Below are 57,671 nucleotides of genomic sequence, written 5' to 3'. Positions count from 1 at the left end.
CCAATTGGTTCATCAGTTTGTAGGCGGAGAGTGAGAAGCGTTTGTGCAGCTTGTCGCCGTGGTGTAAGAGCCACGTTTCTACATTGTACAACTGCAACGGAATGTTGGTGGTGCGCTCAAACTTCAATTTTAACGATTGAGGAGTGCGGTAACACAACATCGCGTGGAGACGTGCATCGTGCAAGGGGTGTGTAGAGTTTTTGAGTATCTGCTCTTGCAAGAGGCAGTTGCCTATAATCCAGTCGGTTGCTTTCCAATCGGCAGCTACGATTACCAATTCTTTGAAAAGGGTAGGAGCGAGGGCAGCCATTTCCCAAGCAATACCGCCACCTAACGAGCACCCTACAAGGGCAAATACTTCTTTAAGTCCTAAATGCTCGGTGAGCCCTTTGTTGAAAATACGCGCTATATCTATACCCGCCCAATGCTCATAGTTAGGAATCATATCTTCTTCGCGTGCTCCAAAACCATTGCCAGGGATATTAAAAGCTACTACCGTGTATTTAAGGGTATCTATCAACTTCCCTTCACCGATGGCTTCTTTCCACCAGCCGTTTTCACCCGTTACTTGTGAATTGCCTGTAAAAGCGTGATTCACCACTACCACCGGAGCTGTGCCTAAGGCTTTTCCAAACACTTGATAATATACCCTAAGAGCGGGAATACGCACCCCACAAGAGGTAACGAAATCAGTAAGAGGGTAATGTAGAATATCGGACATAAAGGCGTTGCGAAATAGTTTATATGAAAAGCATTTAGATATATTTAGAATTATTTTCTTTTTCAGATACTCTAATCGGAAAATAATTCTGTGTTAAAACGCTATTATTTTTATATTGATTTTGAAAGGCGCAAAAGTAAAAATAATTTTCTAAATAGACAAATAGTTTTTATTACATTTATTACAATCATTCAGAAAGGCAAGAGAATTAGGAAATGAGGAAATGAGAGAATTAGGTAAATGCCAATAATGCCAGAAATACTAGAAATACCAGAAATGTCAATAATACTAACAAGGGGAATGGACGGGTCGGTCTTTTCAGACGGATCGGACAGGTCAGAGGAGGGGGTGGAAGATTCGGAAGATATCGGAGAAGTTCAGAAGAAGGCTGAGAGAAATTTTGGTGAAAAAGGGGTGTAAGATGGGTGGGGTTAGCTTATAGAGAGCTTATAGGAAGCTTATACGAATCTTGGACGATTGGTATAGGAAGGGTATATAAGTAATTGACTCATAGTATAATACAACGATGCAAAAAATGGTAAAGACGGGGTTTCGAGGCGAAAGAAAGGGAAAAGGCACTAGGCCTTAGGCCATAGGCACTAGGGGGAAGTGTGACGGAAAGAGAATGGGCGGGTTGGGAAATTAGAGAATTAGAAAATTTGGAAATTAGCAAATTTGTTAATTTGCTAATTATTCTTACCTTTGCCCAAAATATGCAACAAAAAAGATGAACAAACTAAATAGGATACTGTTGCTTTTCGCTCTTCACTTTTCGCTCTTTACTTTTGCTCAAGAGAATAACGATGATGGAATGATAAGCACCCCACAAACGGCTACTGCTACCGATACGGAGGCAGACCTGCACTACCTCGAAGACCAATTTTACTTCGGTCTTACTTATGACTATTTGGCTGGTAAAGCAAATAGCGTGGTGCAACACAACCTTTCAAGGGGGATTCACGTAGGTTTCATTCGCGACCTACCTATGAACAAAGCGCATAATATAGGCTTTGGGGTGGGCATAGGCTATGCTTACGATTTGGTGTACAACAATATGGTGGCTAACAAAATGGTTTCGGGCGTGAGCTATGAGATAGTAGAACGTTTCAGCGACCGGAACATCACTCGTAATTTCTTCGAGACGCATTCGGTAGAAATACCCGTAGAGTTTCGCTTTCGCACCTCTACTCCTTACAGTCATAAGTTTTGGCGTGTGTATACAGGAGCGCGTTTTGCCTATATCTTCAGCGGTAGAAGTTTATATACTGCTGATGGTGTTTCGATAGCTTTTCAGAACTCCGATATAGCTCATACGTTTCAAGTAAAGCCTTTTATTGCCTTTGGGTATAACGCCTTGAACTTCTATGTGCAGTACAATCTTACCCCTTTGCTGAAAGATGCTAAAACTACTGATGGTACGAGTCTCAAATCGAATGTGTTACAATTAGGATTACTTTTTTATATTTTATAATGGACGACCTAATTACACGTTGGCGACTTATCTTGGGTCAGGATTTGAATGCTTTGGGTGAGGTATCGCTCAATGAACAACAATCGCTGATGGACGCTACGCTGGCTGCCCTCTACGACGATACCGAAGGCAACGGTAATAATGGAGGCAAACGCTCGGCAGGTTTAGGCAGTTCGTCACCTAACTTAGCCAAGTGGCTCACCGATGTGCGCTCGTTCTTTCCTCCCGATGTGGTAAGCGTGATTCAAAGCGATGCCATTGAGCGCAAAGGACTCACCAAACTACTATTTGAACCCGAAACCCTTAAAAACGTGAAGCCCGATATCTCTATGGTGGGCACTTTGATGGCACTCAAAGGGCAAATACCTGCCAAATCTAAAAATACTGCACGCGAACTGGTGAAAGAGGTAGTCGATGAGATTATGAAGCGTATGGAGCAAGACCTACGCCGTGCTGTTACCTGTGCGCTCAACAAAAAAGCGCATACGCCTATTGCCAACTTCTCGTCGACCGACTGGAAGCGCACAATTCAGCGCAACCTCAAGAACTACGATACCGCTACCAAGCGACTTATTCCTGAAAAGTTCTATTTTTTTGAACGCACCCAGCGCCAAAAGAACTGGACAGTGATTTTGGACATCGACCAGAGTGGTTCGATGTGTGATTCGATTATATATTCGTCAGTAATGGGGTCTATCTTTGCAAGTATGCCAGCCCTTGATACACACGTGGTAGTGTTTGATACAGAAGTAACCGACCTTACGGAAGTCTGTCGTGAAGACCCTGTGGATATGCTTTTTGGGGTACAGTTAGGAGGAGGGACTGACATTAATAAATCGGTGGCGTATTGCCAAACACTTATTGAGAATCCGCGCAAAACGATGTTTATTCTCATTTCTGACCTTTATGAAGGAGGTGTACGCGCTGGACTCTTGCGTCGCCTAAACGAGATGCACCAAGAAGGCGTAAAGGTATTGGTGCTCTTAGCCCTTTCTGACAGCGGTCGCCCTGATTACGATGAGAAACTCGGTAAAGAAATCAGCAAACTCGGCATCGCCTGCTTTGCCTGTACACCTGACCGCCTGCCCGAACTCGTAGAGAACGCCCTCAAAGGGAATGACCTGAAGAAATTTGAGAGAGCAAGTCGCACAGATAAGGAAGTGTAATAACGCTTTTGTGCTACCTATGAACTGAAAGAAGACCCTAAACAGAGTGCTACGGGTGTTTTAAAGGAAAACTATTCGTTAAATGGTATGTAGATAACAAAAACCGATTTTTGTATGACTATATAGATGACGATTTAGACGGTGGAGTTGCCGAATTTATGCCTACTGAAAAATATTGCGAATATGGTTGGAAAAACTATACTCCTCAAACTTAACACAAATCAAGATTGAGATTGACTTATTAAGGGCGAATTGCAATTCGCCCCTACAGATTGGAGATAAAAGATTGATTATAAAAATAGGAGAAGATAAAGAAATACAGAGGGATAAAACTGAAATAAATACAACTTTTTACTATTCACTTTTAACATTTAACTCAATGAAAAAACATTCAAAAGTTTGGAACGAAACTAAAACACACGACGCTTGGTCGATATTTAAAATAATGGGAGAATTTGTACACGGCTATGAGCAGATGAGCTCCATAGGACCTTGTGTATGTATTTTTGGTTCGGCACGTATTAAGCCTGAAACACCTTATTACGAACTCACTGTGCGTATTGCCCAAAAGATAGTAGATGAAGGCTTCGGTATTATAACCGGCGGTGGACCTGGTATTATGGAGGCGGGCAACAAAGGTGCGCACCTAAACAAAGGTGTATCGGCAGGACTGAATATTGATTTGCCTTTCGAGCAGACGAATAACTCTTATATCGACCACGACAAGAATATTAAATTCAACTACTTCTTTGCGCGTAAGGTGATGTTTGTAAAGTATTCTAAGGCATTTGTAGCAATGCCTGGGGGCTTTGGTACCCTCGACGAACTCTTCGAGACCCTCACTCTCGTGCAAACTTATAAAATAGACAAAATTCCTATTATTTTAGTCGGTACAGATTATTGGAGCGGACTTGTAGACTGGATAAAAAAGATATTATTAGAGAAATTTAATAATATTAGTGCTGAGGATTTGGATTTGTTTCACTTAGTAGACACCGAAGACGAAGTGATTAAAGTCATTGAAGATTTCTACAACAACAAACAACAGTTAAAACCAAATTTTTAGAAAATATTCCCTATATTTGCACTTTAATTTAAACAGTGACTATGAAGAAGTTTATCTCTTTATTACTTTTTAGCTTTTACTTGTTACCTGTTACCTTAACGGCACAGCAAGGCGGTATGTGGATTCCTTCGCTTTTGGAGGGTATGAATGCCAGAGAAATGAAGTCCTTAGGTATGAAAATGTCGGTGAGTGATATTTATAGCGTCAATAAGTCGAGCTTGAAAGACGCCGTGCCTCATTTCAATGGAGGCTGTACTGCCGAAATGATTTCGGATAAAGGGCTACTGCTCACTAATCACCATTGTGGCTACGGACAGATACAAGCGCATTCCTCAGTGCAAAACGATTACCTTACCGATGGTTTTTGGGCTAAAAATCTATCGGAAGAGTTGCCTAACAAGAATTTAGAAGTTACTTTTATTGTACGTATTGAAGATGTTACCCAAAAAGTACTCGCCGATACTCAAAACCTAAGTAGTGAGAGCGTTCGCGCCTCTCAGATAGAACGCAATATTGCCTCTTTGGTGAAAAACTCGCCTAAAGAAGCGTGGCAAGAGAATCGGGTTCGTGCTTTCTACGAGGGCAATCACTATATCCTTTTTGTAGTAGAAACTTTTAAAGATGTGCGTTTAGTAGGTGCACCGCCTTCGGCTATAGGCAAATTTGGTTCGGATACCGATAATTGGGTATGGCCTCGCCATACGGGTGACTTCTCGCTTTTCCGTGTATACGCCGATAAAAACAACCGCCCCGCAGCCTACTCCAAAGACAACGTGCCCTATCGCCCCAAACACTTCTTTCCTATCTCGCTAAAAGGAGTGAAAGCAGGCGATTTTACAATGGTCTTCGGTTATCCAGGTCGTACTGAAGAATATTTACCTGCCGTAGCAGTGGAACAAATTGTGAATGTACTGAATCCTGCTAAGATAGGCATTCGCGATGTGGTGCTCAAAGTGCAAGACGGCTTTATGCGCAACAGCAACGAAATAAAAATAAAATACGCCTCTAAATACGCCAGTGTTGCCAACTATTGGAAAAAGTGGATAGGTGAAACACAAGGGTTGAAAAAATCGGATGCGGTAGCTATCAAACGCGCTCAAGAACAGAAATTTCAAAAAGAGATAGAAAAAGCAGGTAAAACTGCTGAATATGGTTATATTTTACCTCAGTTTACTGAAAAATACGCTCAAATACAAAACTATGCTTTGGCAGTAGACCTCTTTTCGGAGTTGGTACAGCGCAATATCGACTTGCTGGCAAATGGCTATAAAATCCTTCAACTGCAAAATGCGCTGCACGAGAAAGGAACACAATCGTTCAACGACCGCAAGAAGACCCTTTTAAACAACTTTGAAACGGTATTTAAAAACTACGATGTGAATGTAGATAAAGCCGTATTTGAAAAAGCAGTAGTGTATTATGCTCAGGCGATGCCTAAAACGCTACTCTCGCCTAACTTACAACAGTTTGAGATACACACATTGGCTGACAAACTCTATAAAGAGTCGTTTTTGGCTTCTAAAACCGAAATGGGAAAAGTACTCAACCTACCTGATGAAGCTTTTGAAAGGCGCCTCAAAAATGACATAGGCGTACAATTTGTACAGCAAATTGTCGCTCATTTCTACGGAACTGTAGTGCCTACTTACCGACAGTTGGACAGCGAGATTACCACCTTACAACGTACTTATATGAAGGCTATCTTGGAGTTCTCGAAACCTCAAGACCGCATTTTCCCTGATGCCAATAGCACTTTGCGCGTTACTTATGGCAAGGTAGCGGGTTACTCACCTTCGGATGCTATAACCTATGATTATATGACTTATTTAGACGGTGTAATGGAGAAATACGTGCCTAACGACTACGAATTTAATGTGCCCGCCAAACTGCGCGAGCTCTATGAGAAAAAAGACTATGGTATTTACGGCAAAAACGGCAAGATGCCTGTGTGTTTTATAGCAACCAATCACACCACGGGAGGCAACTCAGGCAGTCCTGCGATAGACGCACAAGGTAACCTTATCGGTCTCAATTTCGATCGTGTGTGGGAAGGCACAATGAGCGATATCCACTACGACCCTAAAATATGTCGCAATATTATGGTAGATATTCGCTATGTGCTGTTTATCATTGATAAATACGCCGGAGCAGGATATTTGCTAAATGAGATGAAGATAGTGAAATAATGGTTAATGATGAGTTGAAAACTTTGCCAACGTCTTTCGGAGTTTACTGAAAAAGGAGATTGAAAAATTACCCTAAAAATACAGGAGAATACCAATCTAAAGAAAATGCACTCATCAATAAAGATAAGGGCTTCTATTATTACAAAGTAGGAAATAAAGAAATTGCAGCTATGTATATTTCACATCCTTTAGCACCCAACTTCGATTATCAAACAGGTGTATAATGAATTAAAAGAAGTTTTTAATTTGTAGAACAATCCCGGTGCTACAACAAAAAACTCCGGTACAGCCCCTCGCTATACCGGAGTTTTATATATTTTGCCTATGCGACTCACACTTACAGCTCTTTTCTGAGGCGCGCTACAGGTATATCCATTTGTTCGCGGTATTTGGCGATAGTGCGACGCGCAATGGGGTAACCTCTCTCTTTGAGAAGCTGTGCCAATTCATCATCGGGGAGGGGTTTACTCTTGTCTTCCTTAGCGATGATATGTTGTAATATCTGCTTGATTTCACGGGTAGAAACGTCTTCTCCTTGGTCGTTCTTCATAGATTCCGAAAAGAAATCTTTAATGAGCTTGGTACCGTAAGGGGTAGTTACATATTTACTGCTCGCTACTCGCGAAACGGTAGAAATATCCATACCTACCTTGTCGGCAATATCTTTGAGAATAAGCGGTTTTATTTTCAGTTCGTCACCTGTGAGGAAGTATTCGCGTTGGTGTTCCATTATAGCATCCATTGTGATGAGGAGCGTTTGTTGTCGCTGACGAATAGCATCTATAAACCACTTAGCCGAATCCAACTTCTGTTTGATAAAGAACACTGCTTCTTTTTGTGAATTGCTCTTTTCTTTACTCTTCTTATAAGTGTCGAGCATAGTGCTATATTCCTTAGAAACGTGTAGTTCAGGAGCATTACGTCCGTTGAGGGAGAGTTCTAACTCGTTGTCTACCACTTTTACAGTAAAATCAGGGATAATTTGCTCTATATGCACATTGTTGCCCACGTAGGAACTTCCAGGTTTAGGATTCAGACGTTCCACCTCTTGCACTGCTTCTTTTAGTTGTTCTTCAGTTACCAAAAAGCGCTGTTGCAGTTTGGCATAATGCTTTTTAGTAAACGCCTCAAAGGCTTCGGTAAGCATTTCGATTGCCAATCCTATCGCAAGTGTTTGTTTTTTGCGACGCAGTTGTACGAGCAAGCACTCTTGCAAGTCGGCAGCGCCTACTCCTGCAGGGTCTAATTGGAAGATAATCTGTTGGCGTATTTGCTCTACGTGCTCCTCTTCAGTATAGATATTTTGGGTGAAAGCCAAGTCGTCGGTAAGGTCTTGAATAGAACGGCGTATATAGCCTGTATCGTCTATGCTACCCACGAGGAACTCAGCGATGAGGTAATCTTCATCCGAGAGGGTAAAGGTGTTCAATTGGTTGATAAGAGATTGGTGGAACGATACCTCTGCGCTGAAAGGAATATCGCGATCCTCATCGTCGTCGCTATAGTTATTAGCGTGCAAGCGATAGTCAGGTATTTCGTCATCACTGAGGTATTCATCGATGTTGATATCGTCCATATCAATTACATCGTTATCATTATATTCATCGGCAGAGTTATCGAACTCATCGTGAAACTCATCAAGAGCATCTTCTTCGCGCCCTGATTCTAAGGCGGGGTTTTCTTCCATCTCTTGTTTTACGCGTTGTTCAAAGGCAAGAGTGGGGAGTTGCACGAGTTTCATCAGCTGTATTTGCTGAGGTGAGAGTTTCTGTGAGAGTTTAAGTTGTAAATTCTGTTTGAGCATTTCTTATGAGATAGGGTGCAAAGGTACGAAAAAAATTAGTTACTATTTAAAGTAAGTACAATTTTTGCAGTTTCAAGCACTATTTTAATATCAAGAGATAGTGAATACCGCTTGATGTAATACAAATCATATTCTAATTTCTTAATGCTATCTTCAGGGGTTGCTTTTGGAATGTGAATTTGAGCCCATCCTGTAACTCCTGGTTTCACCATATGGCGCAGTTTGAAAAAAGGTATCTGTTCTGCATATTTTTCTACATATTCAGGAATTTCAGGACGAGGACCTATGATGCTCATATCTCCTCTCAATACGTTGTATAATTGTGGTAGCTCGTCTATTTTGGTAAAACGCAATATTTTTCCAATAGGAGTAATACGAGAGTCATTTACCTGAGTAAAGCCTCCACTATTTAGTACCATAGTTCTGATTTTGTAAATTTTAAAAGTCTTCCCTTCTCTCCCCACTCGTGTTTGAGCAAAGAAAGCACCCCCCTTTGAACTTAAAAGAGTGAGAATGACACCTACAATAGTTAGTGGCAATGCTATAGGAAGGGCTAAGAGAACAAGTGTTAAATCAAAAACACGTTTGATCAAACGGTGTCTAATTCTCTGTTTTATAGAAAAAATATCATCACCAATGTACTTTTTAGCTTCCAATTTTACGATAGGAATACGTTTGTTGATATTTTCGTAAAATTCTTCTGCTTCATAAACAATAATGCCTTTGGTTCTTAAATCGATAATTTCTCTAATGATATTATCAGGATATTCCTTGATTTTTGAAGTTTCAATAACAATAATTACTATTTTTAGCTTATTGACAATACTCGAAATGGTTCTTTTTTTCTTGGAAATATCATATTTGATAATTCTATAAAACTTAGACACATTAGATTCCTCAAGCAATTTTTCTAAAATTCCTCCTACATTGATAAATAAGCAAGTTGGTCTATGATTAAATATTTTCATAATTAACTCTTTTTTCAAAATGATACAATGTAGCTTAGTTTTTTTTATGAATTTCGTTGATAATATGTCTGATTTTTTGTTTGTTTTTAAGGTTGTGATAATCTCGGTTTACAATAAATAAGAAAGTTGCCAAACCTATAGAAAAAGCTACAAACAAAACTCCTAGCATCAAAGGAGATAATCTTGTGTTCAACAATAAAATTACTAAAAAAACAATAAGGTTAATAGTAGCTAATAGCAAACTTGCTTGTGAGTGTGACAGTTTCATATAGTCAATCATCACGTGGTGGATATGACTGCGGTCGGCTTTAAAAGGTCGTCTGTGGCGCAATAGGCGGGTAGTGAACACGCGGGTAGTATCAAAAAAGGGAATGAAAATAATTGCAAGAAGTACCCATATTTTATTTGTGGGGTGTATAATAGCACTTTCTAGGGCTTCAGTTTTTAGAGTAAAGAATTTAATAGCGAGAACTGCGATGAGAAAACCTGTAATCATAGAGCCTGTATCTCCCATAAAAACGCGTTTCTTTACCGATAGATTATAGCGTAAAAAGGCTAATAAAAAACCTATACATAAGATTGATAACAGGAAGTAGTAATACAGTTGAGTATCGTAAAAAATATAGGCAAAAGCGCCAAAAATCACAATGCCTACCATTGCAGCTGATCCGTTTATGCCATCAATAAGATTGTAAGAGTTTACAATAGCCATCACTATGGCACAGCTAATAAGTATAGAAAACCAATAAGGAATATCTGTAATACCTAAAAAATTATTAAAAGTAGTGATTTTAAGTCCTGAACCAAAGAAAAGAATAAGAGTAGCGATGATTTGTCCTATGATTTTTGTACTGGGGGTTACTCCTGTAAGATCATCCTTTAAACCTACAAAAAATAAAACCCCTACCCCTGATAGAATATTAATCCCTACACTATCATTGTCAAACGGACGAAGTAAAAAGAGAGTAAATACTAAACTTACGAAAAAAGAAATACCTCCTAAGGTAGGTGTTTTTTCTTTATGTGAGCTACGTACATTAGGTTTATCCATTAGGTTTTTGTACTTTGACACGTATATAATACTAGGCAAAGAAAAGTATGCTACTCCCAAAGAGACTAGGAAAACGCATACGGCAGTAAACCCTAAATTTTCTGAAAAAAAAGTAATTATCATATTATCTTAAAGGCAAGATTTTGGTGCAAAAATAATAAATATACTTTGAACGAGCAAGAATATCGTCAGTTATTTATAGTCAAGTACATCAAAATTAAACCTCAAAGAACCAATGTTTATAGTATCTAATTTGCATTATTGTTTTAGTGGTTCATATCTATGCTTCGCTACACCAGCGATGTTCTTCACGTCCCACTGTATAGTCCGTACAAAAGGCTTTTGCCTAAATTGGCAATCAATAGCGCAAATTTCACACGAAAAAGGTTTGCAATAGTCTAAGTGAAAGTTGAATTCTATAGTTCTATCTACTTTTTCTGCTAACAGATGAATCACCTTTTCCATTTCTTGATGGGCTTCTTTTAAAGAATAATAGTAAGGCAGAGTGATATGGGCATCAATATGTAAGTGAGCCCCAAACTGCTGAATGCGCATATTGTGAATGTCTATCCATTCGGTTTTGCGGTTAGCTTGCAGTATATTTACGAGTTCGGCAAAGAGGGCTTCGTCGCGTTCATCCATAATACCGCTGAGGGCTTTGCGCACTATCTTCCAGCCTATCACAATGATATAACTACCAAAACCAATAGCGATTAAAGGGTCGAGCCATAACCAACCGGTGAAATGCACCAATAGTAAGCTCAATACAATTGCCGAAGTCGCAAAAGTATCCGATTGCAGATGTTTACCCGCACTCATCAGTACTAACGAGTTTTCTTTCTTTCCCTTTTTATAAGAAATATACCCCATAGCGTAATTCACTATGGCGGTAGACCCGAAAAGGGCAATCCCCCAGCCTAATTTATCAAGATGTATTCCCTTTATGAGTGATGAAAAGGCTTCGATGAGAATAAGTACCCCAGCGATGGCGATGAGCATTCCCTCAATGCCAGCGGTAACAAACTCTACCTTGCCGTGCCCATAAGGGTGGTCGGTATCGCGAGGTTTGTTGCAGAGGTATAGCGAATAGAGCCCCATAAAGGCGGCAATAATATTCACAATGCTCTCCATCGTGTCCGAAAAGATAGCGTTAGAATTGGTAATGTACCACGCTATCAACTTCACGATGAAGAGCAATATTCCTATAAAAGTAACGAGCTTCTGAAACTGAAAACTTTTCACCCTCTAATTTCTGATTTCTACTTCCTAACTTCTAAACTCTAACCTCCGCTGCCTCCAACAAGAAATTGTGCATATCGGTATTGCGCATAAAAGGTTTAAGTCGCTCGCTACCTGGCCCATACATTGCCAATTCGGTGTAATCCGATGAGTGATCCATACTTATCCAGCCTACCGAAGTATGTGCTTTTTGTATTTCGGCAAACAATCGGTAAGGCAGGTGTTTGTAGTTGTACAAGCCGTCTTCTTTTCTTTCGGTTTTAGCATAATAGCTTAAGAGTTCTTTAGCTTGTTCCTCACTGATGTTCATTCCACCGCAGTATTGAGCAACGTGCTCACGCACTTTGGCTACCGAGTCGTTAGAGTTGATTTGTTGCAATATCCAGTCGTTAGAATGGGTGAAGTTTTGTAATCTGTCAAAATTGTTGTTACACTCTTTGCCATAGATGAGTCCAGGGTTGGCATTGCCGTGGTCAGAAGTAAGCACTACAAGAGTGTTGCCATCAGCTTTTGCAAAATCGAGGGCTACTTTTATAGCCTCGTCAAAAGCTACTTGGTCGTACAACAAAGCCCCTATATCATTGCCGTGTGCCGCCCAGTCTACTTTGCCGCCTTCTACTTGTATTACAAAGCCATTAGGGTGACTTTTAAGTTGGTCGATAGCCTTAGCGGTCATCTCCGCAAGAGTAGGCGATTTAGCTTGTTCTTCACTGCTTTGAGCACGGTCGATAGAGTAGGGGAGTGCATCTTCAGCAAAGAGCCCATAGAGAGGTTTATTAGTAGGTGCTTTCAGCATTTCACCGCGAGTGCGAGCTACCGTATAACCTTTCTTTTTGAGAACAGCAAAGAGGTCTTTCTTGTCCTTGCGATGGGCAGGGTCGAAGTATTTGCTACCGCCACCCAACATCACATCGAAGCCTAATTCGGTGTAGTTGAGGGCTATCTCGTCCATAGCATTACGACTTTTACTCCACGTACAGAAGCCTGCCGGAGTGGCGTGGTTTACCATTACGGTAGTGATACAACCCACTTTCTTGCCTGCTTTTTTGAACTTTTGCAAGATAGGCATATTCTCTTTGCCATCTGGACTGATATTTAGGCTACCGTTCTTTACACGTACGCCACCGCCCCAAGACGAACTCGCTGCTGAGGAGTCGGTGACTACTGAACTTGCTGATGCCATATCCATTACGGCGCGCTGTGCGAGGTTACTTTCGTACAATCCTATCCAGCTGGAAGGGCGACCGAATTTGCGTTTTAGATACAGGTCAGCCATTACCAAAGTGCCGAAACTCATACCATCACTCACCATAAAGATGATGTTTTTAGTGCGTTTGTTTTTATGGGCTTCCCCAAGGGTTTGCGCTTGTAAATCAAAGGAAGGCAATACTAAGCCTCCTAAAGCTGCTAAAGCCCCACGTTTAAAAAATGCTCTTCTTTTCATATCTTGTTAATTGTTAATTATCAATTGTTAATTGTTAAAGCGTTCCACCCTTTTGCTATAATCGGTATAAACTGTCCTGCACGGGTGACGAGGTTTACCCCTTCGCTTTTATCGGTAATGTAACCTATGACCGTGAAATTAGGATTGCCTTTTATCTTATCGTAATCTGCTTGGGCAATAGTAAACAGCAGTTCGTAGTCTTCACCGCCACTTAGGGCTATGGTAGTGCTATCTAAATTGAACTCCTCACAAGTGCTAATCACTTGTGGGTCAAGCGGTATTTTGTCTTCATATAACCTACAACCTACCCCCGATTGTTTGCAAATGTGCAATATCTCTGACGACAATCCGTCGCTTACATCCATCATAGCAGTAGGTTTTACACCTAATTGTTTGAGCAGTGGCGGAATGTCCTTGCGGGCTTCGGGTTTGAGCTGGCGTTCCAAAATGTAAGAATACATCTCTATATCGGGTTGAGAGTTTGGGTTTACCTGAAAGACCGCCTTTTCGCGTTCCAATATCTGTAAACCCATATAGGCACCCCCTATATCGCCCGTGAGTACCACAAGGTCGTTAGGTTGCGCTCCGTTACGATATACTAAGTCCGATGCTTCCGCTTCACCTATCGCCGTTACCGAGATGATGAGTCCGCGTGTAGATGAGGTCGTGTCGCCTCCTACTAAGTCTACCTTATAATGCTTGCAGGCTAGGCGAATACCCGCATAGAGTTCTTCTAAGGCTTCCAACGGAAAGCGATTGGATACCGCTATCGATACGGTTATCTGGGTAGCCGTAGCGTTCATCGCATAGATATCCGATACGTTCACTACTACCGACTTGTATCCTAAATGCTTCAGCGGTACATAGCTAAGGTCGAAATGTACACCTTCAATAAGCAGGTCGGTAGAGACGACAGTTTTTTTATTTTTAAAATCCATTACCGCCGCATCGTCGCCTACGCCTTTAAGAGTGGAAGGATTGTGAATTTCAAATCCCTTCGTTAGGCGGTCGATGAGTCCAAATTCACCCAAATCGGCTAATGAGGTACGGTGAGGCGTTTTATCTTCTATCATTTAGCAAAATAGTTTAAAGCAATTACCACCCCAAGGTGCATTCCCTCGTGAGTATTGTTGAAATGTATCGCATCTTCAATGCAGGTAAGCGCATAGCCATAGCTAGTAGTGTAAGGAGTAAAATTAGTGAATACCCCACGCTCGTAGTCGGCTTGCAGTTGTTTTTGGGTACTGATGAGCAGACTGCGCAATTCTTGAATTTCCTCAGCGGTAGGAATGTGTCCATCGGGATAAGTACCTTTTTTATAAGTATCTACAAAAGTTTCAGGTACAACAAAATTGAGTCCTGATAGCTTGTAGCAGAGTATTTGTTGTTGTGCCACGCAGTGAGCGATGTTCCACCAGATGTTATTATGAAATCCTGTGGGGATTTGCGCTAACTGTTCAGGACTTACATTCTCCAAATAAGTTAAAAGATTGTTGCGGGTTGCCACGTGTAAGGCAAATACTTGTTCTGTCATATAGTTGTTAGTTTTTTGTCGTTAGTTATTATCATTAGTGTCAATTGAGAGTAGGAGAATTAATGTATTGTTTCACTGTAAATTATATAACTCATCTATAATGATTATCGCCAATTCCTCCTTTCGAGGGTTATCAGCAATTGCCAACTAAGTGAATTAGAGAAGAGGTTTCTTTTGATTTTCCGTCACCACATTCCCCCTCATTGAGGAAGTCCGCGAGAGCGGAGTATGTGAGAAGGGGGAGGTTATCCCCTAGTACCTATGCCCTAAGACCCCACGCCACCTCATTTTCTCATTTCTAAATTTGCTAATTCTCTAATTTATCTTCCCCTTTTCTGTTCCTAATTCCCCCTTTTCCGTCCCTACATTCCCCCTCTCCCTGGGAGTAGTCTCCGAATAGGAGAGTATGTAATCGGGGTGAGGATTCCCCTTCTCCGTCACTACATTCCCCCTCTCCTTGGGAGAAGTCTCCAAATAGGAGAGTATGTGAACGGGGTGAGGATTCCTTTTCTTTCGCCTCGAAACCCCATTTTTAACATTTTTAGTACCGTTGTATTATATTATAAGTCAATTACTTATATACCCTTTCTATACCAATCGTCCAAGATTCGTATAAGCTTCCTATAAGCTCTCTATAAGCTGACCATACCCTCCTTACAGCCTTTTTTCTCCAAATTCCTTCTCAAATCTCTTCTGAAACCTTTCGTTTCCTTCCGAATTCTCCAACCCCTCCTCTGACCTGTCCAACCCATCTGAAAAGACCGAGCCGTCTATTCCCCTTGTTAGTATTATTGACATTTCTGGTATTTCTGGCATTATTGGCATTTACCTCATTTCCTAATTTTCTCATTCTCTCATTTCCTCATTCATCAATCATCCAAAGGCAAAGGTACAAAAAATACTTCGAAGAAAGAAAAGAATTTCAAAAAGATTTGTATTTTTGCCCGCAAATTTATAAAGAATATTATGTATCAACTGATTAAACAGACACATTCACTATGTGCTTATTTAGTATTGGCAGTGCTTATCATAGCAGTTATCAATGCGCTTATGGGATTTTTTGGCAAAAGAAAATACTTTGGAATAAAAGACCTCCGCTTGAGTTTGTTTGCTTTGGTATTCTCTCATATACAATTATTATTGGGCTTATTAGTCTATGTAACTACCCCTCGTTTGCAGATGTGGAGAGAGGGTGCTAAAGTGGTGATGAAAGACAGCTTATTGCGCCAATTATTGGTGGAGCACCCTATAATGAATATCATAGCAGTAACGCTGATTACTGTGGGCTGGGTAAAACTTAAAAAACAGACAGAAGTGCGCAAGATGTATGGAAAAATAGCCTTGTTTTACGGTATTGCACTGGTGTGCTTGCTCTCAATGATTCCTTGGAAGCTATGGTGGTCTGTATAAGAAAAAAAGTCCGATAATAATATCGGACTTTTCCATTAACCAACCAAAACTTTAAATTATGAAAACTATTATTTGAAGTTTTACAATGAGCTACCACCCTCATTGCGCTGACAAAGGTACGGCAAATTTTTGAATTACCAAAGAAAAAATCGATTTTAACAAAACTTTATTACTGTTTTAACGATACTTTTACATTGCAAAAAGAGAGCGTTAAGCGGTGATGTTGAGGTTTATATATTTAGAAATCAGTAATATATTTGCTCCTGCCGGATAATAATAAGATTGCATTAAATGAAACTCCTGAAATACACCTTTTGGCTCTTGTGGAAGAGCTGGTTTTACTTCCTTGTACTCATTCTTATTCTCCTGTGGTTGCCCTTGTTGTTTATTCTTACAGCACGGACAGAATGGTATCGCTCATTTTATTGGGTAGCCCGAAACTTATGGGCAACGCCTATATTGTATGGTATGGGCTTTTTACCGAAAATACACAGGGAATATACCGTGCCTAACGACCGCCATAGCTATATGTTGGTCGCCAATCATTACAGTATGATGGACATAATGCTGATGTTCTACTGTAGTAAAAATCCGTTTGTATTTGTAGGGAAGAAGGAACTGAGCAAGACGCTATTGTTTGGTTATTTCTACAAACGTGTTGCCATAATGGTAGATAGAAAGAGTCCGCAGAGTAGGAAGGAGGTTTATGCCCAAGCGATGGAGAGAATAAAGGCAGGGCTGAGCATTTGTATTTTCCCCGAAGGAGGTGTCCCCGATGATGAGAGTATAGTCCTCGATAGTTTTAAAGACGGGGCTTTTCGCATTGCGATAGAATGCCAAATTCCCATAGTGCCAATGGTATTCTACGATACTAAAAAACGCTTCCCCTTCCGCTTCTTTGCCGGCAGTATGGGCACAATGCGAGTAGATATATTGCGCTCTATTCCTACCCAAGGCAAAACCCTTGACGATAAAGAGTCCTTACGCGAAGAAGTACGTTCTCTTATTTTACAACGTCTTACCGTTGCATAAGTCGGGCGACATATTTACCAATCACATCGAATTCTAAATTTACAACACTACCTATTTGTAAGTATTGCAGATTGGTATGTGCTAAAGTATAGGGAATTACTGCTACACTAAAACTATGGGAAGTCGCATCTATTACCGTTAGGCTTACACCATTCACAGTAATAGAGCCTTTTTCAATTACCACATTACCAGTAGAGGGGTCGTACTCAAAAGTAAAACGGGTGCTACCTGCTTCTTCTTGGATAGCACTACAAGTACCCGTTTGGTCGATGTGACCTTGCACGATATGTCCGTCTAAGCGGGTGTTGAGAAGCATACCGCGCTCTAAGTTTACCGCATCACCCACTTGCAAACTGCCCAAGTGGGTTTTGGCAAGAGTTTCGGCAATAGCGGTTACTCGGTATACATCGCCATCGATAGCCACTACCGTAAGGCATACCCCATTATGGGCAACACTTTGGTCTATTTTTAGTTCATTTGTAAACGAACTTTTTACGTATAAATGCAGATTCGCCTCTTCGCGTTCTATCTGTACGATTTTACCTATTTCTTCTATAATTCCTGTGAACATAAAGTTAATTAGCAAATTTTCTCATTCTCTCATTTTCTCATTCTCTAATTTTCTCATTTCCTCATTTTCTCATTCTCTAATTTCCTCATTTTCTAATTCTCTAATCCAGTTCTCCTGTGAGTTCTGCAAACGCTACATTGGCTCTTTTGCCTTCGTATAACACTTTGTAGACGGCATCGAGTATAGGGGTGCGACTGGGTTTTTCTTGATTTTTGTTAATGAGGTAAGCGCTTTTGGTGGCGTAATAGCCTTCGGCTACCATATTCATTTCAGCCATTGTACTCTTTACAGTATAGCCTTTACCTATCATCGTGCCGAACATACGGTTGCGACTGAAAAGCGAGTAGGCGGTTACGAGTAAATCACCTAAATAAGCGGAGTTGTTGATATTGCGTTTGATTTTGTAAATATGCTTGATGTAGCGTCGCATCTCGCGAATGGCGTTGCTCATCAGCACACTTTGGAAGTTATCGCCATAGCCCAATCCGTGGGCAATACCCGCAGCAAGGGCATAAATGTTCTTCAGCATAGCAGCGTATTCAATACCTACCACATCGTCGGATATTTTGGTCTTCACATAATGGCGTTTCATAGCTTCAGCCATAAAATGTGCTTTTTCCTCATCGAGACAGGCAATAGTGAGGTACGACAGACGTTCGAGGGCTACCTCTTCGGCGTGGCAAGGACCTGCTATAACGCCTATCTGTGCATAAGGTACGTGATGTATTTTGTTGAAATATTCACCTACTATAAGTCCGCTTTTAGGTTCAATACCTTTGATAGCAGAAAATATATTTTTATTAGATAGCGGTTCGGTGAGTTTTTCTAATTCGTCACTCAAGAAAGCTGAAGGGATAGAAAAGACGACATAATCGCTAAAAGCTACCGCCTCGTTGATGTCGTTAGTGAGGTGTAGCTTGCTGATGTTTAAATGTACATCGCTAAGGTAGTTAGGATTGTGTTTGGTCGCTTTGATGTGCTCAATAGCCTGTTCATTGCGCATATACCAACACACTTGGTCGATATTGGCGGTAAAAATCTTAATCAGAGCCGTTGCCCAACTTCCTCCTCCGATAACTGATATTTTGGTTTCCACAATTGTTAGCTATTATTATTTTGGGGCAAAGATACGAAAATAATGCTGTATTACCAAAAAGTGTCTACTAAAACCACAGAGCAAACACACCAAAAAAGGAAATATAGCTTATGCTATATAAATTATGTAAAAATCAATTAAATCTGTTTCAATTTCTGTACCGCCAGGTGTATTTCTTTTTTTTAAGAAAATTTGGAGCCTTTAATTTAAGTTGTTACTTATTTTAAGTACAACAAGTTTAAACACTAGAACGAGTGATGTGAGGAGATAGTAGCACCATAAGTTCAATCAATGTTCGATTATAATTCGATTAACCTTTATTGTAGACCCACTGTAGAGCCACTGTAGAGCCACTATAAAACCACTGTAGTTCCGTTTAAGGGTTGTTAAAAGTCCGTCAGACGTCCCGTAGAGCAACTGCGCAAAATTATGAAGTATAGGTCAGTTCGAGACTTTCAGGTAGCTTGCTACCTATTTGTTTGATTTGTAAGATTTCTGTAGCGTAAGCTACACTCTCCTCACATCGAAAGTACTTCTTTTTTAAGAAAATTTCTTGTCTTTGGTCTAAAAACCTCACATTTGTCAATTCTCAATTCTCAATTGTCAATTGAGCAATGTATTCTCCGTTTTTTTCTTCGATGTTGTATTGATGTTTTTTAGGATAAAGAAGCGTTAGCCGTTTCTTTAAGTTTTCAATGCCAATACCTGAGTTATACAAACTTTCTTGTTTAGGAATTATAGTGTTCTCACTTCTAAATATTACTTTATTCTCTTCCACTCTCAAGCTAAACGACAATTCTGTTACCTCAGTCGCCGATACGCCGTGCTTAAAAGCGTTTTCCACCAAGCTGATAAACAGCAAAGGTGCTATGGTGAGTGGGGGTAGTTGCTTCGGGAAATCTACCCGTACAGTAGTTTTATCAGTCAGGCGCAACTGCATTAAGCTGATGTATTGTTGCAAGAAATCTACTTCTTCTGCAAGACTAATCTGCTTTTGGTCACTGTTTTGCATAAAGTGACGCATCAGCTTGCTAAGGCTATGCACGCTCTGTTGTGCTTTTTGAGGGTCAAAGGCTATAAGCGAATAGATATTGTTGAGTGCATTGAAAAAGAAATGCGGTTGGAGTTGGTATTTCAGTTGGGTAAGGTCGGCTTGTAGCTTGTGTGCTTGGGCTTCTTTCTGACCGATTTCCAAAGAAAAGTTGCGTTGTGCATAGCGTATTGCCATTGCAAAGACTACTGGTAAGAGGTTCGATAGGAAATCAAAATAGACAAAAGCGTGGAAAGGAGGCATCTTGTGCTTACCTTTGTGAAGGTTGAAGTATGAAAAAAGCTCATATTTGCTGTACGAAATACATAAAATGAGAGCCACTGCTACCAATATAAAAAGTATATATCGTTTTTTAAACCATAGTTTATCAATAAGCCAATAGAAACTGATGTAGAACAAAAACATCAAAAAAGGCAATGATATGAGCGAACGATAAAGAGCCTCCTCAAATCGGTGATTGCTTTCGGAGATAAAAATAAGGGCAGGTAAAATACAAACCACTGCCCAAGCAGCTATGTGTGTTAAAAATTTCATTCTTTATACTTTGATGTTTTTAAATAACTTTCTGCAAAACTCTTGATGATTTCAGGGGAATAGTCTCCTCCTTTGGCATAAGAGATACCCATAACTTCTAAAGCTATAGCTTGGCACTGCTCATCATTAATAGTAATGGCTTTACTATCTAATATTTCTCTAACAATAACCATACATTTTTGGAGGTCTTCTGTTGTAGCATAAGGAGGTAAAGTTATATTCATCTGTTTTTATTATTTCTAATTGCCTGTGTGGCTCGCACTATTCGTATCTGAGAGCACTAATAGGTTCTAACTCGGCTGCTTTGCGAGCAGGGTACCAACCGAAGAACACCCCTGTAATAGTACATACTAAGAAGGATATTACAATAGAATACAAGGTGATACTCACTGGCCAACCTATAAACAGCGATACGCCTACCGTTGCTAATAAACCAATAATTACCCCTAATACCCCCCCAGTGATGCTAATAAGCACCGACTCGATAAGGAATTGTGCCAAAATATCCTTGCCCTTAGCCCCAATAGCCATACGCAAGCCTATTTCCTTAGTGCGCTCTTTTACTGATACGTACATAATGTTCATAATGCCTATTCCCCCTACGATGAGCGAAATGCTGGCAATAGCTACCAACAACACGGTAAGCATCTCGCTGGTAGAGCTAAACGTACTGATGAGCTCTTGTTGCGAAAACACATTGAAATCATTTTCTTGTGTAGCCGAAAGGTTATGCGTGCGCTCCAAAATCTTCTTAACTTGGTTTACCGCATTCTCCGACTGACTTTCATTGAGCACCGAAGCCACAATACTCTGCAAGAATGTTTGCGCCAAAATACGCTTTTGTACCGTAGTATAAGGGGCGATAATCACATCGTCTTGGTCTTGACCAAAGTTGCTTTCACCTTTTTTCGTAAGGATACCAATCACTTTAAAAGGGATATTCTTAAAGCGTATGGTTTGCCCAATAGGGTTTTCGCCATTAGTAAAGAGGTTCTTAGCCACTGTTTGCCCTATCACGGCTACCTTAGAAAAATTAGTAATCTCATCTTCACCAAACATACTCCCTTCAGCCACACTCCATTCGCGTATAGGCAAGTATTCGGTATTCACGCCGTAGATAGAGGTAGGCCAGTTGTTGCCGCCCGCTATACTTTGTCCGTTGCCACTCACTACCGGGGATACATATTTCAGTAGGGTACCTTCTTTTTTAAGGGCTTCGTAATCCGTCATTTTCAGCGATTGCATATCGCTCATACTCATACGCACCCCGCCCATCATACCGGCACCCGGACGGATATTGAGCATATTGGTACCCATTTTAGAGATATTCTCTTTGATACTCTTTTTAGAACCCTCGCCAATGGCAAGCATTGTTATCACTGAGCCCACCCCAATGATGATGCCCAGCATTGTAAGCATCGCCCTTGTTTTGTTCAGCAAAAGGGCACGCCACGCTATTTTAAAAAGATTTTGTATGTTCATAATATTAATTAGTGAATTAGAAAATTAGCAGATTAGCAAATTCTGTGAGACTAGAAAGGTTCTCCTATGATACGGGTTTTGTACTCGCCTTTTACTATTTGCCAGCAGACCTCATAATGTATCAAAAACAAAGGAGGATAAAGTTATTTTATGTCCTTCTTACTTTTACCTCCCCTTCTTTCAGTAAATATCAGCTTGAGACTTGTTTTTTATGCTTTGTTTTATTGAAGATGCTCACTAAAAAACGCCTCCAATTTATCAAAAGGAATTACTCCAGCTTGATTGTCGTAAAAATCGGTGTGACGTGCATTAGGAACAATTAGCAGTTCTTTTTTCTCGCTTCCGATTAACTTGTAGGCATCTTCGCTCATATAGCGAGAATGGGCATTTTCTCCGGCAATCATAAGGGTTGGTACCTCAATTTCATTAGCATAGGCTAACAAAGGGAAATTCATAAATGAAAGCAGCGTAGTGGCTGTCCAAACGTGATTGGAAACTGAACGCTCGTGGAAACCTCGTGGTGTTTTGTAAAACTCAATATAATCATTTAAGAATTGAGGTACTTTATCTGAAGGGGCATGGGGCATAGGGTAACCTGGGGAGGGAGTTCCTGTTTCGGCATCTTTCCAACGGATGGCATTGAGCGAACGCTTCATTTCTAAACGCATTTCGGGTGTATTGGCATCAAAATAGCCTTTGCTAAACACGCGTGACATATCGTACATTACCATAGTAGCCACTGCCTTGATACGTGTATCGATAGCGGTAGCATTCAGGGCAAAGCCTCCCCAACCACAGATGCCTATGATTCCTATTTTTTCTCTATCAACAAAAGGTTGGATTCCTAAGCAATCTACTGCTGCAGAAAAGTCTTCGGTATTGATGTCGGGCGATGCTACATTGCGAGGTTTCCCACCACTTTCGCCGGTATAGGAAGGGTCGAAAGCTAAGGTTACAAAGCCTCTTTCAGCCATTGTTTGGGCGTAAAATCCTGAGGCTTGTTCTTTTACTGCTCCAAATCCGCCACAAACAGCGAGGGCAGCGAGCTTCTTATCTTCGCTGTTTTTTGGGAAGTACAAGTCACCAATAAGGGTGATACCATAGCGGTTTTTGAATGACACTTTTTTGTGTTCAACTTTATCGCTTTTGGGGAAAATCTTATCCCAAGAAGCAGCATTTACAGGGGTTTTAGTGTTTTTGTTCATATAGCTAATATTTTTTTGGTTTATACAATCTATTCATTATGAATGAAGGCGTTCTTTACTTTTGCGTATTCTTCTTAAATACAAGCCTATAGCTAAGTACATCAATGTTGGGATGAGACCAAAAAGAGGAGATACTAAAAGTGTTTTATCGGCTGAAATAATAGTAAATCCTTCTGAAATGAGAGGATTAAGAGCGTCTTTCATTGAGTGCATCAAAATTACCAATAAGAGCGAGCGCGAGAGAAAGAAAATCTCAGTGTACATTATTGTCCAAACAGCAATAACCACAAAGCTCACTAAAACAAATAGCTCTTTGCTATAAGGAAAAAAGGTTGCCATATAAGCATCGTCTAAGAATATGAGGTTGTATGGCAGATGCCATATTTGGCAGACAAATGCCACCACTAAATAAATCAACCATTCATTTTTGACGAGTTGTTCCATTTTTACGGTGAGATACCCCCGAAAAGCCGTCTCTTCTAAGATATTTTTGATAAAAATGGGTAAGAAAGCAGTAGCAAAAACAGGGAGATAGGCAGCAACACTAAACTTACTCGCATCTACCCAACCTAATAGCTTGCCAACAAACATTGTTATACCAACAACCACGGGATAGACTGCAATAGCAAAGATATACCAGCGAGTGTTTTGCTTGAAACGAGGTTTTAAAGGGAAATCTTTCCAACCATCGCCACCGAAAAGGCGAAGCAAAATCATACACACAATAGGAGTAACAATAAAAATCCCTGATCCCAAAGACTCTAAATTAGAAGGCTCACCAAGTAATTGGTTTACCCCAATGCCTATCCATCCGCAAGAGATAGCTACCAAGCTAAATAGGATTACATTCCGTAGTGTTTTTTTATTGGTTCTCATATTAAGGCAGGTTTATTTTAAAATTTCTAAAATTTTATCTTCGTCGTAAACAAGCATACCCACTGCCACCAATGAAGCGATACCGTGTGCCAACATCCAACCTTTAGCAATATCATTTTTCAGCTCTTCATCAGGTAGGTTTTGGTATTCCTCGCTATTTTTCATTATTTCAACCACTCGCTCACTTTCCGGAAAAATGTCAGTAAGTTTTACATTGGTAACATTATCCATATAAAAAGCCTTGAATAAGGCGGGTTCGGTGTGTGCCATCCATACGTATCCAAGTCCTAAATCCAAAAGAGTATTGCCTGTTTTTGAGTAACTGAGCACTACACTTTGCAGGAAGGGCAGTGCTTTTTTGCAGATTTCGGCTTTAAGGTCATCCATATTTTTATAGCACCAATAGATGGGCTGAGTGGAGCAACCTATTTGCTTAGCAATATTTCGGGCTGAAAGGACTGCAAAGCCTTCTTTTCGCACCATTTCAAAAGCGGTTCCTATAATTACTTCTTGCGTTATTGTTGTTGATTTCGGCATAAAACTTTGTTATAACATATGTAATATAACATATGTTATTTTTGCAAAAGTAGTATATTTTTTTTAACCTGCAAATTTTTAATCAAAAAAGATTCAGTCTGCGTCATTCGTATTTTGTCATTCATCACTTGTCATTCGTAATTGTGCCAATTCTTCCTTTGCATTCAGTCTATTGGTTACTTCCTTATCACTGATGATATGTCCGTCTTTGAGTACAACAGTGCGCTTGCTGAAAAGGGCTATATCGTTCTCGTGGGTTACAAACCCTATCGTACTACCTTGGTCGTTAAGGCGTTGGAAAAGCTCCATTACTTCGTAGGAAGTTTTAGTGTCAAGGTTACCGGTAGCCTCATCGGCAAGGAGTATCACCGGGTGATTTACAAGGGAACGCGCAATGGCTACCCGTTGTTGCTGTCCGCCCGAGAGTTCACTGGGCAAGTGGTTCAATCGGCTTTCCAAACCTACGCTGATGAGAGCTTCAATAGCGCGCTCGCGACGTTCTTTAGCCGAGATTTTAGAGTTGTACATCAAAGGGAGCTCTACATTCTCGATAGCTGAGGTACGCGCCAAAAGATTGTACGACTGAAAGATAAAGCCTATCTTGGTGTTGCGTACTGTTGCGAGTTCGTTCTTGCTCATATCTTTCACCGAGATGCCGTCCAAAATGTAATCGCCTGACGACGGACGGTCTAAACAACCTAATATGTTCAATAAGGTTGATTTACCCGACCCACTCGGTCCCATAATGGTTACGAACTCCCCCTCGTGAATGGTGAGATTGATGCCTTTCAGGGCGTGAACGATTTCGTTACCCATCTTAAACTCGCGTTTCATATCGCGTATGTCGATGATTGCTTTTTTCATTTATTTGGCTTTTGAGTTATCACGACGGGGGCGTTTAGGCATAAACGGACTACTGCTATCGTCGTTATTTTTCTCACCTTCTGCTACTTGAGGGCGATTGCTTTGCAGGTTGGTAGCTACTTTTTCTCCAACACTGAGTCCGCTTACCACTTGCACGTTGATACCATCATTACTACCTATGGTTATCGCTTTTTGGGCAAGACTACCGTCAGTGTTCACTACCCATACGTATTTGTTTTTACCCTTGCCGTGCTGTACTTTAGGGACTTCAGCTGTAATGCCTTTCTGAGCGTAGTATTGCATCAGTAGGTCGATGTCTGGGGTGAAATTCATCGCTTTCGCAGGCACTATGGTTACGCCTTTTAGCTCATTGGTATAGATAGCGATGGTCGCGGTAAGCCCAGGTTTGAGCTTCTCATCGGGGTTTTCAGCCTCTACTATCACCGTATAGGTCACCACGTTCGAAGTCGTAGTAGGTGATAGACGCACTTGGGTTACCTTCCCCGAAAACTCTTCTTGGGGGTAAGCATCTACGGTAAAGCTCACACGTTGCCCTACTTTCACTTGTCCTATATCGGCTTCGTCTACATCGGCTTCCACCTGCATACGCTTGATGTCTTTGGCTATTTTGAAGAGTGTAGGCGCACTCATCGAGGCGGCTACCGTTTGCCCTTCTTCTACCTCTTTGCTGAGGATAATCCCATTGATAGGCGAATAGATATTGGCATACCCCAAATTGGTTTTTGCTTGATTGAGGGTCGTAAGACGTTGTGCTACATTTGTTTTCGCGTTGTTGAACTGATACAATGCCTGCTCGTAGTCCGATTTGCTAATCACTTGGGCATTGTACATTTTCTGTTGTCGTTCGTAATTCTGACGGTAGTAATTCAGTTCGTTGAGTGCCGATTGGTAGTTGGCAGTAGCATTTACAACCATTTCTTGTAGGTTCGTCTTGTCGAGTTCCGCCAGTAGCTGTCCTTTCTTCACTTGGCTGTTGTAATCTACGTAAATCTTGCTTACCAATCCCGATACTTGGGTACCTACTTCCACCTCGTCCACTGGCTGTACGCTACCAGTAGCAGTTACTTCGGTAGTAACGTCACCTTCGGTTACCTTATCGGTTTGCAGGACGATAAAAGAAGGTTTTTCCTTCATAAAGAAGTGATACACCCCAAAAGCCACTACGGCTAATAGTACGATAATGATGATTTTCTTAATGTGTTTTTTCATTGTATTTAGTTGTTAGTCATTAGATAATATTCTATAAATTATTTTTTCAGAAAGATTAGCATCGCTACATTCCCCCTACTTGGGAGGGGGTTAGGGGGAGGACTCCCATATAAAACTTCAGCAACTGTACATACAGCGCTTGCATATACTTATTTTGCAAATAGGTTTGCTCCGCGTTGAGGTAACCGTTTTCGCTTACGAGAAGCTCGGTATTGGTAAGTCCACCGAATTCGTGCTTTTTTACTGCCAAATCGTATGCCAATTTAGCATTGTCACGAGCCGTGCGCGAAGCTGCTTGTTGCGCTTGATAAGTGGTAGCATTCTGCCAAGCGGTTTCTATTTTGGTATAGAGGTCTTTTTCCGCTTGTTGTTCGTCGAGCACCGCTTGCTGTTGCGTAACCTTAGCTAGTTTCACATTGTTCTTATTTCTGAACTGCGAAAAGATAGGAATATTAAGCGATGCTCCTATGGTCTGACCGAAATTGCTGTCCAACTGGGTGCGATAGCTCAAATCGTTGAGGTTTGAATATCCTGTATTTACCCCTGCTTGTAGCGATAGAGTAGGGGCATAGCCCGCCCTGGCTATCTTAATATCTTTTTCAGCTATCTTTTGTTGTGACTGATAGATTTTTAGATTGGGGAGCTTTTGTCTGGCTTCCGCAAATACCACATCTTTATTAGGGATAATCGCCGTTTCATCATCTGCGGGAAGGTCGAGCGCAATAGCGAAATCACTATTAGGAGGAAGCTCCAACAGTTGTTTGAGGGTCAGCACCTTACTTTCGTATTCATTTTCTGCTTTGATAATAGCATACTCGTTGTTAGCGTGACGCGTTTCTATCTCAGCTAAACTCAGTTTAGCAATAGACCCATTAGCAAACTTGCCCTGTGCTTGTTTTAATTCCTCACCCGAAGAGCGCGCTGTATTCTTAGCGACTTCTATTCCCTCATAGCTGTAAAGGGCTTGCAGATAAGCTTCAAGCACACTCAAAGTGATGTTGTTTTTCGCCTCTTGCACGTACAGTTCGTTCTGTTCGAGCAATAACTTACTGCGGTCTACTTGTAGGTTCAGTTTATTGCCCTGATAGAGTGGCATAGATGCCGATACCCCAAAGTTGTTGGAGAACGTACGACGCGACACCCGCTCGTTAGAAATCTGATTGATTGCCGAACCGTAATTCTGGTTTGCCGAAGCCGAACCACTTACCGTAGGCAAGCGGTTGCTCTTCGCCTGACTGTAATTGATTTCAGCCGTCTGCTGGTTCAGTTCCGTCTTCTTTACAGAAATATTGTTCTGTACCGCATAGTTGATACAGTCTGCCAGCGACCATTGTTTCGCTTGAGCCCCTGCTAACAAAGGACAGAGACACAAAAAAGATATGTACAAGGTTCTTTTCATCGTTTTTAGTTTTTAAGCAACTTTTGTCATTTAGTTGCGACAAAGGTAATACAATACAGCCAGAGTCCGCAAAAATAATCGACGAAAAGCCTTATTCTATCGACGAAAAGCAATATTTAGCAGTTAATTTTTAGTTATAAGGGGTTAATTTTAGTCGTCAGAAACGTCCAACTGCTCTGCCATCCACCTTGTCCGCTCACTCCATCTAGTCTACCCTATCTATCTCGTTCTCCTTCTCCGCCCCATCAGCCTCGTCCAACAACTGCCCGTACATCTCCTTCCTTCAATAACTATCGCAAGTTATCTTCCTTTTATCTTTATGTATTGTTCATTCAAAAATCTGTTATTCGTCATTTATCACTCGTCATTTGTCCCCTGTCATTCTTCATTTCTTCCCTTTTTCTTCGCTACATTCCCCCTTTAAAAGAGTATGTTTTGTCTCTAATTTCCCCTTTTCCGTCATACTCCCCCCTAGTGCCTATGGCCTAAGGCCTAGTACCTTTTCCCTTTCTTTCGCCTCGAAACCCCGATTTTAACATTTTTAGTGCTGTTGTATGATATTATGAATCAACTATTTATATACCCTTTCTATACCAATCGTCCAAGATTCGTATAAGCTTCCTATAAGCTCTCTATAAGCTACCTCCACCCTCCTAATAGCACTTTCTCACCAAAAATTCTCTCGACCCTCTTCCGTTCTTCTCCGTTATCTTTCGAACTCCTCAACCCTCCACATTTGCTAATTTTCTCATTTCCTAATTTGCTAATTTTTTCCCTGCCCGTGTGGCTCACACTGCCTGTGCGGCTCGCACCTCATTTCCAAATTTGTCTATTTGCTAATTATTCTATACTTTTGTCCGATAAATAAACGCAGATGTTAAACAGAATTTACCAATATATCACCACTCATAAACTCGCTACCTTCTCATTCTTCACCGCTTGGGCGCTCATTACCATTTATGGCTTGAGTCAGTTGCGGTTTGAAGAGGATATCACCAAAGTACTCCCTCAAAACGATAAGACGAACCTCACTTCCAAGGTACTCAAGCAACTCAACTTCGCCGATAAAATCTCGGTAATGGTAACAGCCGAAAAAGGCGGAACACTCACCGATATGCAGGCAGTTACCGAAAATCTGCAAGATACGCTCAACGCTTCTATGACCAAGTATATCACCAGTATTCAGGGGATTATAAACGAAGAAGAGATAGACGAGACTTGGCAGTTTGTAAACGACCACCTACCTCTTTTTCTAAACGATGAAGATTACGCTTATTTAGAACGCCGTTTAGCCCCCGATAGTCTCAAATCAATGGTGGAGAGTCAGTACAAAACGATGCTCACGCCTGCGGGTATGGTGGCACAACAGTTTATCCGTAAAGACCCTTTTGGTCTCACTTTTCGCGGTTTGCGCAAACTCCAAGAGCTCAATACCGGCAACGATTTTAAGATTGCCAATGGTTTCCTCACTACTAACGACGAGCAACATATACTCTTCTTTATCAACCCTAAGTACGATGGCAACGATAGCGAGCACAATGCCGCTTTCGTCGCAGGGTTAGACGAGTTGCAAGACCATCTCAACGCCCAGTATCAAGGGAAAGTACGCGTAGATTTTTTTGGAGCTCCCTTTATCTCGGTGAGCAACGCCTCTCAAATCAAAACCGATATCCTCACCACGGTACTCATTTCACTATCAGCACTTTATTTATTACTTGTCTTCTTTTATCGAAGTGTCTATATTCCATTTATCGCTTTTATCCCTTCAGCTTTTGGGGTGCTCTCAGCTTTGGCAACACTCTATGTGCTCAAAGGCAGTATTTCTGCAATTTCTATCAGTTTAGGAGCGGTACTCTTGGGAGTTACTATCGACTATTCACTACATATCCTCACTCATTACAAGGTAGCTAAAAACACTGCCGAATTGTACCGTGCTGTAACCGTGCCTATCTTGCTCAGCAGTATCACTACCGCTATTTCATTCCTCTGTTTGCTCTTTGTGCATTCCGAGGTAATGCAAGATTTAGGCGTGTTTGCTTTCGTGGGCATAATGGTATCAGCTATATTGTCATTGGTGCTCGTGCCTCATTTCTATCGTGGCAATCGCACTATCGAGGTGCGCAAAACCTTTTTAGATCGTATAGGGGCTTATCCATTTCATCACAACAAGTGGGTAGTAGGCGCTTGCTTACTGCTGATAGTGGTGAGTTGTTTTACTTTTCATAATGTCCGTTTCAATGGTGATATTGCCAATATCAACTATATCAACGAACGTTATAAGGCAGCTGAGCATCAATTAGAGAACATCACCGATAGCGAATACAAATCACTTTATGCCGCTGCTTATGGCAATTCGTTAGAGGAGGCTTTAGAGCGCAATTATATACTATATCAGCAGTTGCAAGGTTATAAAGCACACGATAGTATCAAGCAATTTAGTTCTATCGGAGGGATTGTATTGCCTAAAAAAGAACAAGAAGCTCGATTGCAACGATGGAAAGATTTTTGGAATGCCGAAAGACAGCAATTTCTAAAACAACAACTGATAGGAAAAGGAAATGAGGTCGGTTTTAAAGAAGAAACTTATGCACCTTTCTACCAAAGTATAGCAGGTGATTTTGAAGTGATAAACAACCTCGATGCTTATAAAGCGCTTTCAGCCATTCCGTTAGAAGATTTTATTACCGAAAAAGAAGGTTTTTATACCATTGCCAATCTCGTAAAGCTCACTGTTGCCGAGCGTGATCCTTTTATCTATTCAGTAGAAAAACACACGCCTACCGTTGTTATCGACCGTAAGAATTTGAGCGAAACGTTCTTAGGTAAACTCAAAGACGATATATTGCTGTTAGTAAACTATTCGTCTATCGCTATTTTCCTCATACTGCTCTTGTTCTTCAAGCGGATAGAGTTGGTGTTACTCACTCTTATTCCTATTGGAGTTACAGGGATAGTTACTTCTGCTCTGATGAACTTTTTTGGCATAGAGTTCAATGTGTTTAGTATGATTGTTTGCACTTTGGTATTAGGGCATTCGGTAGATTTTAGTATTTTTATGACCTGTGCATTGCAAAAAGACTATACCGATGGTAAAAACGAACTTCCTGTGTACAAAGTGTCGGTGCTTTTAGCCTCTATTACTACTTTTTTGGCTATCGGTACGCTTATTTTTGCGAAACACCCTGCCTTAAAGTCAATTGCATCGGTATCTGTGATAGGTATTTTCACTGCTTTGGCAATAACTTTTGTATTTTACCCTACGATATTTAAGTTTTGTATCTTTCGCCGTCCTGATAAGGGGCGTTCTCCGGTGAGTTTGCGTCTTTTAGTGCAATCCATACTGCTAATTACCTATTACGCATTATCGTCTATTATTCTCTCCAATATAGGTTGGCTGCTTGCCAAAATTACTCCTAAACGTACTATGTGGCTCAGACGTTTAGCAGCTTCGCTCACTACATCAGTGCTTTATGCCAATCTTTTTGTGCGCAAAAAGGTAGAAAACCCACGCCATATACAGCTTACAACTCCTTCGGTAGTAATTTCCAATCATACCTCGTGGCTTGATACCTTAGCTATAGGGCTCTTCACACATCGCATCAGCTATATGGTAAACGATTGGGTGTATAACTCGGTAGTATTTGGACGTTATGTACAGTCAATGGGCTTTTTTCCTGTTTCTGAAGGCATAGAAAAAGGAATGCCTTTATTCGAAAAGAACTTGAAAAATGGTATTTCAGTAATGATTTTCCCAGAGGGCAAACGTTCCGAAAGTAACCAGATACACCGTTTTCACAAAGGCGCTTTCCTGATAGCCGAACTTTTCCAAACGCCTCTTGTGCCCGTGTATATTCACGGTTGTTCGGAAGTGCAACCCAAAGACGATATAATTGTTTATGACGGTGCTATTACGGTAGTAGTAGGCGAACCCATAGCTCCTAACGATGAGCGTTTTGGCAATACTCCGCGCGAACGAGCCAAACAGATAGGCGCTTTCTACCGCCAGCAATTCCTCGCCTTGCGCAAGCGATTGGAAGGAGTGGATTACCTAAAAAAGAAACTGTTTTTAAACTATTTATACAAGGAAAATTACGTAGTGCGCGCTGTAAAAGAAGATTACCAGCAGCATCGCGAACATTATCACGAACTTGTGCATTCACTGCCCGAAAAAGCGCGTATTTTGCATATCACCAATGATTATGGTCAGTTAGATTTTTTGTTATTGCTCACTTATCCTGAACGTGAAATTGTATCCGTTATCGCCGATGACGAGAAGCGTGCCATTGCACAGCACAGTTACCTCACCAAAATTCGTAAAATACAATACGTAAAAGAGCGTCCGGAAGGAGATTTTGAAATAGTAGTTGAAGGGAGAGAAGTCGTAATAGGATAAGGAAGTAGTGCCTAATTAGGCTGAAAGAAAGGGCTTATTTGAACCTAAGACGAAGGTAAAGCGAAGCTAAGATGAAGGAGAAGGTGTTGGCGAAGTTAATTGGTAAATTTTAAGTGATATTCTTTTGATAAAATTATGGTTAGTAGTCTTTTTCAAGTGTGAAACCTTAAAATTATACTAAAATAAGGAAATAAAGTAAAATTCATACTATAAATATTTGCACTTGCTATAAAAAATGAAGACTTTTGCCGACAGAATGATTTAAAAATACGTACATAACGATGGAAGAAAAAGAAATATTAGACAATGAGGAGATATTCTCAAAAGTTTTAAGAGCAGGCAGACGCACCTATTTTTTTGATGTAAGAGCAACGCGTGCTAATGATTATTACTTGACTATTACCGAAAGTAAGAAGTTTACTCACGATGATGGTTCTTTTCATTACAAAAAGCACAAAATCTATCTGTATAAAGAGGATTTTGAAATGTTTAAAGATATTTTAAACGAAATGACTAACTATGTTTTTGATGAAAAAGGAGAGGAGGTAATTTCTGAACGTCATCAAAAAGACTTTAAAAAGAACTATTACAATGAACGCTTGGAAGGCGTAAGCAATAGTAATGGTGTTTACAAAGACCTTGATTTTGAAGACCTATAGTTAAAAAACTAATAAGATAAAACTTCACTCATCTGTTTGTAATAGAGTGATGACGTAATAGGCTATTGGGTAAAGCTCATTTTATGGCGTGGGTGGTATTTCACCAAAGCTTCCCTCAAATATGACTTCTCTACGTGTACGTATATTTCTGTGGTAGTAATATTCTCGTGACCTAACATCATCTGTATGGCACGCAGATTCGCACCGTTCTCCAATAGGTGTGTTGCAAAAGAATGTCTGAAAGTATGTGGGCTAATGGTCTTCTGTAATCCTATGTTTTCAGCTACTTGTCTTACAATAGTAAATATCATTGCGCGAGTAAGTTGTTTCCCTCTTCTGTTTAGGAAAACGTAATCTTCGTGACCTTTTGCTATCTTTAATTGTTTGCGCTGGTTATTGATATAATTGTTAATTTGTTTCTGCGTATAGCTTTCAATAGGCACTAAGCGCTGTTTACTACCTTTCCCCATTACTCTAATGAAATCTTCTTCAAAAAACAAGTCGGATAGACGGAGAGAGACCAATTCCGACACTCGCAATCCACAACCGTAAAGCGTTTCTATAATAGCTTTATTACGATGCCCCTCATCGGTGCTGAGGTCTATAGAGGCGAGCATAGCATCTATTTCTTTTAAGGAAAGTGTATCGGGGAGTTTCACGCCTATTTTAGGGCTGTCGATAAGGCTCATAGGAAAGTCTTCACGTCCTTTCTCAGAAATCATAAACTTAAAAAAACTCTTTAAAGCCGATATGAGTCGGGCTTGTGAACGTGCGTTGAGTTCTTTGGAAACTTCGTATACGAACTGGCGCAAGGTATCTACTTGAATAGTATCGGGGGGTTCAGTGATATTGTATTTTTCCAAATACCCTATGAGTTTCTCAATATCTAAGCCATAAGACACAACAGTATTCTGCGATAAACCACGTTGTAATCGCAAATAATTCTGATAATCGGTATTTACTTTACGCCACACGTTTTTAGGTAAAAGATAAGAGATAAAAGGTAAAACCAGCGATAGCTAGAAATGTGAGTAAAAGGTATGTTATTTATCAATTGGTAATTTTTCGCTGTCGTTATAATGCTTTTTATCGATGATAGTACCCTTGGAAAGCACTATAAGTCCAGGATTAGAACGTATCATTGTTTTGAGGGTAGTAGCATCGTTATAATAAAAGTTGAAATTGAGTTCGTATTTCTTTACAATATAAGGAGCTTTCTCCATTTGTGAGGTAAGACCTATCACGGTATAACCGTTTTTAAGAGCTTTATCGGTTACTGTTTTGATAGCCTTAAAAGCCTCTTGGTTAGCAAGGTCGAGGCGATAAGAAACTACCATCAAGAGCTTTTCTTCTGCCATAAATTGTGGCAAATAGTCTGTTTCTCTATCTTTATCTTGAATATAAAAATCGTGTATAGGAGGCAATTCGGTAGTAGAGGTAGAGCTTACATATTCACCATCTACTTTTGGGAAACTTGCATCTTTAGTTACAATCACTTTTTCTTTGCCGTTTACTTTGAAAGTCCAATAATAAGTAACGGCATTGGGCGGTAATTCCATACCTTTGGGGATATTTGTTCCTATCTTATATGGGCGAAAATCTTTTATGGGTAAGTGATTGTACACGTAATATACAAAGCATATGCAGAAAAGCACAGAGATTACTGTAATTAATAAAGGTAAATTGCCTTTGGTAATGGGTTGTACATATTTTTGCCCCCAAAAGACGATGAGAGCTAAAACTAATAGTACCATATCTTTGGTAAACGATTGCCAAGGTGTAAATTTGATAGCATCACCAAAACAACCACAATCAGTTACTTTGTGAAAATAAGCCGAATAGAAGGTGAGGAAGCCGAAGAATACTAACATAGCCAGCAAAAGCCACAAAGTGAGCTTCTTTTTATAGCCTACCAATAAGGTTACCCCCAAAACTACTTCGAAAATACATACCAAAATGGCAAAAGTTAAAGTGTATGGTACAAAAAAAGGCATATTGAGCACATCGGGAGCAAAATAGTCTTCCAATTTAAATGAAAAGCCCATTGGGTCATTGAGTTTTATCATTCCACTGATGATAAAAGTAACACCTAATAATATGCGACAAAGCTGGATAAGATATTTCATATAAGTTGTTATTTAGTTGTTATGTTGATTGTTTAAATGTATGAGAGCAAACACTGCATAGTTTATCATATCTTGATAATTAGCATCAATACCTTCACTTACTAATGTTTTTCCTTTATTATCTTCAATTTGTTTTACACGCAAGAGCTTTTGCAGGATAAGGTCGGTAAGAGAGCTCACCCGCATTTCGCGCCACACCTCGCCATAATCGTGGTTTTTAGCTTCCATAAGGGAGCGTGCTTCGGCAACTTTGGCGTCGTATAGAGCCGTTGCCTCTTCGAGACTAAGGTCGGGTTGGGTAGCTACTCCTTTATCTATTTGAATAAGAGCCATCAGGGCGTAGTTGATGATGCCTATAAACTCGGCTGTCTCGTCTTCATCGATTTTATGCTCGGTATTCTCTTGTAGCCCTCGAATGCGTTGTGCTTTGATGAGAATCTGGTCAGTAAGAGAAGGGAGGCGCAAGATACGCCAGGCACAGCCATAGTCTTTCATCTTGTTGATAAAGAGCCTACGGCATTGTTCAATAACCGTGTTATATTGTTTAAGAGTGTTCATTTTAATTAGGTGATAGGTAATGAAAGTGCAAAGGTACGAAGTAATTAGCAAATGGACAAATTTGGAAATTTGGAAATGAGGTGCGAGCCACACTGGCAGGGGGAATTAGCAAATTTGGAAATGAGAAAATTTGGAAATTAGCAAATGAGATGGAGGCTACAAGAAACGCGCCAGCGAAAAGGATTAACTTTGCCAAAGGTGCGAGCCGCATAGGCAAAAACTTTGGCAAAGTGTATACCGCAAAAGTGACATATCTGAGCTATCGGAAGGAAACGGAGAAGAACGGAAGAGGGCTGAGAGGAATTTTGATGAAAAAAGGCTATGAGAAGGGTGGGGGTAGCTTATAGAGAGCTTATAGGAAGCTTATACGAATCTTGGACGATTGGTATAGAAAGGGTATGTAAAAAGTTGATTCATAGCATAATAAAACAAGGCGAAAAATGTTAAAAACGGGGTTTCGAGGCGAAAGAAAGAGGAAGAGGCACTAGGCCTTAGGCCATAGGCACTAGGGGAGAGTATGACGGAAAAAGGGGAATGTGGTGACGGAAAGGTGAAGAAAGACAGGGTGATGAATGAAGAGATAATGAGCGGTGGGTGAAGGTAAGGCAGTGAAAAATGCTGTGAATTTTGAGATTTGATTTTAGTGATTGGGGATTTTTTGTGAAGGGTTGTACTGATTTTACCTAATAATTAGGCATTATTTATTGCTAATTACTTATAGTTTTGTACTTTTGCGCCCGGAATAACGAATATCATATGCTGAACGTTCACAACCTATCTGTTTCTTTTCAGGGCGAGTACCTCTTTGAGGACGTTGCTTTTATGCTGAATGCGGGCGACCGTGTGGGGCTTATTGGCAAGAACGGAGCGGGGAAATCGACGATGCTCAAATTGCTTTCACGCGAACTTAAACCCGATACCGGAGGCATTGCTACCGATAAAGATGTACGCATCGGATTTCTGAAACAGGATATTGATTTTGTGAAAGGACGTACCATTTTGGAAGAAGCCTATCAGGCATTTACTGAGATTAAGGCTTTGGAACGTCAGTTGGACGATATTCATCACCAGATAGAAACCCGCACTGATTACGAGAGCGAGGCGTACCACGATTTGCTTGATAAACTCAGCGACTATACGCATCGTTTTGACCTTATAGGGGGATACCAATACCAAGGAGAAACCGAGAAAGTGCTATTGGGGTTGGGCTTTGAGCGGACTGATTTCGACAAGCTCACCGACAGCTTTTCGGGCGGGTGGCGTATGCGTATAGAGTTGGCAAAACTGCTGTTGCAGAACAACGATATATTGCTATTGGACGAGCCTACGAACCACTTGGATATAGAGTCGATTATTTGGTTAGAACAGTTCCTCTCTACTTATAGCGGGGCGGTGGTAATTGTATCGCACGACAGAATGTTTTTAGACAATGTGACCAATCGGACGATTGAGATTTCGATAGGCAAAATATACGATTACCCGAAGCCTTACACTCAGTTTTTGGAACTGAGAAAAGAGATGCGCGAACTGCAACTCGCCTCACAAAAGAACCAAGAAAAGAAGATACAACACACTGAAAAGCTCATCGAAAAATTCCGCGCCAAAGCTACCAAAGCCTCAATGGCACAGTCGCTTATCAAGAAGTTGGACAAGATAGAGCGCATAGAGGTAGACGAGGAAGACAATGCGGTGATGAACGTGCGTTTCCCCGTATCGGTAACGCCAGGGAAGGTGGTGCTGGAAATAGACGATGTATCGAAAAGTTATGGTGAAAAAGAGGTGCTCAGCCACGTGAGTTTGCTTATAGAACGAGGCAGCAAAGTAGCTTTTGTGGGACAAAACGGACAGGGGAAAACGACCCTCGCCAAGATGATAGTGGGCGAAATACCCTATGAAGGAACTATCAGGCTGGGGCACAATGTACAGTTGGCTTACTTTGCTCAGAACCAAGCCGACTACTTAGATGGAGAACTCACCGTGCTTGATACGATGTTTAATGCAGCTAACGACAGCAATCGCACTAAAATACGCGATATACTTGGGGCTTTTCTCTTCCGTGGCGATGAGGTAGACAAGAAAGTGAAAGTACTTTCGGGAGGGGAGCGCAACCGTTTGGCATTGGCAAAGATGCTCCTTTCGGACTTTAACGTAATGGTGATGGACGAGCCTACGAACCACTTGGATATCAAATCGAAGAACGTACTCAAACAAGCCTTACAGCAATTTGAAGGGACGCTCATTATTGTGTCGCACGACCGCGATTTCTTGCAAGGGCTCACCGATAAGGTATACGAGTTTAAGAACAAACATCTGAAAGAATATCTTGGGGACATCGATTTCTTCCTCGAACAACGTGCTGCCGTTAATTTTAGAGAGATAGAACAGCAGAGCAAAAGCACTCCTGTACAGGTAGAAAAAGAACCGCAGAAAGAAGAAAAACTCTCGTTTGAGGAACAGAAACAGCAGAAAGCCATTCAGAATAAGCTCAACAAGATAGAGAAGAACATTACCGCTCTTGAAGAAGCGCTTAAAGCGATGAATGAGCAGATGGGACAAGGCGTACAGAACGATGCTTTTTACAAGGAATACGAACAGAAAAAACAGCAGTTGGAAGATTTAATGACCGAGTGGGAATTATTAATGAGTTAAGTTATGCAACCTAAAAAAATCTTACTCTTTATTGTGGGGGTGCTGGTAGCCCTCTTTACAATGACCCTTTTCAGCAGTTATCACACCACCGCCAAAGGAATGGTGCGGGGGGGTATAGTGTTTGGTGACGCGATGTTGCGCTATCCGACCCCTGATATATTGGGAATGCTCTTTAAAGGGGAAGAGGAAAATAATAAAGTAGACGAACTTATTAAAGATACTAAAACCATTGTAGACGAAAAAACCGAAAATTTAGCAAAAAAGGATACTATTGTTAAGGATACGGTACAAACTTCGGAAACCAATATAGAAGGGAAAATATATTACCCGGGGAATCATACGGATTATATCAGAAGACTTAAAGAGAAACTGTGTCAGCCTACCTGCCAAATAGTGCATTATGGTGATTCGCAAATAGAAGGAGACCGTATCACCGGCTATGTGCGCAACCGATTGCAATTGGCATATACTGGTGGAGGACCGGGTTTTATCCCTATAAAAGTAGTGTACAGCCAGAACAGTGTGGACATTATTGCTTCGCCTAACTGGACGCGCTACGCTTTCTTCGACCGCAAACAACGCAAAACGGTAGCGCACGATAAGTATGGTTTGTTCTCTACCTTCTCACGTTTTACTAATTATGTGAGCAATACTGCTGATACGACTGCCTTACCCGTAGCAAAAGCCAGCTTTACGATTAAGCCTTCGGACAAATCGTATGCACGTTTAAGAAACTACACGCGCTTTGGGTTGCATTATGGCAATGCGATGGCAAAAGTGAAGATACGTGTGTATCAGGACGGGAATATTCTAAGAATAGATACTCTTATCTCAGATGGTAAATACCATAATTATAAGCTCAATTTCGCATCTACTCCTAAGGAGCTAAAAGTGGAATTGGAAGGCAAGATAAGTCCGGATTTTTATGGGATTACTCTTGATGCGTCGTCAGGGGTACGAATGGATAACGTAGCGATGCGAGGGGAAGCAGGACGTATATTTACACGTATGAATTACGAGCATTTCAGACAGATGAGTGCTGACCGTAAACCCGATATATTTATCTTTCAGTACGGAGGAAATACAATCCCCTATATGAAAACAGACCAACAGCTTCAGGAGTATGTAAACGCGTTGATATTTAATATCAAATGGGTAAAGCGAGCCAATCCCAATGCAATGTTTATGCTTTTAGGCCCTGGAGATATGACAACTTCGAGTAATGGACAACTCATCACCTATCCTTTTGTGCCGAAAATGAACAAACTGATGAAGGAAGAAGCCTTGAAAAATGGGATTGCTTATTTTAGTATCTTTGAAGCAATGGGAGGAGAAAACTCGATGACAGCGTGGGTGAAAAAAGGAATGGCTGTTTCGGATTACGTACACTTTACGCCACAAGGGACTAAACTAATTTCGGAAGTGTTTTACCAATGCCTACTTAACGACCTTGCCACAGTGCAATAATAGCTATGATAGATTTCTTTAAAAACTTCTTTACCTTTGAGTCGGCTCACCCACTTACTTTTGTACGGATAGACTTTTGGATATTCTTTGCTTTAGTATATGCGGTGTTTGTGCTCATCTATAAGCGTAAGCACGTGCGCAACTTGTTTTTGTTGCTTGCCAGCTTTTACTTCTATTACAAGGCAAGTGGGCTTTTTGTATTGTTATTGGTATTTAGTACTGTTACTGACTTTTATTTGGGGCATTATATCTATAATCAACAAGAAGAGCGCCGACGCAAAATAGGGGTTACTATTAGCGTTTGTGTGAACTTATTAGTACTTAGTTATTTTAAGTATGCTTATTTCTTTACTGATACTTACAATGCGCTGTTTCACACTCATCACCAAACCTTTAACTATTTAGCCTATTGGGCAAATGGGTTTGACTATAACGGATACTTTTCAGTTGATAAAATTATATTGCCCGTAGGTATTTCTTTCTACACTTTTCAGACCATCAGCTATACAGTGGATATTTACCGCAGAAAGGTTGCACCACTGAAATCGATATTAGACTTTGGTTTTTATGTGAGTTTCTTCCCTCAGTTAGTAGCAGGTCCTATTGTACGTGCAGAAGAGTTTGTACCTCAAATTCTCAAAAAAACAGAGATTAGCAAAGAAGAGTTTAATAAGGCGATATTCCTTATTCTTAAAGGACTTATCAAGAAGATGATATTTGCTGATTTTATTGCGTTGCACTTTTTGGATAAGGTATTTGATGCTCCTGAAATGCACTCGGGCTTTTCTAACTTATTAGCTCTGATAGGTTACTCGCTCCAAATATACGGTGATTTTTCTGGCTATACCGATATAGCCATAGGGGTAGCGCTATTGATGGGTTTCCATTTGCCTGTAAACTTCAATTCACCTTATAAGGCTTTGAACTGTGGGGACTTTTGGAAACGCTGGCACATCTCGCTTTCTACTTGGTTGAAGGACTATTTGTATATTCCGTTAGGAGGTAACCGCAATAGCACCTTAGGAACTTTTGTGTTTTCCTTGCTTTTTGTAGTGATATTGGTAGTAGCGATTGGTAACCTCGCCTTTACTTTTATCACAGGGGGATTGCTGATAGCAGGTGCGGTAGTAGCTTTTTATTACAAACCTTTTGAGCGTTACTTGACTACCAATATCAACATTATGCTCACGATGCTTATTGGAGGATTGTGGCACGGAGCTTCGTGGAAGTTTGTTATATGGGGTGGATTGAACGGTTTGGGTGTAGTCGCTTATAAGTATTGGCGCAAGGTAAGTCCGTACGAGCAAAGTAAGCTGTGGATTACTCGCGCTTGGAAGATAGTCTTTACCTTTGCTTTTATTACCTTTACACGCATATTTTTCCGAGGTAATGATATGGAGAGCATAAACTTATGGTTCGCACAAGTGGCGAACAATATGAGTTGGGATACTGCTACCGAAGTGATTAGACATAACAATATTCCATTAGGCGTTATCTTGATTGGTTATATTACCCATTGGCTACCACAGCATTGGAAAGACTATGTGGAACACGTGTTTGCCGAGAGCCATTACGCTGTGAAAATAGCGATAGTCTTAGTAGTAGTGCTCATTTGCTATCAGGCTTATTCTACCGATATTCAGCCGTTTATTTACTTCCAATTTTAGTTAGGTAAAAAGTAGGAGTAAAAGATAAAAGGGGGAGAAAAACTATTGGGAATTAGTAGCTAAGAATACGATACAAGCAATAATGACTATAAGCACCAAAAAAGTTACTCCAGAAATAATAAGCCCTGCGACGGCTAATGTTTTAGGCTTCTTGCTCATTCCGATAATAGATAATATCAATCCGGTGAGCCATATGATAAGATTCACAATAGGGAGCAATACGAGGAATATTGCCACTACAGACGTTATGAACCCCACCAGACCTATGGGATTGTTATTTAGGTTGTTATTGTTATATTGCCTATTGTGAATAAACGACCAATCGTTTGAGGTATTTTGCTTGAATTCTTCCATCTTTATTAAACAATAAATACTCGATTTTAATGCCACAAATATACAACAAAGAATTTATACTGCAAGTTAAAAAAACTTTTTTATAGGTAAAAAACACAAGCCACACGAGTAGATGTAATTAGCAGATTTGAGAATTAGCAAATGGGAAGTGAGGCTTGAAAAGTTTTTATAGGAAAGAGAAGAGTTTAATAATTAAGAGCTGTTTGAAAGATGAGCGAATCTGAGGCGAAAGTAAGACGATGGAAACCTATGAAAAGTTTATAACAGAACAGTGTAAGAAGTGAAAAACAATTAGAGATTTAGCCAAACTCCTTTGTTATTTATTGAAAAGTTATTACTTTTGCCGTCAGAATTAGATAAGAAATAAGACGCGTTATGTATTCGATTAAAAAATTATTACAAGACGGAAAAAACATACAAGGAGAAATCACCCTTAAAGGTTGGGTGCGCACCTTCCGCAGCAACCGCTTTATTGCCCTGAACGATGGTTCTACAATCGACAATTTACAAGTAGTAGTAGATTTTGAAAATACCGACCCTGAATTGCTTAAACGTATTACCACGGGAGCAGCTATTGAAGTAAAAGGAAGACTTGTGGAGAGTCAAGGTAAAGGGCAAAACGTAGAGTTACAAGCAAGTAACATAAGTATATTAGGTGATAGCAACCCTGAAGAATACCCTATCCAACCTAAAAAACACTCACTTGAATTCTTGAGAGAAAACGCTCACTTACGCGTGCGCTCTAGTACTTTTAGTGCAGTGATGCGCGTGCGTTCTACTTTAGCTTTTGCTATTCACAAATACTTTCAAGACAATGGCTTTTTCTACGTGAATACGCCTATTATCACGGGTAGTGATGCCGAAGGGGCTGGAGAGATGTTTCGTGTAACAACCTTAGATGCCAAAAATCCACCACTTAATGAAAACGGCGAAGTAGACTACAAGAAAGACTTCTTCGGTAGGGAGACAAATCTTACCGTATCAGGTCAGTTAGAAGGTGAGACTTTTGCGATGGCGCTTGGTAAGATTTACACCTTTGGACCTACCTTCCGTGCTGAAAACTCCAATACCTCACGCCACTTAGCTGAGTTCTGGATGATAGAGCCCGAAATGGCGTTCTATGACCTTATTGACAATATGAATTTGGCGGAAGATTTTATTAAATACGTATTGCAATATACCTTGGAAGTACGTCGTGACGACCTTGAGTTCTTGAACAAAAGATTTTTAGAAGAAGAGAAGACTAAACCACAGAACGAGCGTAGCACAATGTCACTCATCGAAAAACTTGAATTTGTAATTCACAATCAGTTTAAGAGGGTGAGCTATACTGAAGCGATAGATATTTTAAAGAATAGCAATCACAATAAAAAGAAGAAATTTCAATACCCTGTAAACGAATGGGGTGTAGATTTGCAAAGCGAACACGAGCGCTATTTGGTGGAAAAACACTTTGAGTGTCCTGTAATTCTATACGACTATCCAGCAAATATCAAAGCGTTTTATATGCGCTTAAATGAAGACGGTAAAACGGTGCGCGCAATGGATATTCTCTTCCCAGGAATAGGTGAAATTGTAGGAGGCTCACAACGTGAAGAACGTTACGATGTGCTCAAACAAAAAATAGCCGACCTTCATATGGACGAGGCAACTCTTTGGTGGTACTTAGACCTTCGTAAGTTCGGTACAGCAGTACACAGTGGCTTTGGTTTAGGTTTTGAGCGCTTGGTACTCTTTGCTACTGGAATGACCAATATCCGTGATGTGATACCTTACCCACGCACACCACAGAGTGCAGAGTTTTAATGTAAGTTATATCAGGAAATATAAAAACCGAGTTACGAAAGTAACTCGGTTTTCTTGTGTAATTTTAAAAAATAAAACAATGACTAAGTTGCCATTTGGTATTTGTTTACTTTTTCTTTAGCCTTGATAAGGTCGAGATTCAAGCTGTTAATCTTTTGCTCTTTGTTGAGGATTCTTCCTTTGAACTTAGCATCGTCTTGAGGAGACAGAGCTCCTTTGGCTTTCTTTAAATTATACTTGTTTTGTTCCTTAGCTAAATCAGTTTTAGCTTTGGTAATTTTAGCCTCTATTTTAGAAACCTCAGAGTTAGCTTTGGACAAGCGTTCTTGATTCTTTTGAGCACGAGCAGCAGCTTTTTGTTGTTCTTTAGCAGCTTTTTCTTGCTCCTTAGCCGCTTTTTGCTCAGCTTTCACAGCCTTTTCCTGCTCTTTTTGTAATTTTTGTTGAGCCTTTAACTGCTCTTTTTGAGCTTTAAGTTCAGCTTGAGACTGAGCTTGAGTAGCTTCAACAGGGGCGGGAGCAACTACCGGAGTAGTGGTGTCGGTCATAGTTCCCATTTCGTCTACTTGAGCGAATGACACTTGAGCTACAAATAGCCCAGCGAACAAAGTGAGTGTGTGTAATTTCATATCTGTTAAATTATTTAGTTTTCTTATAGGGTGCAAAGATAAGGAAAATATGCTTACCATTTGCATTTTTACAAAAGTTTAACACCAAAAAAGTCGCCTGCAAAGGAAAGAATCGTAGGCGACTAAGGAGTAAATTAAAATATAAATAGTTATGGATTATTGAACATTTCCTCTGATACGTAAGCCTTTTACAGGACTTGATTTGGCATTGGAGGTAACAGTAATAGTCTTGCTGATAGGTCCAACACGATTAGTATCGTATTTTACTTCAATTTTCCCTTTAGCTCCTGGTGCTACGGGTTGGTTTGTCCAAGAAGGAACGGTACAACCGCAAGAAGAAGCTACGTTAGTAATTACGAGGGGTGCTTTACCAGTGTTAGTAAACTCGAACACACGCACACCGTCTGCACCTTGTTTGATGTTACCGTAATCAATTTCTTCAGATTTAAAAGAAATCTCAGCGTCTTGGGCATAAGCCATTACACCAAAAAATGCTAAAAATACAAATGTTAAAAACTTTTTCATAGTATAAAAAATTAAAAATATAAGTTTGTTTTTACGATTATAAATAGTACAACAACCGTGCCAAAGAGGATTTTTTAAGGTAAAAGTTAAGAGTTAATAGTGGAGAGTGAAAAAGGGTTTGAGCGAAGGAAAAACGATGTAATACACACAGATAAATTATTAGTAGATTGGTGGATTTGGATATTACGGTTAGCTTATACAAGTCTTATACGATAAATGAACAAAAAAATAGAGAGGAGTGAAGTTAAGGTAAATCTGAGACTAAAAAAAGTATTAAACTTTAAAAAACCAAAAGACTTATTCTATCAAAAGGCAACTTAAAAAATTGCACTTGATGGTGGAAATAACGTCGTGTTAAAATTATCAATGGTTAATTGCTAATTGTGAATTGTTTTGTATCTTTGCCCTCTCACTTTAAATCTCAAAAAAACTCTTACACACATATCCAGCTAACGCTGGCTTTACCTAAAAAATGTACTTAATATTCGATACTGAAACCACGGGTTTACCCCGCCGTTGGGATGCCCCCCTTACTGATAGTGACAACTGGCCTCGCGCCGTGCAGATTGCTTGGCAATTGCACGATGAGTGGGGCGCACTCATTGAGCATCAGGACTTTTTGATAAAGCCCGATGGCTTCGACGTGCCTTATGATGCTGAAAAAGTACACGGTATTTCTACCCAATTAGCAGAAGCACAAGGCCTGCCTATCGCTGAGGTGTTCAAAGCTTTCAACGAGGCACTCAGCAAAGCGCAATACGTGGTGGGACAAAATATAGGCTTCGATATCAATATTATGGGGGCTGAGTTTTACCGCTATGGGGTGGAGAGTCCGCTTACGCAGATGCCTGTAATCGACACTTGTACTGAGGCAACTGCCAATCTATGCCAGATAGCTGGTGGAAAAGGAGGTCGTTATAAGTTGCCTACCCTCACCGAGTTGCACTCTTTCCTCTTTGGTGTACCATTTGCCGAGGCGCACAATGCCACTGCCGACGTGGAAGCAACTACACGCTGTTTCTTTGAATTGATACGTCGTGGTGAAGGCTTCCAAGAAGGTACTTTCAGTAGCGACTATATCAAAGAATTTCAAGGGCATCACACCTCACCTATAGGGCTTATCGGACTTACACACGTGAACCTCAAAGAGGCTTCTGATGCCTTGCGAAAAAGCAGTAGCACTGTACAAACTACCGAACCTCACGTCGATGCTTCACTGTTAGAAAATGCGGTATTCGCCCACCTGCACAACCATACACAACACTCTATATTACAATCTACTACGTCTATAAAAGACCTCGTAAAAATTACTGCTAAAGAAAAGATGCCTGCCGTGGCACTTACCGATAGTGGCAATATGATGGCTGCCTTCCACTTTGTACAAGCTGTACAAGCTCATAACAAAGAGGCAGAAGCTAAGAACAAGGAGGCAGAAGAAAAGGGCGAAACTCCTACCGAAACGCTTATCAAGCCTATTATAGGTTGTGAGTTCAATATCTGCGAAAATCACTTAGATAGAAGCCGACAAGACAACGGCTACCAAGTGGTGATTTTAGCTAAAAACAAACAAGGTTATCACAATCTTACCAAAATGGCTTCTATTGCTTCTACCAAAGGCTTTTACTATGTACCTCGTATCGACAAAGTGATTGTAGAGCAGTACAAAAGCGACCTAATAGTACTCTCAGGGGGTATGAATGGCGAAGTGCCATCAAAAATACTGAATATCGGTACAAAGCAGGCTGAAGAGGCGCTCTTGTGGTGGAAAGAGCAGTTCGGCGAGGATTTCTATTTAGAGGTGATGCGCCACAACCAAGAAGATGAAAACCGCGTAAACGAAACCCTTGTAGAGTTTTCTAAGAAATATGGGGTGAAACTCATTGCTACTAACAATACTTTCTATCTACATAAAAAAGATGCCAATGCCCACGATATTCTGTTGTGTGTGAAAGACGGCGAAAAACAGAAAACACCTATCGGGCGCGGTCGTGGCTATCGTTTTGGGATGCCTAACAATGAGTATTATTTCAAAACCTCAGCCGAAATGAAGGCGCTCTTCAAGGATATTCCTGAGGCGATTCTCAATATTCAAGAAATTATCGACAAGGTAGAACCTTATGGCTTGGCGCGTGATATTCTCTTGCCTAAGTTTGATATCCCCGAAGAATTTCAGGTGGAAGAAGACCCTACGGGCAAGAAAGGAGAAAACAACTATTTGCGTCATCTTACTTATGAAGGGGCTAAACGCAAATACCCCGAAATTACCGATGAGGTGAGGGAGCGTTTGGATTTCGAGCTTTCTATTATTGAAAAAACGGGTTACCCAGGTTACTTTTTGATAGTACAAGATTTTATTGCCGCAGCGCGACGTATGAACGTATCGGTAGGTCCTGGACGAGGTTCGGCTGCGGGCTCGGCAGTGGCGTTTTGTTTGGATATAACCAATATGGACCCAATTAAGTACGACCTGCTCTTTGAGCGTTTCCTTAACCCCGACCGTGTGTCAATGCCCGATATCGATATCGACTTCGAGGACTCTGGGCGCCAAGATGTCATCAACTATGTGATTGATAAGTATGGCGAGAGTCAGGTCGCACGGATTATCACCTATGGAAAAATGGCTGCTAAATCGGCTATCAAAGATACGGCTCGTGTATTAGATGTGCCTCTTCAAGAGTCAAATAGATTAGCAGGATTGGTGCCTAATGGAGTGTCGTCTTTAGGAAAGATGTTCGGTTGGGACGATAAAACCCTCAAAGAAAAAGTGCGTAGTGAAGAACTGCCAAAAGTAGACGAACTGAAACGTCTTTTAGCAGGAGAAGGGGAGGAGGAGAGTACTCAAACCATTCAGCAGGCAAATATTATTGAAGGTTCGGTGCGCAACACTGGTATCCACGCTTGTGGGGTGATTATTACCCCCGATGATATCACCAACTTTGTGCCAGTAGCTTTAGCCAAAGATTCAGACTTGTTTGTGACTCAGTTCGATAACTCGGTAGTAGAGAGCGCAGGATTGCTGAAAATGGACTTCTTGGGGCTCAGTACCCTTACCCTTATCAAAGATACTATTGAAAATATCAAACAAACTCATAATATAGAGCTGGATGCAGAGGCTTTTCCACTTGACGATAAAAAGACTTACGAACTCTTCCAACGCGGTGAAACGGTAGGGATTTTCCAATACGAGTCTACCGGTATGCAGAAGTATATGCGAGAGCTTAAACCTACCGTCTTTGCCGACCTGATAGCGATGAATGCCCTTTACCGTCCAGGGCCATTGGAATATATACCGAGCTTTATCAAGCGGAAACACGGCATTGAGTCTATTGAGTACGACCTCCCCGATATGGAGGAATACCTCAAAGAGACTTATGGGATTACCGTTTATCAAGAACAGGTGATGTTGCTATCGCAGAAGTTGGCAGGCTTTACCAAAGGTGAAGCCGACGTGTTGCGTAAGGCGATGGGTAAGAAACAAATAGCTGTGCTAGCCAAGATGAAGCCTAAGTTTATTACCCAAGCCTCCGAAAAAGGTCACGATGCCCAAAAACTCGAAAAGATATGGGCAGACTGGGAGAAATTTGCCGCTTATGCATTCAACAAATCGCACTCTACCTGCTATGCGTGGGTGGGTTACCAAACTGCCTACCTAAAAGCCAATTACCCTGCCGAGTATATGGCAGCGGTACTCTCTAACAATATGAACGACATCAAAACGATTACTTTCTTCCTCGAAGAGTGCCACCGAATGGGGGTCAAAGTATTACCTCCTGATGTAAATGAATCGTTGTACAAATTTACCGTAAATAAAAACGGCGATATACGCTTCGGTATGGGGGCTGTAAAAGGGGTAGGAAAAGCAGCCGTCGATACGATTGTAGAACAACGCCAAGAGCGTCCTTATACCTCTATTTTCGATTTGGCAAAACGCGTAGATTATAAGAGTATCAACAAAAAAGCCTTTGAAAGTATCGCTTTGGCAGGAGGTTTTGACTCGTTCACCAATGTACACCGTGCTCAGTACTTCCACGCCGAAGCCGATGGTATTCCATTCCTCGAAAAAGCCATTCGTTTTGGTACTAAATACCAAGAGAGTAAGAACTCTGCCCAAATGAGTCTGTTTGGTGGTGAGAGTGAAGTAGATATTCCTGAACCTGCTGTGCCTAAATGTGAAACGTGGGGTAACCTCGAGCAGTTGCGCCGTGAGAAGGAGGTGGTAGGTATCTATATCTCAGGGCACCCGCTCGACGATTTTAAGCACGAGTTACAAAACTTTTGCAATATCAGTCTATCGGAATTGCAAGACTTACAACCTTTTATTAACCGTGAACTCACTGTAGCGGGTATGGTAGCTGACCTGCAACATCGTACGGCTAAGAACGGAAAAGGTTACGGCTTTTTTACTCTTGAGGATTACGACGGCTCTTACGAGTTTAAACTCTTTGGAGATGATTATTTGAACTATCAGAAATATATGGTACCAGGGGCGTTTTTGTATATCAAATTTAAGGTGGTAGAAGGATTTCTCAATAGGGAAACCAACCAAAGAGGTGAACCTCGGATACAGTTTCTACAGATGATGCAGTTGCAAGATGTGATGGAAACCCTCTCTAAAAAACTTACTTTACACGTGAATATAGAGGAGATTAACCAAGATTTGATTGCAAAATACAAAGATTTACTACAAAAGCACAAAGGGAAACAGTCTATTTACTTTGTTGTGCACCATCACAATGAAAATATTCACCTAAATATGGAAAATGGTAATCTAAAGGTGGCGATTACTAAATCTTTTTTAGATGATTTAGACGCTCTATTTGCAAAATATCATCTCAATGACCGCAGAATGGAGAAAATAGTTGCTAAAAAGACAGAAGATACTCACGACGACGAGGAAATGGCAATGGAGGATTTGGGATTATCCGAGTAGACAATTAGTTAATTTCTATTTTGACTGCTGACGGCTAACAGCTAAAAAAATCTTCAATCGTAACTCGTAGTTTGCAATTATTTTGTACTTTTGCACAACCACTTAAAAAGAAAAAGAAATGAGTGCATTGAGCGTTAATCACCTGTTGGGCATTAAGTATATCACCGAAAAGGATATACAGTTGATATTTGAAACAGCAGACCACTTCAAGGAGGTTATTAACCGTCCTATTAAAAAAGTGCCTTCGTTGCGCGATATTACTATTGCCAATCTCTTCTTCGAGAATAGTACGCGCACTCGTCTTTCCTTTGAATTGGCAGAAAAACGTCTTTCTGCCGATGTGATTAACTTTTCGGCTTCTCAATCATCGGTAGCCAAAGGGGAAACCTTAGTAGATACCGTGAACAATATTCTCTCGATGAAAGTGGATATGGTAGTGATGCGTCACCCGAACCCTGGTGCGGGAGTCTTCCTCTCACAACACGTGAAAGCCTCAATTGTAAACGCTGGCGATGGAGCTCACGAACACCCTACACAAGCACTTTTAGACTCATATTCTATACGCGAACGTTTAGGAGATGTAGCAGGTAAAAAAGTAGTGATAGTGGGAGACATACTACACTCGCGCGTGGCACTTTCGAACATCTTTGCACTCCACAAACAAGGAGCTGAAGTGATGCTATGTGCGCCTCAAACGCTTATTCCTAAATACATTCATAAATTGAACGTGAAGGTAGAAAGCAATTTGCGCAAGGCTTTGAACTGGTGTGATGTGGCTAATATGTTGCGTATCCAAAATGAGCGACTCGACATCAGTTATTTTCCTTCTACTCGCGAATATGTACAACAATACGGACTCACCAAAGAGCTGTTGGATAGCCTTGACAAAGAAATAGTGATTATGCACCCAGGACCTATCAACCGAGGGGTAGAAATTACCAGCGAAGTAGCTGATAGCTCCCAATCGATTATCTTACAACAAGTAGAAAATGGGGTAGCCATACGAATGGCAGTGATTTATTTGTTGGCGAGCAAGATTTAATCAGGTAAAAGGTAAAAGGTAAAAGATAAAAAAGCGCGATGTTTAAATAGTAAACATCGCGCTTTGTTATTTGTTAATTGTCAATTATTAATTGTTGTTATCTTCTAATTCTGATGGTAATAAGGGCAAAGATAAAAGTGGTGAAAAAGGAAAATATGGCATACACAAGGGCAGGTTTGGTCATATCGGTATTGCCCATAAGGGTGCCTGCTACCAATATCGCCAAAGCAGTGTTTTGTAGACCTACTTCTATACTGATAGTCGTTGCTTGAACGCCCGGTAATTTAAAAGATTTCAGAGCTATAAAATAACTAAGTGTCATCGCGCTGAGGTGCATTAGGAGCGTAGCAGGCAAGAGTCGGATTATTTCATCTACTGAAATACCACTTCCTCCTGATTGTTCATCACCGAAAAACTTGATAAAGAATACAATTCCCAACAATATGGTATTAGTTACTTTTAAAGGAAAACGGATCTTAAGAGATACATTAGGGAAAAACCGGTTGAAGAGTAAGCCCAATAAAGCTGGTATTATAATGATTTTGGCTACTTCCCAGACCATATTAAATATAGGGAGCGACACTTCGGTATGACCCCCCATAAAAACAGCTGCTGCCCAATTAGACAGCACCGGAATGGTAAACAGTATGAGCAAGCTATTGATTGCAGTAAGAGCTACTGCCAAAGCGGTATCGGCTTTGATGAGATAACTAATGAAATTGGAGGTAGTACCCCCAGGACATATTGATACGATGATGAGCCCTACTTTTTCGGCAGGGGGTAAATTAGAAAACTCGGCAATGATAAAAGCACAGATAGGCAAGAAGACCATCTGCAAGAAAAGCCCTAAGTACAAGGGCTTTGATTTTTTGAATATGTTTTCGAAATCGGAGAAGCGCAACGAACTGCCTATCGCAAAGGTGATAAGCATAAGCACTGCCGAAAGGAGGTAATCTATAAACATCAGCGATTAGCTTTTCTAATAAGTATAGGTATAGGTATAGTTTCTGTTGCTTTGAGAATTGCTTTTAATACTGATAGCAGTTATCAACTCACCGTTATAAGTGATGGTATAGACTTCATCAGTAGTGGGGGTACCGTTATCGACTACTTTTCTTTCAAAAGCAGTAATTTTATTACCACTTAACGTATAGGTTTCAGTGGTTTTAACAGTGCCTATACTACCAATAGTTTCCTCTATTATTGTTTTAGGGAAAGCACCGCCGGGGGTGGTTTCATCATTGTTGTCTTTTTTACAAGAAAGAAAGATAAGTGTAAGACCTATGGCTAATAATAATGTTTTTTTCATTGGTTATATACTTTTATGGCGACAAAGGTACGAAACATTTTTTAATTAGCAATAAGAAGTGTGAGCCACACGGGCAGGGAAAAGATTAGCAAATTAGGAAATGAGAAAATTAGCAAATTAGCAAATGTGGAGGGTTGAGGAGTTCGAAATATAGCGGAGGAGAACGAAAGAGAGCTGAGAGGAATTTTGGTGAAAAAAGGCTATGAGAAGGGTGGGGTTAGCTTATAGAGAGCTTATAGGAAGCTTATACGAATCTTGGACGATTGGTATAGAAAGGGTGTATAAATAGTTGATTTATAATATAATACAACGGTGCTAAAAATGTTAAAAACGGGGTTTCGAGGCGAAAGAAAGGGAAAAGGCACTAGGCCTTAGGCCATAGGCACTAGGGGGAATATGACGGAAAAGAGAAGAAATGACGAATGACCAGTGACGAATGACGAATATGGACTTTCTTTAAAGGGGAATTGTGGTGGCGGTAAGACGGTGCGTACCATACGAACAGAGGAAGAAAAGAGGTAGAAGTTTGAAGAGATAGGGGTAAAGAAAATGAGGAAATAGGCTTAAAAACAAAAAGAGCTGCCAGAGAGTTTCTGGACAGCCCTTTTTAGTTTATTATAAAAGTACTATTTTTTGATATATAACCAGCCTACTTCAGATTGTTTATTATTATTCTGATCGTAGTATTCAATCACATAATAGTAAGTACCTTGTGGGAGTTTATCGGCAGCTTCTACTGTCACACGACCGTCGGAGATACCTCTAAACACGCGGGTTACGTTGTCGTAGCCACTTACCTCAAATACTTTCACGCCCCAACGGTTGTAGATACGTACCACATTGTTCGGATAGTTTTCTATACCACCAATATGGAAGTGGTCGTTTTTACCATCGCCATTTACTGACATACCGTTGTAAGGTATGAGCTTGTTCACTATATCAACCGTTACAGTAGCACTGCTACAGCCTGCCGAGTTACAGATTTCATACACAAAAGTATCGGTTCCTACAAAGCCTGTGTGAGGTCTGTATTCTACCGTATTATCGGCATTTACAACTACTGTACCGTTTGCAGGTTGAGTTACTACATTAGGAGTAGTTGCTCCGTTGAGGGTATCGTTCGCTAACACGGCAATATTTACAGGAGTATTCAACGCTGTAGAAACCCTATCGTCTACCGCTACCGGAGTAGGTGTAGGTGTTGCTGTTCCCACTACTGTTACTACCAAGGTTTGCGTACCGGTACAGTTAGTAGGGTTCAAGACCTCACAATAGCTGTAAGTAATGGTATAAGTACCTGCTGGAGTATTACCTGGAATGGTTACCTCGCCGGTATTAGGGTCGAGAGTAGGTTTGTTGCCAGGATTACTTGGGTTAGTAACCGTCATAGTTACATTACCACCAGGGCCAGCCGTTGGTGTTACTGTACCGCCTATCTTATCGTTGTTTAAGATACTTGGGATAGTTTGAGTGGTGGTGCTTGGTGTTACGGTCATTGGGTCAGGTACTACTGTAATGGTCGGTGTACCCACCTTAATTACGGCAGTAGCTGTTTGACAGTTACTATTTGGATTAAGCGCTTCGCACTCTTTATAAGTAATGGTATAAGTACCTGCAGGTGTATTGGCAGGGATAGTTACCACACCGTTTTCAGGATTCAAGACAGGAACGTTACCACCGTTGATAGGAGTAGCAGGCACTACATTGGTAATCGTTACCGTGCCACCATTTCCAGCTGTTGGTTTAGTACCTCCTAAACTATCGTTGTCAAGTACACTGATTGTGGTTTGAGTTGTTAATCCGTCAGGAATGTTAAAGGTATCGTCTTGTACAGTAAGAGTTGCAGCACCTACTGTTACCACCAAGGTTTGCGTACCGGTACAGTTAGTAGGGTTCAAGACCTCACAATAGCTGTAAGTAATGGTATAAGTACCTGCTGGAGTATTACCTGGAATGGTTACCTCGCCGGTATTAGGGTCGAGAGTAGGTTTGTTGCCAGGATTACTTGGGTTAGTAACCGTCATAGTTACATTACCACCAGGGCCAGCCGTTGGTGTTACTGTACCACCTATCTTATCGTTATTTAAGATACTTGGGATAGTTTGAGTGGTGGTGCTTGGTGTTACGGTCATTGGGTCAGGTACTACTGTAATGGTCGGTGTACCCACCTTAATTACGGCAGTAGCTGTTTGACAGTTACTATTTGGATTAAGCGCTTCGCACTCTTTATAAGTAATGGTATAAGTACCTGCAGGTGTATTGGCAGGGATAGTTACCACACCGTTTTCAGGATTCAAGACAGGAACGTTACCACCGTTGATAGGAGTAGCAGGCACTACATTGGTAATAGTTACCGTGCCACCAGTTCCAGCTGTTGGTTTAGTACCTCCTAAACTATCGTTGTCAAGTACACTGATTGTGGTTTGAGTTGTTAATCCGTCAGGAATGTTAAAGGTATCGTCTTGTACAGTAAGAGTTGCAGCGCCTACTGTTACTACCAAGGTTTGCGTACCGGTACAGTTAGTAGGGTTCAACACTTCGCAATAACTGTAGGTAATCGTATAGTTACCTGCTGGAGTATTACCTGGAATGGTTACCTCGCCGGTATTAGGGTCGAGAGTAGGTTTGTTGCCAGGATTACTTGGGTTAGTAACCGTCATGGTTACATTACCACCAGGGCCAGCCGTTGGTGTTACTGTACCGCCTATCTTATCGTTGTTTAAGATACTTGGGATAGTTTGAGTGGTGGTGCTTGGTGTTACGGTCATTGGGTCAGGTACTACTGTAATGGTCGGTGTACCCACCTTAATTACGGCAGTAGCTGTTTGACAGTTACTATTTGGATTAAGCGCTTCGCACTCTTTATAAGTAATGGTATAAGTACCTGCAGGTGTATTGGCAGGGATAGTTACCACACCGTTTTCAGGATTCAAGACAGGAACGTTACCACCGTTGATAGGAGTAGCAGGCACTACATTGGTAATAGTTACCGTGCCACCAGTTCCAGCTGTTGGTTTAGTACCTCCTAAACTATCGTTGTCAAGTACACTGATTGTGGTTTGAGTTGTTAATCCGTCAGGAATGTTAAAGGTATCGTCTTGTACAGTAAGAGTTGCAGCGCCTACTGTTACTACCAAGGTTTGCGTACCGGTACAGTTAGTAGGGTTCAACACTTCGCAATAACTGTAGGTAATCGTATAGTTACCTGCTGGAGTATTACCTGGAATGGTTACCTCGCCGGTATTAGGGTCGAGAGTAGGTTTGTTGCCAGGATTACTTGGGTTAGTAACCGTCATAGTTACATTACCACCAGGGCCAGCCGTTGGTGTTACTGTACCACCTATCTTATCGTTATTTAAGATACTTGGGATAGTTTGAGTGGTGGTGCTTGGTGTTACGGTCATTGGGTCAGGTACTACTGTAATGGTCGGTGTACCCACCTTAATTACGGCAGTAGCTGTTTGACAGTTACTATTTGGATTAAGCGCTTCGCACTCTTTATAAGTAATGGTATAAGTACCTGCAGGTGTATTGGCAGGGATAGTTACCACACCGTTTTCAGGATTCAAGACAGGAACGTTACCACCGTTGATAGGAGTAGCAGGCACTACATTGGTAATAGTTACCGTGCCACCAGTTCCAGCTGTTGGTTTAGTACCTCCTAAACTATCGTTGTCAAGTACACTGATTGTGGTTTGAGTTGTTAATCCGTCAGGAATGTTAAAGGTATCGTCTTGTACAGTAAGAGTTGCAGCACCTACTGTTACCACCAAGGTTTGCGTACCGGTACAGTTAGTAGGGTTCAACACTTCGCAATAACTGTAGGTAATCGTATAGTTACCTGCTGGAGTATTACCTGGAATGGTTACCTCGCCGGTATTAGGGTCGAGAGTAGGTTTGTTGCCAGGATTACTTGGGTTAGTAACCGTCATAGTTACATTACCACCAGGGCCAGCCGTTGGTGTTACTGTACCACCTATCTTATCGTTATTTAAGATACTTGGGATAGTTTGAGTGGTGGTGCTTGGTGTTACGGTCATTGGGTCAGGTACTACTGTAATGGTCGGTGTACCCACCTTAATTACGGCAGTAGCTGTTTGACAGTTACTATTTGGATTAAGCGCTTCGCACTCTTTATAAGTAATGGTATAAGTACCTGCAGGTGTATTGGCAGGGATAGTTACCACACCGTTTTCAGGATTCAAGACAGGAACGTTACCACCGTTGATAGGAGTAGCAGGCACTACATTGGTAATAGTTACCGTGCCACCAGTTCCAGCTGTTGGTTTAGTACCTCCTAAACTATCGTTGTCAAGTACACTGATTGTGGTTTGAGTTGTTAATCCGTCAGGAATGTTAAAGGTATCGTCTTGTACAGTAAGAGTTGCAGCACCTACTGTTACCACCAAGGTTTGCGTACCGGTACAGTTAGTAGGGTTCAAGACCTCACAATAGCTGTAAGTAATGGTATAAGTACCTGCTGGAGTATTACCTGGAATGGTTACCTCGCCGGTATTAGGGTCGAGAGTAGGTTTGTTGCCAGGATTACTTGGGTTAGTAACCGTCATAGTTACATTACCACCAGGGCCAGCCGTAGGTGTTACTGTACCACCTATCTTATCGTTATTTAAGATACTTGGGATAGTTTGAGTGGTGGTGCTTGGTGTTACGGTCATTGGGTCAGGTACTACTGTAATGGTCGGTGTACCCACCTTAATTACGGCAGTAGCTGTTTGACAGTTACTATTTGGATTAAGCGCTTCGCACTCTTTATAAGTAATGGTATAAGTACCTGCAGGTGTATTGGCAGGGATAGTTACCACACCGTTTTCAGGATTCAAGACAGGAACGTTACCACCGTTGATAGGAGTAGCAGGCACTACATTGGTAATAGTTACCGTGCCACCAGTTCCAGCTGTTGGTTTAGTACCTCCTAAACTATCGTTGTCAAGTACACTGATTGTGGTTTGAGTTGTTAATCCGTCAGGAATGTTAAAGGTATCGTCTTTCACTACTAAAGGAGTTACTCCTAAATGAATAGTAGAAGTACCTGTTTTTGTGTTACCAAAAGTGTCTTTGGCTACAAAAGTAACTGTAATAATACCGCCTGGTACTGTACAAAGGTCAGCAGGAGTATTATAGTTATTTGTAATAGTTGCTATCGCACCACAAGTATCGGTGGCGGTAGCTGTGCCGAGCCAATTGCTGATAGCCGTAGTAGCCGTAGTTGAGTTGCACACTATATTTAAAGGAGTAGGTGCTGTGAAAGTAGGAGCAGTAGTATCGTCTACTATTAAGGTAACGGTTACGATACCGCTAGTACAGCCCGCAGTGCTAAGAGCGCGTACATAAGCCGTTTGGGTAGTGCGAGTGGTTACGTGAGTATTGATAACAGGTGCCGTAGTGCTTGAAACAGTAGCTGTAGGGGCAGTGTACCAAAGCAAGGTAGTATCCGTAGGGGCAGTTACATAATTAGCAAACGACACAACATTACTAGTTGCTGTTGGACAAAGAGTTTTACTACCGGTAATAAGGGTAGGTAAAGCTACAGTAAGTACATCCACCTTAGCTACGGTACTTGTAGCTACGCCACAAGAACCAGTTACTACCGCATAGTAAT

At 40.9% G+C, this 57,671-nt stretch carries 44 protein-coding genes (2 of these 44 running past the window's edge); 16 read left to right on the top strand and 28 right to left on the bottom strand.

From position 1 onward, the window contains the following. Window positions 1-721: the 5' portion of an alpha/beta fold hydrolase gene (locus COCH_RS02065; protein ID WP_015781726.1), read on the bottom strand. Its footprint begins 254 nt before the window's first position; the window shows 721 of its 975 coding nt (coding positions 1-721); it begins with the start codon at window positions 719-721; the stop codon falls past the left edge of the window. A gap of 249 nt (window positions 722-970) precedes the next feature. Between COCH_RS02065 and COCH_RS12145 the strand changes: the two genes are divergently transcribed. From COCH_RS12145 to COCH_RS12140, 6 genes are all read left to right on the top strand, one after another. Then, window positions 971-1,141, top strand: coding sequence for a hypothetical protein (locus COCH_RS12145; protein WP_167524720.1), 171 nt, complete (start codon window positions 971-973; stop codon window positions 1,139-1,141). A 307-nt stretch (window positions 1,142-1,448) separates the two neighbouring features. Further along, on the top strand, window positions 1,449-2,192 hold the full coding sequence (locus COCH_RS02055) for a porin family protein (protein WP_015781724.1): 744 nt from the start codon (window positions 1,449-1,451) through the stop codon (window positions 2,190-2,192). Beyond that, complete coding sequence (locus COCH_RS02050) at window positions 2,192-3,358, top strand: VWA domain-containing protein (RefSeq protein ID WP_015781723.1); 1,167 nt, start codon at window positions 2,192-2,194, stop codon at window positions 3,356-3,358. Before COCH_RS02055 ends, COCH_RS02050 begins: the two co-directional genes overlap by 1 nt. Window positions 3,359-3,737: 379 nt before the next feature. After that, the gene (locus COCH_RS02045) at window positions 3,738-4,424 is read left to right on the top strand and encodes an LOG family protein (RefSeq protein ID WP_009410398.1); all 687 of its coding nucleotides are present in this window, start codon (window positions 3,738-3,740) and stop codon (window positions 4,422-4,424) included. A 41-nt stretch (window positions 4,425-4,465) separates the two neighbouring features. After that, window positions 4,466-6,610 carry a S46 family peptidase gene (locus COCH_RS02040; RefSeq protein WP_015781722.1) on the top strand — a complete coding sequence of 715 codons (2,145 nt, stop codon included), beginning with the start codon at window positions 4,466-4,468 and terminating at the stop codon, window positions 6,608-6,610. A gap of 59 nt (window positions 6,611-6,669) precedes the next feature. Further along, a complete protein-coding gene (locus tag COCH_RS12140) occupies window positions 6,670-6,834 on the top strand; it encodes a hypothetical protein (protein WP_167524719.1) in 165 nt (54 codons plus the stop codon). 113 nt (window positions 6,835-6,947) lie between these two features. Here the strand turns inward: COCH_RS12140 and rpoN are convergent, their stop codons facing one another. From rpoN to COCH_RS02005, 7 genes are all read right to left on the bottom strand, one after another. Next, window positions 6,948-8,414 (bottom strand): RNA polymerase factor sigma-54, encoded by a 1,467-nt coding sequence (gene rpoN, locus COCH_RS02035; RefSeq protein WP_015781721.1) that lies wholly within the window; start codon window positions 8,412-8,414, stop codon window positions 6,948-6,950. Between the two features lie 35 nt (window positions 8,415-8,449). Beyond that, the gene (locus COCH_RS02030; protein ID WP_015781720.1) at window positions 8,450-9,382 is read right to left on the bottom strand and encodes a sugar transferase; all 933 of its coding nucleotides are present in this window, start codon (window positions 9,380-9,382) and stop codon (window positions 8,450-8,452) included. A gap of 34 nt (window positions 9,383-9,416) precedes the next feature. Continuing rightward, on the bottom strand, window positions 9,417-10,556 hold the full coding sequence (locus COCH_RS02025; RefSeq protein WP_015781719.1) for a glycosyltransferase family 4 protein: 1,140 nt from the start codon (window positions 10,554-10,556) through the stop codon (window positions 9,417-9,419). Between the two features lie 135 nt (window positions 10,557-10,691). After that, complete coding sequence (locus COCH_RS02020) at window positions 10,692-11,675, bottom strand: cation diffusion facilitator family transporter (protein WP_015781718.1); 984 nt, start codon at window positions 11,673-11,675, stop codon at window positions 10,692-10,694. 31 nt (window positions 11,676-11,706) lie between these two features. Next, window positions 11,707-13,116 (bottom strand): alkaline phosphatase, encoded by a 1,410-nt coding sequence (locus tag COCH_RS02015; RefSeq protein ID WP_015781717.1) that lies wholly within the window; start codon window positions 13,114-13,116, stop codon window positions 11,707-11,709. A 20-nt stretch (window positions 13,117-13,136) separates the two neighbouring features. Then, window positions 13,137-14,189, bottom strand: coding sequence for a thiamine-phosphate kinase (thiL, locus tag COCH_RS02010; protein WP_015781716.1), 1,053 nt, complete (start codon window positions 14,187-14,189; stop codon window positions 13,137-13,139). Beyond that, window positions 14,186-14,650, bottom strand: a complete 465-nt coding sequence (locus COCH_RS02005) for a DinB family protein (RefSeq protein ID WP_009417788.1) — start codon at window positions 14,648-14,650, stop codon at window positions 14,186-14,188. The genes thiL and COCH_RS02005 overlap by 4 nt, the downstream gene beginning before the upstream one ends. Before the next feature lie 966 nt (window positions 14,651-15,616). Here COCH_RS02005 and COCH_RS02000 point away from each other — a divergent pair. Next, window positions 15,617-16,060, top strand: coding sequence for a hypothetical protein (locus tag COCH_RS02000; protein ID WP_015781715.1), 444 nt, complete (start codon window positions 15,617-15,619; stop codon window positions 16,058-16,060). A 291-nt stretch (window positions 16,061-16,351) separates the two neighbouring features. Continuing rightward, window positions 16,352-17,092 carry a lysophospholipid acyltransferase family protein gene (locus COCH_RS01995; protein ID WP_015781714.1) on the top strand — a complete coding sequence of 247 codons (741 nt, stop codon included), beginning with the start codon at window positions 16,352-16,354 and terminating at the stop codon, window positions 17,090-17,092. Here COCH_RS01995 and COCH_RS01990 read toward each other — a convergent pair. The 11 genes from COCH_RS01990 to COCH_RS01940 form a co-directional block, all read right to left on the bottom strand. Then, window positions 17,079-17,663, bottom strand: coding sequence for a riboflavin synthase (locus COCH_RS01990; RefSeq protein ID WP_009419228.1), 585 nt, complete (start codon window positions 17,661-17,663; stop codon window positions 17,079-17,081). The two genes, COCH_RS01995 and COCH_RS01990, sit on opposite strands and share 14 nt — an antisense overlap. 100 nt (window positions 17,664-17,763) lie before the next feature. Next, window positions 17,764-18,759, bottom strand: a complete 996-nt coding sequence (locus COCH_RS01985; protein ID WP_015781713.1) for an NAD(P)H-dependent glycerol-3-phosphate dehydrogenase — start codon at window positions 18,757-18,759, stop codon at window positions 17,764-17,766. A gap of 589 nt (window positions 18,760-19,348) precedes the next feature. Beyond that, a complete protein-coding gene (locus COCH_RS01980; RefSeq protein ID WP_015781712.1) occupies window positions 19,349-20,344 on the bottom strand; it encodes a sensor histidine kinase in 996 nt (331 codons plus the stop codon). Further along, window positions 20,341-20,568 carry a hypothetical protein gene (locus tag COCH_RS01975; RefSeq protein WP_015781711.1) on the bottom strand — a complete coding sequence of 76 codons (228 nt, stop codon included), beginning with the start codon at window positions 20,566-20,568 and terminating at the stop codon, window positions 20,341-20,343. The genes COCH_RS01980 and COCH_RS01975 overlap by 4 nt, the downstream gene beginning before the upstream one ends. 37 nt (window positions 20,569-20,605) lie before the next feature. Further along, window positions 20,606-21,826 (bottom strand): ABC transporter permease, encoded by a 1,221-nt coding sequence (locus COCH_RS01970; protein ID WP_015781710.1) that lies wholly within the window; start codon window positions 21,824-21,826, stop codon window positions 20,606-20,608. Window positions 21,827-22,047: 221 nt separating this feature from the next. After that, window positions 22,048-23,031, bottom strand: a complete 984-nt coding sequence (locus COCH_RS01965; protein WP_015781709.1) for an alpha/beta hydrolase — start codon at window positions 23,029-23,031, stop codon at window positions 22,048-22,050. Window positions 23,032-23,067: 36 nt separating this feature from the next. Next, the gene (locus COCH_RS01960; protein WP_015781708.1) at window positions 23,068-23,907 is read right to left on the bottom strand and encodes a CPBP family glutamic-type intramembrane protease; all 840 of its coding nucleotides are present in this window, start codon (window positions 23,905-23,907) and stop codon (window positions 23,068-23,070) included. 12 nt (window positions 23,908-23,919) lie between these two features. Next, complete coding sequence (locus COCH_RS01955; protein ID WP_015781707.1) at window positions 23,920-24,444, bottom strand: TetR/AcrR family transcriptional regulator; 525 nt, start codon at window positions 24,442-24,444, stop codon at window positions 23,920-23,922. Window positions 24,445-24,561: 117 nt separating this feature from the next. After that, window positions 24,562-25,308: an ABC transporter ATP-binding protein gene (locus COCH_RS01950; protein ID WP_015781706.1), complete on the bottom strand. Its 747-nt coding sequence runs from the start codon at window positions 25,306-25,308 to the stop codon at window positions 24,562-24,564. Further along, window positions 25,309-26,538, bottom strand: a complete 1,230-nt coding sequence (locus tag COCH_RS01945; RefSeq protein ID WP_015781705.1) for an efflux RND transporter periplasmic adaptor subunit — start codon at window positions 26,536-26,538, stop codon at window positions 25,309-25,311. A gap of 64 nt (window positions 26,539-26,602) precedes the next feature. Then, window positions 26,603-27,937 (bottom strand): TolC family protein, encoded by a 1,335-nt coding sequence (locus COCH_RS01940; protein ID WP_015781704.1) that lies wholly within the window; start codon window positions 27,935-27,937, stop codon window positions 26,603-26,605. Between the two features lie 874 nt (window positions 27,938-28,811). Between COCH_RS01940 and COCH_RS01935 the strand changes: the two genes are divergently transcribed. After that, complete coding sequence (locus COCH_RS01935; protein WP_015781703.1) at window positions 28,812-32,330, top strand: efflux RND transporter permease subunit; 3,519 nt, start codon at window positions 28,812-28,814, stop codon at window positions 32,328-32,330. Between the two features lie 281 nt (window positions 32,331-32,611). Continuing rightward, window positions 32,612-32,989, top strand: a complete 378-nt coding sequence (locus tag COCH_RS01930) for a PUR family DNA/RNA-binding protein (RefSeq protein WP_009410371.1) — start codon at window positions 32,612-32,614, stop codon at window positions 32,987-32,989. Window positions 32,990-33,051: 62 nt separating this feature from the next. Here the strand turns inward: COCH_RS01930 and xerD are convergent, their stop codons facing one another. The 3 genes from xerD to COCH_RS01915 all read right to left on the bottom strand — a co-directional run bounded on the left by xerD (window position 33,052) and on the right by COCH_RS01915 (window position 35,673). Further along, on the bottom strand, window positions 33,052-33,963 hold the full coding sequence (xerD, locus tag COCH_RS01925; protein ID WP_002673589.1) for a site-specific tyrosine recombinase XerD: 912 nt from the start codon (window positions 33,961-33,963) through the stop codon (window positions 33,052-33,054). Between the two features lie 69 nt (window positions 33,964-34,032). Beyond that, window positions 34,033-35,115 (bottom strand): BT_3928 family protein, encoded by a 1,083-nt coding sequence (locus COCH_RS01920; protein WP_015781702.1) that lies wholly within the window; start codon window positions 35,113-35,115, stop codon window positions 34,033-34,035. Window positions 35,116-35,127: 12 nt separating this feature from the next. Next, entirely contained in the window at window positions 35,128-35,673 is a 546-nt protein-coding gene (locus COCH_RS01915) for a DUF1599 domain-containing protein (RefSeq protein ID WP_015781701.1), read from the bottom strand. 756 nt (window positions 35,674-36,429) lie between these two features. On the opposite strand from COCH_RS01915, the gene COCH_RS01905 reads away from it, so the two are divergent. Genes COCH_RS01905 through COCH_RS01895 form a run of 3 tightly spaced genes read left to right on the top strand, consistent with a single transcriptional unit; the run spans window position 36,430 to window position 41,456 of the window. Next, window positions 36,430-38,322: an ABC-F family ATP-binding cassette domain-containing protein gene (locus COCH_RS01905; protein ID WP_015781700.1), complete on the top strand. Its 1,893-nt coding sequence runs from the start codon at window positions 36,430-36,432 to the stop codon at window positions 38,320-38,322. A gap of 3 nt (window positions 38,323-38,325) precedes the next feature. Beyond that, complete coding sequence (locus COCH_RS01900) at window positions 38,326-39,789, top strand: SGNH/GDSL hydrolase family protein (protein ID WP_015781699.1); 1,464 nt, start codon at window positions 38,326-38,328, stop codon at window positions 39,787-39,789. Window positions 39,790-39,794: 5 nt separating this feature from the next. After that, window positions 39,795-41,456, top strand: a complete 1,662-nt coding sequence (locus COCH_RS01895; RefSeq protein ID WP_015781698.1) for an MBOAT family O-acyltransferase — start codon at window positions 39,795-39,797, stop codon at window positions 41,454-41,456. Between the two features lie 42 nt (window positions 41,457-41,498). Here COCH_RS01895 and COCH_RS01890 read toward each other — a convergent pair whose 3' ends face one another. After that, a complete protein-coding gene (locus COCH_RS01890; protein ID WP_015781697.1) occupies window positions 41,499-41,810 on the bottom strand; it encodes a hypothetical protein in 312 nt (103 codons plus the stop codon). Between the two features lie 375 nt (window positions 41,811-42,185). On the opposite strand from COCH_RS01890, the gene asnS reads away from it, so the two are divergent. Beyond that, a complete protein-coding gene (asnS, locus tag COCH_RS01885; RefSeq protein WP_015781696.1) occupies window positions 42,186-43,616 on the top strand; it encodes an asparagine--tRNA ligase in 1,431 nt (476 codons plus the stop codon). 83 nt (window positions 43,617-43,699) lie between these two features. Here the strand turns inward: asnS and COCH_RS01880 are convergent, their stop codons facing one another. Further along, window positions 43,700-44,311 carry a hypothetical protein gene (locus COCH_RS01880; protein ID WP_015781695.1) on the bottom strand — a complete coding sequence of 204 codons (612 nt, stop codon included), beginning with the start codon at window positions 44,309-44,311 and terminating at the stop codon, window positions 43,700-43,702. Between the two features lie 90 nt (window positions 44,312-44,401). Then, window positions 44,402-44,770, bottom strand: coding sequence for a DUF1573 domain-containing protein (locus tag COCH_RS01875; protein WP_002673576.1), 369 nt, complete (start codon window positions 44,768-44,770; stop codon window positions 44,402-44,404). A gap of 472 nt (window positions 44,771-45,242) precedes the next feature. Here COCH_RS01875 and dnaE point away from each other — a divergent pair, with 472 nt between their 5' ends. Together dnaE and COCH_RS01865 are read left to right on the top strand one after the other, a co-directional pair. Further along, on the top strand, window positions 45,243-49,700 hold the full coding sequence (dnaE, locus tag COCH_RS01870; protein ID WP_015781694.1) for a DNA polymerase III subunit alpha: 4,458 nt from the start codon (window positions 45,243-45,245) through the stop codon (window positions 49,698-49,700). A 118-nt stretch (window positions 49,701-49,818) separates the two neighbouring features. After that, entirely contained in the window at window positions 49,819-50,742 is a 924-nt protein-coding gene (locus tag COCH_RS01865; protein WP_015781693.1) for an aspartate carbamoyltransferase catalytic subunit, read from the top strand. 97 nt (window positions 50,743-50,839) lie between these two features. On the opposite strand, the gene COCH_RS01860 is transcribed toward COCH_RS01865, so the two are convergent. The 3 genes from COCH_RS01860 to COCH_RS01850 form a co-directional block, all read right to left on the bottom strand. Beyond that, complete coding sequence (locus tag COCH_RS01860; RefSeq protein ID WP_015781692.1) at window positions 50,840-51,706, bottom strand: bile acid:sodium symporter family protein; 867 nt, start codon at window positions 51,704-51,706, stop codon at window positions 50,840-50,842. Window positions 51,707-51,721: 15 nt separating this feature from the next. After that, on the bottom strand, window positions 51,722-52,051 hold the full coding sequence (locus COCH_RS01855) for a hypothetical protein (RefSeq protein WP_015781691.1): 330 nt from the start codon (window positions 52,049-52,051) through the stop codon (window positions 51,722-51,724). Window positions 52,052-52,677: 626 nt separating this feature from the next. Beyond that, window positions 52,678-57,671, bottom strand: partial view of a T9SS type B sorting domain-containing protein gene (locus COCH_RS01850; RefSeq protein WP_015781690.1) — the 3' portion only. It continues 2,443 nt past the right edge of the window; 4,994 of the gene's 7,437 nt are visible here — the last part of the coding sequence; the start codon falls outside the window, past its right edge; it ends in the stop codon at window positions 52,678-52,680.

The organism is Capnocytophaga ochracea DSM 7271 (genome assembly GCF_000023285.1).
Classification (GTDB): Bacteria; Bacteroidota; Bacteroidia; order Flavobacteriales; family Flavobacteriaceae; genus Capnocytophaga; species Capnocytophaga ochracea.
Note: the sequence above shows the minus strand (reverse complement) of the source record. Positions and strands in the feature narration are given on the sequence as shown.

Coding starts and splice junctions, on each gene's coding strand:
- COCH_RS02005 (WP_009417788.1), bottom strand. CDS start 14,650: ATGACAGAACAAGTATTTGCCTTACACGTGGCAACCCGCAACAATCTT.
- COCH_RS01920 (WP_015781702.1), bottom strand. CDS start 35,115: ATGAAATATCTTATCCAGCTTTGTCGCATATTATTAGGTGTTACTTTT.
- COCH_RS02030 (WP_015781720.1), bottom strand. CDS start 9,382: ATGAAAATATTTAATCATAGACCAACTTGCTTATTTATCAATGTAGGA.
- COCH_RS01935 (WP_015781703.1), top strand. CDS start 28,812: ATGTTAAACAGAATTTACCAATATATCACCACTCATAAACTCGCTACC.
- COCH_RS02015 (WP_015781717.1), bottom strand. CDS start 13,116: ATGAAAAGAAGAGCATTTTTTAAACGTGGGGCTTTAGCAGCTTTAGGA.
- COCH_RS01915 (WP_015781701.1), bottom strand. CDS start 35,673: ATGAACACTCTTAAACAATATAACACGGTTATTGAACAATGCCGTAGG.
- COCH_RS01930 (WP_009410371.1), top strand. CDS start 32,612: ATGGAAGAAAAAGAAATATTAGACAATGAGGAGATATTCTCAAAAGTT.
- COCH_RS01890 (WP_015781697.1), bottom strand. CDS start 41,810: ATGGAAGAATTCAAGCAAAATACCTCAAACGATTGGTCGTTTATTCAC.
- rpoN (WP_015781721.1), bottom strand. CDS start 8,414: ATGCTCAAACAGAATTTACAACTTAAACTCTCACAGAAACTCTCACCT.
- COCH_RS01990 (WP_009419228.1), bottom strand. CDS start 17,663: ATGTTCACAGGAATTATAGAAGAAATAGGTAAAATCGTACAGATAGAA.
- COCH_RS01900 (WP_015781699.1), top strand. CDS start 38,326: ATGCAACCTAAAAAAATCTTACTCTTTATTGTGGGGGTGCTGGTAGCC.
- COCH_RS02045 (WP_009410398.1), top strand. CDS start 3,738: ATGAAAAAACATTCAAAAGTTTGGAACGAAACTAAAACACACGACGCT.
- COCH_RS01880 (WP_015781695.1), bottom strand. CDS start 44,311: ATGCAAATGGTAAGCATATTTTCCTTATCTTTGCACCCTATAAGAAAA.
- COCH_RS01865 (WP_015781693.1), top strand. CDS start 49,819: ATGAGTGCATTGAGCGTTAATCACCTGTTGGGCATTAAGTATATCACC.
- COCH_RS02050 (WP_015781723.1), top strand. CDS start 2,192: ATGGACGACCTAATTACACGTTGGCGACTTATCTTGGGTCAGGATTTG.
- COCH_RS01945 (WP_015781705.1), bottom strand. CDS start 26,538: ATGAAAAAACACATTAAGAAAATCATCATTATCGTACTATTAGCCGTA.
- COCH_RS02000 (WP_015781715.1), top strand. CDS start 15,617: ATGTATCAACTGATTAAACAGACACATTCACTATGTGCTTATTTAGTA.
- asnS (WP_015781696.1), top strand. CDS start 42,186: ATGTATTCGATTAAAAAATTATTACAAGACGGAAAAAACATACAAGGA.
- COCH_RS02025 (WP_015781719.1), bottom strand. CDS start 10,556: ATGATAATTACTTTTTTTTCAGAAAATTTAGGGTTTACTGCCGTATGC.
- COCH_RS01955 (WP_015781707.1), bottom strand. CDS start 24,444: ATGCCGAAATCAACAACAATAACGCAAGAAGTAATTATAGGAACCGCT.
- COCH_RS01980 (WP_015781712.1), bottom strand. CDS start 20,344: ATGAAATTTTTAACACACATAGCTGCTTGGGCAGTGGTTTGTATTTTA.
- COCH_RS01940 (WP_015781704.1), bottom strand. CDS start 27,937: ATGAAAAGAACCTTGTACATATCTTTTTTGTGTCTCTGTCCTTTGTTA.
- COCH_RS01960 (WP_015781708.1), bottom strand. CDS start 23,907: ATGAGAACCAATAAAAAAACACTACGGAATGTAATCCTATTTAGCTTG.
- COCH_RS01860 (WP_015781692.1), bottom strand. CDS start 51,706: ATGTTTATAGATTACCTCCTTTCGGCAGTGCTTATGCTTATCACCTTT.
- COCH_RS01855 (WP_015781691.1), bottom strand. CDS start 52,051: ATGAAAAAAACATTATTATTAGCCATAGGTCTTACACTTATCTTTCTT.
- COCH_RS02040 (WP_015781722.1), top strand. CDS start 4,466: ATGAAGAAGTTTATCTCTTTATTACTTTTTAGCTTTTACTTGTTACCT.
- thiL (WP_015781716.1), bottom strand. CDS start 14,189: ATGATAGAAGATAAAACGCCTCACCGTACCTCATTAGCCGATTTGGGT.
- dnaE (WP_015781694.1), top strand. CDS start 45,243: ATGTACTTAATATTCGATACTGAAACCACGGGTTTACCCCGCCGTTGG.
- COCH_RS02055 (WP_015781724.1), top strand. CDS start 1,449: ATGAACAAACTAAATAGGATACTGTTGCTTTTCGCTCTTCACTTTTCG.
- COCH_RS01995 (WP_015781714.1), top strand. CDS start 16,352: ATGAAACTCCTGAAATACACCTTTTGGCTCTTGTGGAAGAGCTGGTTT.
- COCH_RS01905 (WP_015781700.1), top strand. CDS start 36,430: ATGCTGAACGTTCACAACCTATCTGTTTCTTTTCAGGGCGAGTACCTC.
- COCH_RS12145 (WP_167524720.1), top strand. CDS start 971: ATGCCAGAAATACTAGAAATACCAGAAATGTCAATAATACTAACAAGG.
- COCH_RS01895 (WP_015781698.1), top strand. CDS start 39,795: ATGATAGATTTCTTTAAAAACTTCTTTACCTTTGAGTCGGCTCACCCA.
- COCH_RS01975 (WP_015781711.1), bottom strand. CDS start 20,568: ATGAATATAACTTTACCTCCTTATGCTACAACAGAAGACCTCCAAAAA.
- COCH_RS01965 (WP_015781709.1), bottom strand. CDS start 23,031: ATGAACAAAAACACTAAAACCCCTGTAAATGCTGCTTCTTGGGATAAG.
- COCH_RS01970 (WP_015781710.1), bottom strand. CDS start 21,826: ATGAACATACAAAATCTTTTTAAAATAGCGTGGCGTGCCCTTTTGCTG.
- COCH_RS01950 (WP_015781706.1), bottom strand. CDS start 25,308: ATGAAAAAAGCAATCATCGACATACGCGATATGAAACGCGAGTTTAAG.
- COCH_RS01875 (WP_002673576.1), bottom strand. CDS start 44,770: ATGAAAAAGTTTTTAACATTTGTATTTTTAGCATTTTTTGGTGTAATG.